Here is a 57,671-nt window from a genome sequence, read left to right as displayed (position 1 = left end):
TTCATGCACCACCCCACCTCCGGCCTTCGAAGCAACCCCCTGCATTCATCTCCCCCAGTACTTCACACTTGCTCCCCTCCTTTTCTCCCCCTACCATTCTCGCATGCAACTCTCCATTCACCAACTCCCCGATCAGCTCTGGGATATCGCCATCATCGGTGCCGGTCCCGCGGGAACAACCGCGGCCACACTCCTCGCTAAGCATGGCTTCTCCGTTCTCCTCCTCGAACGTCACCACATCCCGCGTGACAAAGTCTGTGGCGATGTTCTCCTTCCCGATGCAATCGCCATGCTCGACAAGCTCGGCCCGCTCGATCAGGTTCGACAGGCCGGACATACGCTCAACTCTATGCGCATTTATAGTCCCGGCCGATATTCCTTTGATATCGATGCAGAATATCTCACTCTCCCGCGCAGACAGCTGGATACCCTCCTTGCGCGCCATGCTCACCAGTCAGGCGCCACTATCTGTCACGCTACCGTAACGATTGTCACCCACGAATCCGACCATGCGGCATTACATCTCGATACCGGCCAATTGATCCGTGCCAGACTCTGTCTTATCGCAACCGGATCACAAGTCGACACCGCTCACAAACTTGGCCTGGTGGCCGACCCTCACCCCGATGCTCTCGCCATGCGATGTTATCTGGAATCGGAATCAACTCTCCCGCATGGCATCCTTTCGTATGACAGAGAACTCCGCCCCGGCTATGCCTGGATCTTCCCGCTCGGCAACGGGAGATACAATGTCGGATGCGGCATGCTTCTGCATGGTCAGCCCGATGCCGGCCGAAAACTTCGTACCATGTTCGACCGCTTTTGCGCGGATTTCCCCCCCATGCAGCAGCTTCTCGCCAATGGGAAACTGATCTCGCATCTGACCGGCGCAGGGATCCGCACCTCGTTCGGACCGAGTGACTTGATCTCGCGCGAACGGATATGCGCAATCGGCGAAACCATCGGCACCACCTTCCCTTTCACCGGCGAAGGGATCGGCACTGCCATGCGATCCGCCCAGATCGCGGCAGACCACGCCGCAATAATCTTAAGTGGTGAAGCTCCGGCCTTTGAACCCGCCGTCATCTCTATGCACAACAGCTTTGATGAACTTTTCTCTGGATACAGAAAAACCGAACGATGGCTCAAATATGGCTGGGTGAATGACCTGATCGCGCGACGAGTCGAAAAGAGCAGATTCCTGAAGCAAGCCTGCCGCGGCATTATCCTCGGCACCGCCAATCCTAATGAAGTCTATTCGCTGAAGGGGATTGTGAAAGCGTTTCTGAAATAACTTAGCGTAGCCAGCTCTTGATCCGGTCCAGCTCCGTCAGTGCCCGCTGATAATCATCCGTCCGACCTATATCCAGCCAGAACCCATCAAACGGATACTGCATGATCGGCTCATCATGAGCGAGCAAGGTCAACACTAGTTCGTCAAACCCGAACGGCTGGTCATCCGGCACATACTTAAGGATCTCGCGGGAAAAAACATACACTCCCATCGAGACCGCAAACTGCAGGTTCGGCTTTTCGGCGAATTGCACGACGCGTCCCTCCGCAGTCGAATCCAATACGCCGAAATCGATCTTCTCGGTTCGGATATAGGTGGCGATCGTCATCCCCCCCTTTTTCTGCAGATGATACTCATAGAGCTTCCGCACATCCAGATCGGTCAGGATATCGCCGTTGGCCACGATGAAATGCTCAGGCAGATCTTTGATCAGCTTGATCGGCGCAACCGTTGAGAGCGGCTTATCCTCCACCGAATAATTCACTGTCAGCCCGAGCGACTTTCCATCCCCCAGTACCGCCATGATCAGATGCGCCAGATGATTCACCGCCACATCCACGGTCGTCACCCCGGAGCGCTGCATCTGACGAAGAAGTACCTCGATGATCGGCGTCTCGCCGAGAGGCACTAACGGCTTGGGGACATCGTTGGTATACGGATGTAACCGTGTCCCTTTCCCCCCGGCGAGGATAACCGCGTGCATCCCGTTACTCATAACATGTATTGATTGGGTTTATAAAGAGCGAGGTTCTCGGGTCGCGAGAGCCAGATATAGGTCCGTTTCAAACCATCCTGCAACGATACTTTCGGACTCCACCCCAGTCGTGTCAACGCCGCATGATTGTTGCACACCAACTGCATCACTTCACTTTCGGATGGACGGATCCGCTGCTGGTCGGTGACGATCTCCACATCCCTCCCGCTCATCCGTATGATCATGTCCGCCAGTTCGCCGATCGTCACGCCACTCCCCGACCCGACATTGGTCAGGCTCCCTTCCAGCCCGTCCGTCTCCGCCGCGAGAACAAACGCCCGCACGGTATCTTCCACAAATGTGAAGTCGCGGATCGGCTCGCGTGAGCCAAGCTGGATAGAATCTTCCCCACTCAGTATCTGCGTCATGATCGTCGGAATGATCGCGCGCGCCGATTGGCGGGGACCGTACGTATTAAACGGTCGGAGTGTGATCACCGGCAAACCGTACGACCGATGAAACGCTTCCGCCATCTGGTCAGCGCCGATCTTAGTCGCCGCATACGGCGACTGCCCCACTACCGGGTGCGCCTCATCCATTGGCACATATGTCGCCGTGCCGTAAACTTCCGAGGTCGAGGTATGCACAAACTTCGTGACCTCGGCGTCGATCGCACACTGCAACAGATTCAGCGTCCCGCGTATATTTGTTTCGACATAGCTGTCGGGAGAGCGATACGAATAAGGGATCGCGATCAGTGAGGCGAGGTGAAACACAATATCTATCCCGGTCATCGCCTGACTGACCCGGTGTGCATCCCGAATATCCCCGGCAAATATCTCCAGCTCATGTTGGATCTCGGCGGGACTATCTTCCAGCCAGCCGGTTCGCCCGAGTGAATTATAGAGCACAAAGGCGCGCACCTCGGCCCCTGTCCTGACCAGTGCTTCGGTCAGGTGCGAACCGATGAATCCATCGGCTCCGGTCACCAGTATGCGCTTTCCTTTGAGTGACATCAGCTCACCTACATCCGTTGCAGCATTGCCTGTGCATCCGTGAGGCCGTCCCCGGTCAGTCCAAGGGTGACCGCCTTCTGGAGTTGTTCTTTTGCTTCCGGCTTTTTCTCATTAAACATCGCTTTGCCGAGCAGGTAATACGCCTCGGGATCATTCGGATAATTCTTGAGCGCCATATCTGCCGCCCCGCGTGCCAGATCATATCGCTCGGTCGCGAGATAAACATACGCCAGGTTGATAGACGCCCGCAGCGCCATCGGCGCGGCATTCACTGCCTGTCGCCCAATATCCTGCGCTCGCGCAACATCGCCATGCAACTTCGCCAACCGACGCGACAGGTAGATCAGCGCATCCGCATTGGTCAGATCACCGCTCACCTGTTCGGTCAACGCTTTGATCCCCGCGTCTTCCTCTCCGGAGTCAAACAGGATCCTCCCTCGCTCTGTCGCCAGTGAGCGGTACCCCGGCTCCAATTGCAATCCTTTGTCCGCATACTCCAGCCCGCGCTTGCAATCGCCATTGTCGCACGCAAGTCGTGCCGCCAGCACATGCAGGTCCGCATTCTTCGGGTCGGCCGCCAACACTTTTTCCACCAGCGCCAGCGCTTTGGCCGCGCCACCATGCCGCACCATACTCCGCGTCACCTGCTCCAGCAGGATTCGATTCCCTCCCGCCATCGGCAGAACCCGCTCTGCCGCCGCGGTTGCCTCGTCAATACGACCCACCTCGGCCAGCGAGATCGCCTGCTGCAGTCCTGCGGTCGGATAATATTGCAGATATTGCGGATACTTGTTGAACAGCTCGGCTGCCTTCCCAAATTCACCGACAAAATGGTAAACCACCCAGAGGCTGTCAAACGCCGGTTTGAAATGTCCATCCCGCGTCAACACTGTCGTCAACAATGTCTCGGCCTTGATAGTCGTGATCGGGCTGAACCCCATTCGCGTGGCCGCAAAAGCCGTCCAGAGCGATGGGTGCCCCGACCATGCTTCCGTGAATCGCTCAAACGTCGGCAATGTATCGCCGACATTGTTGAATTTTCTGACCGACTCCAGTGCAAACGCATACCATGCCTGGAAGTCGACCTCGCTCCGCATCGGGATCATGGTGATCGAATCGAGCGTGACCACTACCTGCGGCGATGCCATTGACCGCGCACGCGGCATGATCCGTTTGTAGATCGCATACTGCTTGACGATCGGGTGGAACCTGCGCTGGTCGATATTCGCCATCAGCTCTTCCGCCGCCCCGCCGGCCACCGCCGTGTTCGAGGTCCGGCTCGCCAATTGATACAGATAGGCATAGGTGGAGATCGCCAACGGCTGCACTTCGTTCAGCTTGGTTGCCGCATCCCGGCCGGACACATACTCGCCTGATTGATCGTAATAAAAGACCATTGCCGCACGCGGCAGGATATCGCTTTTATCCCGCTTCCGCATTTCGGCCACCGCTTTCCGTGCATCGTACAGATGTCCCGTGCGCATCGCCATGAAGAAATAGTCGAGCAAGGCATCATGCGATTTCTCCGACTCGAACAGTTCGCGCGAGATCGCCGCCGCCGAATCACAGTATCCTCTGGTCGCCAGATAATTGGCCAGCGCCTTGCGTCCGGCTGGCGAACTCACCGCCACCGCACTACTCTGCTCCGCCGTCGTATAGTCATGCCGCTGGAATTCCATTCGCGCTTTCAACAGCGCAATAGCGTCTGCCGGTAATCCCGCAGCTTCCGCCTGACCGATCGCTCGTTGCGCCTCACCAAACTGTCCCGCCTCGATATACGCATGCGCGCTCGTGGTCCAGGCATCTACATCCGTTCCGGATAGCTCCGCATAGGTCCGCGCCGCATCGGCCGCCAGGATCGGCGAGTTGAGCCGCGCGAAAACCCGATGCAGCCCGCCATACGCCGGCGCATACTTCACATCTCGCGTTAACGCTACCAGGTAGTACTGCAGCGCATCCCACAGCAACAACTGTCGCTCTTTGTTCACTCCCGCGAGATAGGGGACACTCGCGCTGATCGTATCCTGCTTCACCAATTCCGTGAACAGGCTGTCGGCCATCAAAAACTGATACTGATCCGTCGCGTTCGTGGCGCGACTCACCGGGTCATTGCTGACCGTGCTACCCGAACACCCCACCAGACAGGCAAGAAGGAAAATCCCAATGAACAGTCGAGGCATAAAACGCTTATCCTTATTTCAATCGATAATTCTCTGATGAAAAAGAGCCGCCGATTGCTCTCACGTTTTTCGCGGCGCGCCCAGTCGATTAAGATACTATCTCCCTTACCATTTTAGACAAGAAAATCTCGACCCGGACGGGCCTTGTAGCAAATTACATGCTAACATGGCGAATTTTCTTGGAACAACTCATAAACAGGTGTATAATTAGCATATGGAGCTACTTGAGTCTCGTGGATTATACAAGTATTACCGCAAACGGCCGGTCGTCGCCGACGTATCAATTGCGGTGAATCCTGGCGAAGTCGTTGGACTGCTTGGGCCTAACGGCGCCGGAAAAACCACCACCTTTTATATGATGATCGGCTTTATCCGACCCGATGGTGGCTCTGTCTTTCTTGGCGAACAGAATATCGGACGGCTCCCCATGTACCGTCGCGCCAAGATGGGGATCGGGTACCTCGCCCAGGAAGCCTCGGTCTTTCGCAAACTGTCGGTCGAGGATAATATCCGCGCCGTCCTCCAGTTCCGGCGACTCGGCTTTAAACAACGCAAGGAACGGCTCGAACAGCTCCTGCAGGAACTCGATATCAGCCACCTGCGCCACAACAAAGCCTACACTCTCTCCGGAGGGGAACGGCGACGGGTCGAGATCACCCGGACTCTGGTCAATGAGCCGAAATTCATCCTCCTGGATGAACCCTTCGCCGGTATTGACCCGATCGCAGTGGAAGATATTCAGAAGATCATCAACCGTCTGGTGGAACGTGGCCTCGGTGTCCTGATCACCGACCATAACGTGCGCGAAACACTGTCGATCTGCAACCGCGCCTATATCATGTGCGATGGCAAAATCCTCAAGGCCGGCACGGCTGAGTTTCTGGCCAACGATCCCGAGGCGCGAAAGATCTATCTGGGTGAGAAGTTTCGACTTAACTGATTGCAGAACACTGTGGAATAAATGAACGGTTTCCGCCGTTCCGGTAAATCGGCATCCGACCGATTCCGATACAGTATACAGAAACGAGAATATCAACACGATGCGGAGCGGCTGAGCTAACTAGGGTTCACGTATGAAAATAGAGATAAGACAAGTCCCCGGGTTGCACCAAATCCTTGCGCCGCAACTCATTCAATCGCTCAAAATGCTCCAGATGCCTATCCTTAAGCTGGAGCAGACCCTTCGCCAGGAACTCGCCATCAACCCCCTTTTGGAGGAGGTTGAGGTACTCGAGGAAGAACAGACCCTCGATGCCCCCGATCCTGAGATCGTCGCCCCCGAACCGACCCCGGATACCGGCGAACAGGAAAAGATTGACTGGGATAATTACCTTGGCGATGACGAGGAAGGGTACCGCGTCCGCGAATCCCGCGAACCTGATGAAGACCGCTTTGGCGAACTCGCCAAGTCTACCGATAATCTCTACGCCCATCTCGGCGAACAGCTTTCATTCCTGAAGCTATCCGAGGAACAGCAACTCATCGGCGAGTATATCATTGGGAATATCAGCCCCGATGGCTACCTCTCTATCTCCGTGGGCGAAATGGCCGCCGAACTGGGCCTCACCGAGGATAAGATCCTCGATGTCCTCAAACTGATCCAGCGCTTTGACCCGATCGGCGTCGGTTCGCGCGACCTCCGCGAATCCCTCATGATCCAACTGCGCGAAAAAGCACTCGAAAACACGCTCGCCTATCGGATCGTCGATGAGCACCTGCGCGACCTCGAAAAGAAATCCATGCTTCAGCTCGCCAAAATGCTCTCCGTCCCGTTCGAGAAGATCCAGAAGGCGATGGAGACGATCAAGTCGCTCTCACCGACCCCCGCCCATGGCCGCTTTGACACTGCTGCCATGCCGGTTGTCCCTGACCTGATCATCGAACGCATCGGCGAGGAATATGTCGTTCTCCATAACGACCGCAATGTCCCGCGCCTCCGTATCAACTCCGGTTACAAGGATCTGATCAAGCGTGGCAACAGCACCGACAAAAACACCAAGGAATACGTCAAACAGAAACTGGAACAGGCTCGCTGGCTGCTGAACGCCATTAACCAGCGACGGTCCACCATGATTCGCGTGATGGAAGCGATCATCGAGGAACAGCACGAGTTCTTCGAAAAAGGTCCCGCTTTCCTCAGACCGCTTATCATGGACGATATCGCCCAGAAGGTCGAGATGAACGTCGCGACCATCAGCCGTGTCTCCTCAGGCAAGTATGTCCAGACCCCCCTTGGGGTCTTTGAGATCAAATACTTCTTTAATGCCGGTATCGCCAACGAAGATGGCGAGGACCTCTCCAAGCGGTCGATCAAACAGCGTATCGAAGAGATCATCCGGGCCGAAAGCGCCGAACACCCGCTCTCCGACCAGGATATCTTCAAAATGCTCCAGGGTGAGAAGATCAAGCTGGCGCGTAGAACCGTGACCAAATATCGCGAAGAACTGAAGATCAAACCGGCACGGTTCCGCAAACGCTTTTCGCACTAGCTGTTAGTGTACTAAAGATGGACTGCGCACAGCGTCAATGGGCACTGCACACGCGACGCCTCGCAAATCCACGCGGGGAACAAGGCTTCCCCTCTCCCTTGGGAGAGGGTGAGGGTAAACACACGATGAAACCCGTAACACTTTTTAACAGCCATCCCCAAACCGATCAGCGCTGAATCCCTCTTGCTCTCGTATAATAGATATGCGTCGTTACTCCCCCACACCCCGCACAAAAAGAAGTTCAATTGTTATAATTGACTGGTTTGCTCAAACCACATTGGTTACTGCTGACGGATCGATTCCGTCGGTTGTCTCCACCTGTGGCGACAGCACCTGGTGTCATGACGGGAAGCCGTCGCGGTACCCCGCCTCAGAGTGAACGTTGTGATAGTTGTAGGAGCATGGAAAGGAGATAGGAGCCATGCAGAAAAAGATCACTGCTCGCCATTTTGATCTGACTCCCGAGATTCGCGAACGGGCCGATGAAGAAATGGACGGTCTCAAACGGTACTTCGACAATATTATCTCCGCCGAGTTTATCTTGGATGTCGAACGCCATCGACGATTGGCTGAGTTGAAGGTCAAGGTTTCGCGCGATACATTGGCCGCCGAAGGGGAGAGCGATGAGATGTACAAGTCGATGTCGCTGGCCGTGGATAAAATGAAGATCCAGCTTAAGCGCCACAAAGAAAAACTCAAAGAGAGAGAGCCGGAAGAGATCACCCGGACTCAGGAAGCGCTCACTCGTCCTTCCACCGACGATGACGCCGTCGACGTCTGAGTTGCCAGATATTGTTGTGCGCGGCAGACGTCCTCGTCTGCCCGTCTGCTAATTCAGGAAGCTATCGTGATTCGCTGAATTGAAAAGACAAGCCGCCCCCCGGCGGCTTTTTTATTGCCTATGCTTGTGAATCAAGAGTCGTTCCTATGTTCTTTGCGCGGCAGACGTCCCCGTCTGCCCGATATGAATGTACGATTATCCCTGCTCTCCCCCCCCCATCGTCATTGCGAGAAGCCGCGGCCACTTCTCTCGAAACAACGCACATCCCCCCACAGCGACTTCGAAGCAACCCCTTCCCCCATTCTCTCCAGCACAAACCGTTCCATCCAACAAGCGGATAGACAGCTTGACTTCCTCGCGCCACGGAGTGTTTATTTGCAAAAGGGAACAGATAATGAAACATATCAAGACGAAACGATTACACGTGAGACACATATGATTATTGCGAAACGACCGACTGGCTGGCGGGTGTTTTCATTAATCGGCGGACCATTGTTGGCTGCTTCCGGTGTGTATTGGATCTTCTTGGGGCTTGCGGCAAACTCTCTGTTAGTCGGAGTAGGCGGGGTGACTTTGCTATTAATGGGTATATCATTGCCGATTCTCCATTGGCGATATCGACTCATCCTTACAGATCGGGAGATCACAGCTATCGAAGCAAAAACTCGCTCAATTGAGTATAGCCAGATTCACAGCGTGAAGATGCGATTTGGGAAACTGACACTCTCATCAGATCAGGAGAACCTGAGCATAACGAAGGACATCACCGAACGCGAAAAAGTACTGAATTTCATTGGCGGAAAACTTACCTCACGTACAGATATCAAGTATGAGGGCGATGAGAATGACCTGTTTCTCTATTTCAATCAGAAATCGCCTGACTGATTGAGCTGTCAGCGACTATTTCCCGATTCTCCTCCTACCTCCCCCACCCACTCCTCCGCCAACCAGTAACTCATCCACCCCTCATGATTCAGCCCGGTGACATCTTCAAACTTCACCAACCGAACATCCTCGAGCTCTGGTCTCCCTGATAATCCCGCAATCCTTGACAACACTTCCTCGCGCGGCAGATTAGTCGTGACCAGTCCAAATAGTTGCGGACGCTCCCCGCGCATCACCTCTGTTGCCAGCGCCAATGGCCAGATCGAATATTCATTTTGGCGCAAGCCTAACTCTTCTTCAACTTCCTGCGCCAACGATTCTCGAAAGATCTCCCCGAGATTCCGATATCCGTGCCTAAAATCAACCGACCCCGCCACCGATGGTCCTATCGATCCTTCCAGCGATGCCAGATGTTTCCCCCGCCTTCCGATCAACACATAGTGGGATGCAGCTCCCTCAACCAGCAGCATCGCGCAGACCCCCAGCCCCACCGCCAGCGGATTCTCCTTTCGCCCCTTCGCGCGATACTCCCGCCCACAATACTCCCGCAGTGTCCCACCATAATTTGCAAACAGCCCATGTTCCAGATCCAGCGCAAACGAACTCCCCGCCTGCTCGGCATAATCCATCGCCTGCACGCGCACGCGTGCCAGGCGCGAACCATCCTCAATTCGCTCCATCCGCATTGCCGGCGGACCATTATACAGCCGCCCAGCTTGACGCAGAGCCTCTGCTATCTCGCGCGCATACTCCGCAATTCTCGGGTCGCTTATCTGAAAACGATCTGGAGCATATTCTATCGCGACAGATTCCGGCGAAACCGAACCCTCCCCAAAAAACCGAACTATATCAACATACGCCGACTCATACTGACGCCTACTCCCGACCATCCGCGCCGCACGCGCCGATTCCCCGGGATAATCCCGCTCCACAAACTGAGCCAGCTTATCGTAATCCAGTAACTTCATGACAGAAACAACATCGCCACGCCGATCACGGCGACTATCGCCCCCATAATTGCCCGTATCGACACTTTTTCTTTATAGTAAAAAAGCACGACCGGAATGATCAGCACCGGTGTGGTTGAGCTGATGGTTGCGGCGATTCCCGCCTCTATCTTGGACACCGCCACCAGCGACATCCAAACCCCAAAGAATGGTCCGAAAGTCGCCCCGAGGAACGCGAATGACATCGCCCGCTTGTTTTTGATCGCTTCTTTCGTCTCCGCGAGTTTCCCCCGAAACAGCGACAGCAGCCAGATGATCGGCGCCGCCGCCAGCATCCGGGTGTACGATGCTTCCAGTGGTGAAACCGCATCCCCGGCATACAGCATCCCCTGCTTCGAAAGAACCAGCCCGGCCGCCTGCCCCAACGCCGCTCCCAATGCTAAGAGAATGCCGACCGTCATCGTCCCGGCATCCGGGTGATTTTTCTCAAGTTGATTGTTGTTAAAACTCCGCTCCGACACCACCCAGACGATCCCGGTGATCGTCACCGCAATCCCTGCCAATTCCATCATGCGCAGTTTCTCGCCGAGGAAAAACCAGGCGATCAGTGTCGTCATGATAGGGGTCGATGCCATGATCAATGTCGCCAGCCGTGGCCCGATCATCACCAGCGACTTAAACCCGCACCCATCCCCAAAGACCAGCCCAACCAGTCCGGAAAGCCCCAACCAGAAGAACTGCTGGCTGTTGACCTCGGTTGGCCATGGTGAACCGGTGCTCACTGTCAGGATTGTCGAGTAGATCAGAATCGCAAAAACGAGCCGTATCTTGTTGACCTGGAATGACCCGATCAGCTTGCCTGCCTCAGTGAAAAAGACAGCCGTAAACGACCAGCAGAGAGCTGTGGTAAGTGCCGCTAATTCGCCCAGGTAAAACATCGATCGACCATCCTCAGGAAAACAGACCGCGCAAGATATACCGCTCTCTCTCCCGCCGCAATCCCGGACAGAAAATATCTGCACGAAGCTTCAGTCCGGTCGTCTAGTTGCATAGCAGCAGAACGATGCACCCCCTGTGCAAATTTCTTGCATGACTCAATCGACTGGACTATAATAGGATGTAGCCAGTCTTCCATGCCTGCATTTGCGGCATGCCATTTGTACGAGCCATAGGGAGGAGTAGTACATTTTGAAGTTTCGTGGCTTGGTCATCATAGGATTGATATGTAGTGTTCTGGCAGGCTCTCTTGCCGCCAGTACCCTCGTGGAAGTCATATCCTCTCATCTCCAGGGAATGGTTATCGATGATACCGACCGACCGATCGTCGGCGCCTCTATCATTCTGTTCGCCGATGGCCGCCCCGTCGGCGGCGGTGCCACCGATGCCTACGGCCGTTTCCGTATCCCGTTGACCATCTCCTGCAACAACCTCGAAATTCGCGTCTCGTCCATCGGCTTCCAGGAATATCGCCAATCGCTGACCACCGCCGATTGCGGAAGGGCGCTCAAAATAGCGTGTGAACCAAAAGCGGTGGAGCTTTCCGCGATCACCGTCCGGCCCGCCCCGGAACCATCGCTGATGAAATTGGCGATCCCTTCGCGCCAGATCACCGCGCTCTCTTCCCGATCGCTGGTCGTCACCAACCCGACCGCCGCCCTGCAATATCCGCAGATCGCCCGGATCGGTTCATCTCACTCGACCCAGATCAGGATCAACGGCACCAGCCCGATCTTCCACCTCAACGGTATCTCCATCGGCTCAGACCCGAATCACTTCGGCATGTTCTCGGTCGTCCCGGCCACGATCGTAGAGCAAATCGACTTTCGGCCGCAGGGAACCGATGCTTCCTTTGGTCTCCCTTCGGTGATCGACTTCAAGACCATCTCCGCGTTTGAAAACCGTTCAACCACCGAGATCAACTTCTCGACTATGGAATTGACCGGCACAGTCCGCAAGAGTGACCAGTCAAAATATCTGATCGGCGCCGCGCGCAAGTCGATCCTCGACCATATCGTCAATAGCTTTGACCTCAGCGAGCAACAGGCGACCATCCCGCCAACCAGTTTCTCCGATCTGTTTCTTTCCACCGGCTTGAAGCTCTCTTCTCACTGGCAGCTCGGCCTGGATCAGTACCATGTCCGCGACTACCTCGCATTCAACACCGCCAACAACTCGGATCTCGAGTCTGCGGTGCAGACCTACCAGCGCGCTCGTGAAAACTACATCGGCCTCCGCCTGAACGGCATCTACGGCAACACCCTGGTCACCACCACCCTCGCGGTCCGCGATGGTCGACGCAGTTACGAGGCTGACCCCGATGAAAAAAGCAAGAAGACCTCGGTTCATGTCGATCTCGAAGAGGAACTGACCACCTACCTCGGCAACCTCACCGCCGAGACCGATCTTGGCAACTGGCAGGTCCGAACCGGTGGTCAAATTGAGGTCGCCCCCAATCGGTATATGACGCTGACCCAGAACAACTGGAATCTCCTCCCGCCGTTTAATACCAGCGACAATCCATACATCTACCAGGTTGCGCTGAACAGCCTGCATGGCAATGATGACATCACGATCGATCAGCAGTCCATCGCCACGTTTGCTTCCGTTCGACGGTCACTCGGCCCGCTTTCTATCACGGGCGGCATTCGTCACCAGACATTCAAGCATCTTGCCTCCGATGCTCTCAACGGCCGTTTCTCCGCCACTCTGCGCACCGGCGAGCAGAGCAATCTGACTCTCTTTTATGGCGGCTTTGCCGAGGACCCCATCACCACTGTCCTGGAGTCCTATCAGGTGCTGATCCGAACCTACGCCGCCGACCTGCGCCCAGTCTCAACCGATTTGATCGCCGCTGACTATACGCTCGGCCCGGCTAAACTGAGTCTCTTCCACAAAACTCAGCATGACCTCCCCGAAATGTCGCCGGACTTTGACCATGTCTACGCGTCACCGGGAGAGTTGAACCCCGATTTCCTCCGCATGCGGTCTGCCGCGAAAGTCGTATTTAATGGCGGCTCCCTTTCGCTGGATCTCCCCAAACTGCTCTCCAACCGTCTTAGTCTCTACGGCTCCTACGCCTATACCGAAGCGACCAAAACCGAGCATAACGTCTCCTTCCCCTATGAGGCCAACGCCAAACATCGGATGCAGACTCAGATCGAATATGGCTTGAGTAAGAAAGTGAAGATCGGGACTGAACTGTTTGTTCGCAGTGGTTACCACTACTCGCAGACCCGACAGATGATGTACTACACCGAATCATCAACCTACAATGACGAATTCTACACCAACATGCTCTCGCGTGAGAACTCTCTCTCCTTCCCGATGAATGCCGCGCTGAATGTCTATGCCAACTTCAGCCTTGGCGATGTTACCTTGAGCCTCGCGGTCACCAACGCGACTAACCGGTACAACCCGATCATCAAGTCTCCCTCCGGCTACATCTACGATGCCGGCATTCTCCCCTCCATCGGCCTCCGCTGGCAGCTATAGCTCTTAGCTTCCTTAGTTGACGTCACAGCGTCCTTAATCGTCATTGCGAACCGTCCGGCCACCTCCTACACCTTACATCCCGACTCTCCCCTCCGGACGGTGAAGCAACCCATTCCTTGCGCGGCAGACGTCCTCGTCTGCCCGTCTCCCCCGCACAAAAAAAATCGCCGGACCACTCGTCCGGCGACTCTTCATCTCTCTACGGACAGGCAGGTAGTGCCCCTCCCTGCGTCAAATAATTGATCAGTATGCTCAGATCCGAAAGGTCGATTGAACCTGCACCATTGATATTTGACTCCTCAATGCACCTGAGCACAACCCCCGACCCGGTCATGTAAGACACCATCAATGACAGGTCTGAGATATCCACCCGCTGATCCATCTGCGATGTTAAATTCCCTCGCGTCCCTTCGCAACAGGCGCGCACCGGATTCGGACAAGTACACTCTGCAAGCACGAGCGTATCAAGATAGGGCTGACCGTACGTGAAGTAATTCGTGAAGATCAGTACATCCGCCCAGGAGATCCTGCAGTCGCCATTGATATCGGCATTGACCGCCAGCGGTAACTCGTTAGTATCTCCGGCGACATAGCGTATCAGTTCCGTGTAGTCCCCGACCGAGAATGGCAAGCCGTCGAGATCAATATCCCCCGCCAGAATTATCGACGTGCAGTTCCTTAGCACTGCCTGGCTATTGTCGACACTGAACAACGTCGTGTCGAGCATTCCGATTGTATCGACCGTTATTCTCAGCGAATCGCACGGTGGAACGGCCACCTGGGTCCAGGAAAGACATGTCTCACCCATCCACTGATCGCATCGGTAGCAATCCGTATCTGATATGATCGCCACAGTCGCTACCAGATTGTTCCCATTCTGATCGGCGAATGAAAACCTCTCAGCCAAGCCCAGACTAACACTCACGTTGGCGAATTTCTCGAACAGCGTGTCCGGATTGAATGGCATGGTCACCGGGATCTTCACCAGCAGATTGCGGTTCACATGCGGTGGATAAGCCGGCTGCGCGGGTGGACTAACATCATTGCGAAGTCCGGTCAACAGCAGATCGTACCCCTGCCCACCCAGCGAACTCGTCTCGACATATTCCCAACCAGATAGCGCCGTACCGGAGGTGTCAATATTTAGGCCCAAAGTCACAATATTGGGACGATCTACCTGCAGCCAGATCTGGAACCCGGCTATCGAGTCAAGCGGATTGGTCAACCAGACCCGCATATACGTCGTTTGACCCGGCGATACCCCGACTGTGTCAAGGCTGAGGTGGATTCGTTCAGCCGCCCATGACTGTCCGTTCGCTGACAGCATGAGGACCACTGCACAAACCAGGGCCAGAGTCAGGCGAATGATTCGATTGACGCACAAATGAGACATACGCTTCTCCCTTTCTTTTAGAGACAGTTCGAAGAAAAGCGTTATCAAAAAAACGAAGTAAGATGCTCCAGGAATCGCGAATTTTGAACGAGAAGACTTTCCCAGTTACCTTTAATGATGCAATATCTATCCACGTTTGTCAAGAAGATAGTCTCCCGCTGCGTACTTCCCGGCTGAGTTGCACATATCTGTACCCAGGACAACCCCTACTTGCAGTGTTGCACTTAGTACGTGAACTCACGCGGTCAACTCTCCTGCTTCCCCTCCCTCCATTGCGGCGCCGTTGCGAACCATTCGTTTTGCAGGAAATCGACCTTTCAGCGTCATTGCGAACCGTCCGGCCACCGCTCTCCCCTTACATCCCGCCTCACCACTCCGGCCAGTGAAGCAACCCGTTCTTTGCGCGGCAGACGTCCTCGTCTGCCCGTCTCCCCCGCACAAAAAAAATCGCCGGACCATAAGTCCGACGATTCTGTGTCTCTCTAGCTCAGATCGGTCAGATTACCAAGAACGGTTGTAGCCACCGCCGCCGCCGCCACGACGACCGCCGCCGCCACGACCACCGCCGCCGCCAAAGCCACGACTGCCGCCGCCACCGCCACCAGCACGATTCTCGGTGCGAGGACGCGCCTCATTGACTGTCAGCGCACGACCATTCAGATCAGTGCCGTTCAGACCGTCGATCGCCGCCTGCGCCTGCTGGGCATTGGGCATTTCTACAAACCCAAAACCGCGCGGCTGGCCGGTGTCCCGATCAGTCAAAATGTTTACTCGTGAAACTTCACCAAACCGCTCAAACGCGGCTCGCAGCTCTTCCTCTCCAGTCTTGTACGAGAGGTTACCGACGTAGATATTCATTCGATTCTCCATCTCATTCCGCTTCATAGCGGAACTTCAGATTCAAGCGCACCATTGCGCATACCGCCACCCGATCACCGTTCTTGTCAAGGATTTGAGCTTCTGAGACACGCTACCGAGAGAATCACTTGAGAAACAGCCAATTAGGGACGTTTGGTTTCCATCACTTTAAAGATGTCGGCAAACCGATGTTTCGTCAATACCTTTTTTTTGACCATTCTTTGCCGTGGAACAGCTTAGCCCCCCTCCAGACCGTCCGCGACTGCCAAATCTCAAGCCTTCTCGTTGGCAATTCATAAGCCAGGCAGGAACAGCTATGGTATTACAAATCAATAAGATACGTTGAAATGCGGAGTCTCGAAGCAAAACTCGGATTTCACCGCTTCCCCCCCTCGTTCCGTCAGGTCCTAGGGCTCGCCTTGCTTCTCATCACCGAAACCGCCATCCCGATCACGCGAGCACGAGACCTGACGGCCTTGCAGGCCCCCTCCCCACCACCCAAAAAAAGAGCCCACCGAAGTGGGCTCTCTCTATTTCGCTTGGCTTACCAGCCGCGGTTATATCCGCCGCCGCCGCCACCACGACGATCACGGCCACCACCGCCGCCACCGCCACGATGTCCGCCACCGCCACCGCCACGGCTGTCGGTCTTCGGACGAGCCTCATTGACGGTCAACGTGCGTCCCATCATCTCCTGGCCATTCAAACCGTTCATCGCGGCCTGGGCCTCTGCCTGGTTCGGCATTTCAACAAAGCCAAAACCACGCGGCTGACCGGTGTCACGATCGGTGACGATGTTGGCGCGGGAAACTTCGCCAAACGCCTCAAACGCGGCGCGAAGATCGGCTTCGGACGCTGAGTGTGACAGGTTGCCTACATAGATGTTCATGCATCTCTCCACTGCTTGCTTCTGGGTTCCGCCGATCTGTTCTGCAGTCGGCCGAACTAACGGAGCGGTTGTTCGCGCATTATTGCGCCGCCGCAAGAAAGCTCTTGTCTAAGGATCATTCTATCGAAGCAAAGCCAGAGAGAGAGAATCGCTTGAGATAAGATTTCTCGGGACGTTTTCTACCGGCAGTATATCCCTATTGAAGATGGCGGTCAACACCAATTTGCACCCCCAACCTCACTATTCTCACCCCCCTGCCGGAACACTTTTCCCCCTCAAAACCCCTCAACCCCTTCTAAATGCCCCCCCTTCCCCTCCGCTGGACCTCCCTGGCCCCTCCACCACTCCTTCTTTGCCAATTTCAAGCCCAAATGAAACCTTATCATTTTCCTCTTGTTCTTCCGCGTAAATTCGTAAATATTGACCCAGTTAGTCAACATTAGGACCCGGACATGAGTCACCACTACCAGATAGACACCGAACGCCGACTCGTCAACATCCAGTACCAGGGTGCTATTACGGTCGATGAAGTGATGACCCAGATCCGGAAAGTCCTCGATGACCCCGCCTATCAACGCGAAATGGATGCCATCGCCGACTTCTCCCAGGCTACCCTCCTCTGGACCCTTGCCGAACTCGATCGCTTTCGCGTCTTCGTCTCCAAGATCAAGTATATCACCGGCCCCTCACGTTGGGCCGCCGTTTTTCCCAAAGGGAAAGATACCTCCACTGCCCGCATGTTTATTGCCCTGCACAATGCGTTTGAAGGGACGATCAAAGTGAAGCTGTTTGATTGTGAAGCTGACGCGTTGAAATGGGTGACCGAAGATACGGTCAACAAAGATCCTAAATAGTCGGCTGGCGCCAGTCCACGTTGGTCAGACTCGTCAGAATATGATCCTGCCAGCGACCGTTGATCCGAAGATACTCTTTCGCTCTCCCCTCGACCACAAACCCCAACTTCTCTAAAACCCGCGCCGACCTGGTATTCTCCGGAAGATAGTTCGCCATGATCCGATGCAGATTGCGCTCACGAAACATATAGTCGATTCCGATTCGCAGCGCTTCCGACATCAACCCTTTCCCCTCTTCCTGCTCATCAAGCGCATACCCAAGATACGATGCCTGAAATACACCGCGCACGATCTGATTGAAATTGACCGTGCCGATCACCCGTTTCGGATCCTCCCGCCGATACAGCATCAGCCGCACCGATGCATCCAACTGAAACTCCCGCTTGATCACCCGGACCGCTCGCTTCCAGTACATCGACGTGTAGCATTCATCCGGACGGACCGGATCGGTCGCCCGATGAAACTCCCGATTGCGCCGGAGATAATCGGCGATAGCCAATGAATCGCGAGTCGTGGGGATACGCAATTGCACCCGTTCACCGGTCAACACGGGCTCTTCCAGTCGAACTCTTCTGTCTAGCGCCATGCCGCCATAGTACCAACCCTCTCCTCTCCCGTCAAGTTTTGAGCAGCCCACACCCACATCCACCGAACTTCTACCTTGACTCATCACTCCACTATCCGCTATACTCACCTCGGGAGTAAAACCGTACCTATGAACCGTCGCTCATTCTCCGTCCCTGCGTACCCGCGCCTGCCCGCGCCGCGCCAAATACAAGCGCCCTCCCCCCCCCCCCCCCCCCCCCCCCCCCCCCCCCCCCCCCCCCCGTGCTGGGTGTACGTCATTGCGAACCGTCCGGCCACTGCTCTCCCCTTACATCCAGCCTCTCCCCTCCGGACGGTGAAGCAACCCATTCTTTGCGCGGCAGACGTCCCCGTCTGCCCGGTGACTTCGCCTCTCGTCCCTGAGCATGAACTCAGGGCGGGCTCCGCTCGAGGAGACAGGTGATATCAACATACGGTCCAAAGGACCGTCGGGTCGAGCGAAGTCGAGACCCGAACAAACTCTCTTGTTGGGGGGCCCCCCCCGCCCCGCCCCCCAACCCCCCCCCCCCCCCCCCCCCCCCGCCCGTGGGTCCCCCCCGGCGGCCCCCCCTCCGACCCCCCCCCCCCCCCCCCCCTTCCGCCCCCAATATCCGCCTTGATTCGAAGTGTGACCCGACGGCTCCCTTTCTCCCCCAACAAAAAACCGCTGGCTCATCTCTGAACCAGCGGTCATTTCATTCTCAATCTCTACTCTTCGCTAAGCGCGAAGCGGACCGGTGCAGGCTCGCCTGCTATTCCTCCGCCACCACCCGCGCGACATCCGTCACCAGATCGTTCTCCGATAGCGACATCAACCGCACCCCCTGCGTATTCCGCCCGATCACGTGTATATCCTTCACCGCGCTCCGGATCGCGATCCCGCGCTTGGTGATCAATATCAACTCATCCTCATCCAGCACTTCCATGATCGCCACTACCTCGCCGTTCCGGTCGGTCGTCTTCACATTGATGACTCCCTTCCCGCCACGGTTCGTCATGCGATAATCTTCGATCGAGGTCCGCTTCCCATATCCATTCTCGGTGACCACAAGCAGGGTCGAATCCCGCTTCACCGCCACCATGCCGATACAGTAATCCGACTCATCCAGCTCGATCCCCTTCACCCCGTAGGCCGAACGTCCCATCGCGCGAACTTTCTCTTCGGGGAATCGGATCGCCATTCCCTGGCGCGTCGCCAGCACGATCTCAAAATGCCCGTCCGTGATCGCCGCGCCGATCAACGCATCATCCCCCTTACCTTCAATATCGATCGCATTCACCCCCGCCTTGCGCGGATTGGAGAATGCATCCAGCGAGGTCTTCTTGATCGTCCCCTGCTTGGTCGCCAGCACAACATATTTATCCTCGGCGAACTCGCGCACCCGCACGAACGCCGCCACCGCATCATCCTTGCCGATATCGACCATATTGATGATCGGTTTCCCCTTCGCCATCTTCCCGCCCACCGGGATCTCATGCACCTTCACCCAGAAGCACTTCCCGCGACGGCTGAAGAACATGATATAATCGTGCGTCGACGCTATAAACAGATGTTCCGCGAAATCATCTTCCTTCGTCTCGATCCCGATCACACCCTTCCCGCCACGCTGCTGCTTGCGATACATCGACACCGACAACCGCTTCACATACCCCTGGTGCGAGATCGTGATCACCATATCTTCTTCCGCGATCAGATCCTCAACGGAGAACTCTCCCACCGCATCCTGGATCTCCGTCCGACGTTCATCGCCGAAACGCTTCTCCAGATCCTTGGTCTCGTCGCGAATGATCTTCCGCTGCAGCGCCGGCGATTCCAATATCGCCTTGTATTCGCTGATCTTCCGGATCAACTCAAGATACTCTTCTTCGATCTTCTGCCGTTCCAGGCCCGTCAACCGCTGCAAGCGCATTTCGAGAATGGCGCTCGCCTGGATCTCGGACAGCTTGAATTTCGACATCAACCCTTCGCGCGCCGTTGGTACATCTTTCGACTTCCGGATCAACGCGATCACCGCGTCGATATTATCCAGCGCGATCTTGTACCCCTCGAGGATATGCGCCCGCTCTTCGGCTTTCCGAAGGTCATACTGTGTCCGACGCACCACCACTTCGTTCCGGTGCTCGATAAACGCATCGATCAACTGACGCAACGTCAGCATCTTCGGCACGCCCTTATCCAGCCCGAGCATGATCACTGAGAAGGTTGACTGCATCGTCGTATGCTGGAATAACTGATTCAGCACTACTTCGGTCTGCGCGTCGCGCTTTAATTCGATCACGATCCGCATGCCGTCGCGGTCGGATTCGTCGCGAAGGTCCGATATCCCTTCCAGCTTTTTATCCCGCACCAGATCCGCGATCTTCTCGAGCAAATTCGCTTTGTTCACCTGGTACGGTAATTCCGTCACCACGAGCGACTCGCGCCCGTTTTTCATATGCTCGACTTGCGCTTTCGCCCTCACCTGGATATGCCCGCGCCCGGTACGATACGCATCCCGGATCCCGTCGTGACCGATGATAATTCCACCCGTCGGGAAATCCGGCCCCGGCACGATCGACAGCAGATCATCATTCGTCGTATCCGGCTTGTCGATCACCCGCACTATCGCCTGCGCTATCTCGCGAAGGTTATGCGGCGGGATCGAGGTCGCCATACCGACCGCGATACCCGATGTTCCATTGCACATCAGGTTCGGGAATTTCCCCGGCAGCACTTTCGGTTCTTGCAGCGTGCTGTCGTAGTTCGGCATGAAATCGACTGTCTCTTTATCCAGATCCAAAAGCATTTCGACCGCGATCGGCGTCAGGCGTGCTTCCGTGTAACGCATCGCTGCCGCGTCGTCGCCGTCGATCGACCCAAAGTTCCCCTGCCCATCCACCAGCGGATAGCGCATGTTGAAATCCTGCGCCATGCGGACGAGCGTCGGGTAAACCACCTGCTCGCCGTGCGGGTGATAGTTACCGGAGGTATCGCCGCAGATCTTGGCGCATTTACGATGCGCCCGTCCGGGATAGAGCGACAGGTCGTTCATGGCGACCATAATGCGACGGTTCGATGGTTTCATGCCGTCGCGAATATCGGGGAGGGCGCGATTGGTGATGACGGACATGGAGTAGTCGAGGTACGACGACTTCATTTCGTCTTCGAGATAAACGGTCTCAACTTTTTGACGTTCGAGTGATGCCATCTGGGGCTTTTACCCTTCTATGGTGAGTGACTATTTTTTGCAATTATAGGACTGAGAAAGATACGAAGTTAAAACCGAGAAGGCAAGGATAAGAAGTTCGTACTGATGCGCGCAACTCATTACCATCCAATATCTTAGTCGTCACTCGGTCGAAGGTCCTTGTAGTTATCAAGATTGTGCGTGCAGATTATGAGACGAAGTCGTATCTTTGATTATTGTCGCTCGTATATGACATTGGGAGGAATTAATTGAACGCCATTATTGTCACTTCAAACACTAACAGCAATACCTCGACTATTGTAACTCAGACAAGGTTGGGTCATCCAATTCCCAACCTGCAATGCCTAGACAGCCCATCTCATGGACAGCACTTGCGTCAGTCCAAGTACCAAGATGACTATCGTCAGAATATCTTTCGAACTGGCCCTTGTTTGATCTATAATTGTCATGGGCTGACGTTTGCCGCTAGGAGAACAACAATTATTGACTCTCAGGCCGTGCATCGGATCCTCCAAGACGATCAGTACAAGGAAATTCCTCGTAAAGAAGCCTTACCTGGAGACATAGTGGTTTACATTGCAAGGGGTACGTCTGATATCGACCATTCGGGTATTGTGATTGAAGGACCTAACGACTTAGGACTTCCGACGGTGGTAAGCAAGTGGGGCGGATATGGAGAAGTAGTGCATTTGGAATCGCATTGTCCATATCCTGACACCATTGTAAAATACTATAGGATTGAAAAATGATTGCAATTTCGGATTCTCAAATAGAGGATGCGACCAGCATACTTGCTGTGGCGAATATTCCCGGCTATGTTTTTAGACATCTTAGGGCTAAGGACTGGGTACAAGCTATTTCAACTCAATTCGCACCCAATGACTTACTACAAGCTGTTGATCAACTGATCAAAGACAACTCAGGGGACGAAATGAATCGTGTCAAAGCCATTGTCTTGCTGGTTGTTATAAGTCATCTTCCATATTCGAGGGAACTGCTCAGCGCAGTTGAGGCTCTTGAAACAAACGAGTTGCTATGGGGGAACGAGGTCAAGTCCTTAGTTTTGAAGTCAATGACTCCAGTATTGATAATCGCCCATCGCATTCAGGTTGCCGGAGAACCTTCTCGACCAGTCGGATCCGATTCTTCAACAACTTCTGTTTATAGTGTTATTTCTATGCCAGTTTCTCCAAAGGAGATCAGACATGATTAGCGTAACAAGCATGATGATAGCCGAACAGGTCATTCATGATCGCGATTCCAATCGAATATCCGTAATTAACATATTCGATGGGATCGCTATTGATAGCTCACCACTTTTTCTACCGCAATTGACAATTCTTACACTTATTGAGCGCTCTAACGATACCGTTCGGGCTGTAGATTGCAGCATTGATCTGCGACTAGACGATGACTTAATATTCACCAGCCCGCTACACTTGGAATTTGGTGAACGCGGCGGTACACGTTCGATTGTGCGGTTGAGCGGTGTAGTTTTGCCAAGGCCCGGGACTTTGAAGGCATTGTTTAGTCATCAAGGTCAAGTGCTCAGTAGTTATTTGGTACGAATTGATTTGGATAAACCGACTTCAGCAATCAAACAAATATAGGTACTGCAAATTCAAGACCAGATCCAATTGAAGCCTTCTTGGATACATTAGGGAACCATGCAGCCTTGTAGGTCGAAACCCCTGCACCGAGAGGGCTTGTAAGTCAATATTCTCTCAGAATTGGAGACCCACATGTCTGGAAAATGCCCTCACTGTAAAGCAGTGCTCAATCGTGTCAATTTGGCCGAAATGACTTCGTCTGCGTTTAGCGGAGTGGAATGGAAAACCATCGGATACGTATGTCCATTCTGCCAGACAATCATCAGTGTTAGCATTGATCCGATTGCGATTAGGACGGACATTGTCAATTCAATCAGGGCTGACAGAACCCGTTAGCACGATGTTGCTCTTATGTTCTTCAGTAACGTATCTGCCCTTGTATAGGAGTATTGTCACATGGCTATTGTTATGTCCAGTCGCGCCAAATGGCTCTTTGGAATACTTGGCGCTATTATTGTTGGAGCAATTGGGAGTGGTATCTGGGATCTACTATTCAAGCCGCTGTTTTCCGTGGTCGGCAGACTATTACTTTCAGTTGGCACCTTCGGTATAAGTAGTATAAGTCAGTCAATCTATGAGGACGTTGCTAAAGGATTCAGAGAAAGCCCTAGTCTCGAAGTCGAAGCAATGTTGATGGGCACGATATCTGGCTTTATTTTGATTTCATTGTTAGGACCTTGGGCAAAGAGCAAGCTTGTTGAACGATTCGCTGAAAAGCCTGATTCGCAGAATTTGAGTTCAGGCAAAGCGATGATTCGGTCCCTAACTATAGTGATAATAATGATAATCGTCTTCTTTTTTGGGCGATTACTTCAGGCAACTTATGTCAACATGGCCATTGTGCACTACAATCAGAGTCTCAGGATTTGCCGACCCTACGTTAATCAAGAATTTGAGCTACAAATAGATTCACGATTCGCCGCAATCGAATCTAAATCAGACTACGCTGCGGTGATTCGTTCTCTTGATTCCGTTGCGGCATCCAACAATGTTGCCTTGCGAGAATTTACTATTTGGTAATGCAGTAGAAAGCGAGCGGGCCCACCGTTCATGGTGGGTCACACTGACTTCGTATCACATTCGCTACTGATCCTGAATCCGCCCCCCTACATATAAGACCGGCGGCGCGGCGGGCATCCAACCCGCCCCCTTGCGTTTCCTTCAGGGCGGCATTAGATTACCCGCAGGGAGATATGATCATGTTCAATCGCATCCGGGCCGCCTCAAAAGCAGAAAAGCTGTCAGATATCATCATCTATTTGACCGCCTCGGTCGTCAATAGCTTCATCCGATCCGGGCATCCCCTACAGGTCCAGGATACGATGGATATTCTCGGCCGGTCATTTGCCCTGCTGGTCAGCACCTATCGCTTTGCCAACCTCGACATGCGTCCCGCACTCTATGATAGAGTGATTGAGGTCACCATGATGAATATGGAACGGTGGCTGAAATCCAACTGTCACATTGTCGGCGTCGGTGGTGACCGCACTGACGAAGTTCAGGAGGTAGTGGTGACCTTCCCCTCTTTGGAGGCACTCTTTATCATCGAGACCGGCAAGTCGCTCCCCCGAACAGTTCCCGACTCCCCCCAGCAGTTTATCGAATCGGCTATTCCTTTATACGTCACCGCCGTGACCGAACTCATCGCAGCCAAACACGCCCGGACACCCAACACACCATCCCAATGGTCACCCTTTGACCCCGCGGTACACGCTATCGCCATAGCAGAATCGGCCCGACACCACACTGCCCAAATCCTCGAGATCTGAATCATCAGTCAGAGTCTTTTGGTCCTGAGCCTTGTAGGTCGAAACCCCTGCCGGCAGAGCCGGTGCGCAACGCGCAGGTTTCGACACCTTCTTAGGTCATCTTCTTTCCCCTCTCCCCCTGGGAGAGGGTGTCGCGGAGCGACGGGTGAGGGTCCCGTCTCACATTCGCTACTGATCCTGACTCCGCCCCCCTACATATAGGACCGGCGGCGCGCCGGGCATCCAACCCGCCCCCCCGCCTTTGAGATCACAATCTGTGTCCTCAAACATCCCCCCGTATGACAACCGCTAGCACTCCTTGGTCCGACCCCATTAATAGAAGCGGTGATGTTGCTCCCCTAACCCCAAACCTCTCCCGCCAAACCTCATCCCTCTCCCCCTCAACAACCTGATGATTCCACTTCGGCCCCCCCACCGTCATTGCGAGGAGCGCAGCGACGAAGCAACCCACTCTCCCCGCCAACCCCCCAACCCACCGAGGTCTCCCATGCAACCCAAACCCCGACGCACCCCGTACTTCCTGATGCGCGACCGCAAAGTCTGGCTCGACCACGATATCGCCGCGATCCTCCGCATCCCGACCGGCCGCCTCAACCGCGTGGTGAAGCGCCACCCCGAACGTTTCCCCGCATCGTTCAGCTTCATCCTCGATCAGCGCGAGGTCGCCTGGATCCGTGCGCGTTCCGATATCGCCAATATCCGTTTCCGCTCCCGCAAATACCTCCCGCGCGTTTACACCTATCCAGGCATTATCATGGCCAGCTCACTGCTGCGCACCCCGAAAGCGCTGGCCGCCACTCTCCACTTCCTCACCCCCCTCCGCTAACCCCGGATACGTCATTGCGATTACAAAGTCATTGCGAGGAGCGCAGCGACGAAGCAACCCATTCACCTTATGTCATTGCGAGGAGCGCAGCGACGAAGCAACCCATTCAGTGCCGCCAAACCTCATCCCTCTCCCCCTCAACAACCTGATGATTCCACTCCGGCCTCCCCCCAATCGTCATTGCGAGGAGCGCAGCGACGAAGCAACCCATTCACCTTATGTCATTGCGAGGAGCGCAGCGACAAAGCAACCCATTCACCTTATGTCATTGCGAGGAGCGCAGCGACGAAGCAACCCATTCAGTGCCGCCAAACCTCATCCCTCTCCCCCTCAACAACCTGATGATTCCACTCCGGCCTCCCCCCAATCGTCATTGCGAGGAGCGCAGCGACGAAGCAACCCATTCAGTGCCGCCAAACCTCATCCCTCACTCCCCCAACCAGATGATGATTCCACTCTGCCCCCCCCCCAATCGTCATTGCGAGGAGCGCAGCGACAAAGCAACCCACTCACCTTATGTCATTGCGAGGAGCGCAGCGACAAAGCAACCCACTCCCCTCCCCTGCATTTTCACTGACAGCCCCTGTCAGTGACAGTTCATATGTTCACCACAGAGAATGGATACCTCGTCATTGCGAGGAGCACAGCGACGAAGCAACCCACTCACTGGAGGTTAATGATGCCCAGACCCGGCTACGTTTATATCCTCACCAATTGGAGCCACACCGTGCTCTACACCGCTGTAACCAGCGACCTGGTCAAGCGTGTCTCTCAGCACCGACGTGGTATCACAAAGGGGTTCGCCTGGAAATATGGCGCCAACATACTCGTCTACTATGAAGCGTTTGGCGACTTGATGTACGCCATAGCTGAAGAGAAACGAATAAAAGGTGGGTCGCGCGCGAAAAAGATTGCGCTGATTGAGAAATTGAACCCCGCGTGGAAAGACTTGTCGAAGGAAATTTGAATTGATTGCTTCGCTTCGCTCGCAATGACCCTGCCAAGTCATTGCGAGGAGCGCAGCGACAAAGCAACCCACTCAGTGCCGCCAAACCTCATCCCTCTCTCCCCCAACCAGATGATGATTCCACTCTGGCACCACCATCGAGGGCTGAGCGAAGCCTGCCCTGAGTTCATGCTCAGGGTCGTCTCCCCCACCAGCAGTCAATGCGATCCTCCCCCCGATGTGTTCGCTAACGCTTCTTCCCGCCGCCCTCGCCTCGACGTTTGTTCTCCTTGTCATCCTGCTTTTTGCTCTTCCCGCTTTTATCGCCGGAAGCTCGCATCGGCTGTTGCTGTTTTGGGCCCTTCTTATATTGGGCCTGGTAGCGCGATGCTTTGTTCTTTTCCACACTCGGCAGGTCGGTCCGGTAATACGTCTTCTGCTGAATGGTCGTTTTCTGACGTTTCACGCTCACCTTCTTGATATCGCCGTTACCGCCACGGGCCTTGGAAATGACCGTGATACTCGGCGCGCTCCGTCTGAACGAGCTCACGCCCGATCTCGACGGCGCACGTACTGACATCTTGTGCCTGCCAACATTCTCCTGCAGGAAGTTCGCTTTGGTCACCATTGTCCAGGTCGTGGTCACACTCGTTTCCCATGGCCGTGACCATGAGTAACCCGATGGTGGTCGCGGCGCCCAGCAGACGTAGTTGTCATACTCGTACCAGACCACCGTGGCAGGCGACCATGAATTGCCCGGCACCCAGAACCAGCCGATCGCCGGATCATAGTACCAGTTGCCGTAATGATAGACTAACCATCCGTACGGCTCATACGATGACCAGAGCCAGCCACGATCGGTCCAGACCCAGTTGCCATACGTGAAAGGAACCCACCCTGAGTTCACATACGGATACCAGACTTCGCCAAACTGGGCGTGAACAGTCCACCCACCCCACTCGTTCAATTCACCATAGCTCGCCGATACACCGACCGAGGTCGAGGTCCCTCTTCCAACCGCGTACCCCGGAGCACACGCGTATGCCAACAGAGCGACCAGCAGGATGCTGATCCATGACGTTCCCTTGCTCATTCGACTACTCGAAGTTGAATTAGTCATTGCAACCTCCAATGTTCTCGAATCACTCTATTTATACAATCGTGTCTGTGGAAACGGGGTGACATAGACGACCGCATTAGTCTATATTCAATTGATACAGCGAAACTTACCGCGACCGTGAAATAAATGGAACCAAGCCGGATTCCTCTTTCAGATTGTTCGTCATCCCCCCAACAAAACAGGGGCGAACAAGCTTTCGCTCATTCGCCCCTCGATATCCGGCGACCCAGACTGTCAGAATTTTGCTACCGCGTAGTCACCGGCTTCATCGTCTCTTTCCACCGCTTCAACGCGAGTGAAAGTTGCCCCGAGGCCAGCGTATACTCCTTGCCATGATCCATCATCCGCATCGCTTCCGTTTTCATCCCGGCCAGCGCCAGCGATGCTATCTTCGCCGCCACTTTATGGAACTGCGCATGCAGGATCACGATCTGTTTGTATTCCTCGGTTGCCTTTTCTTCCTCGGTGATCGATTTCCCATACAGCCACTTGCCGAACGCGCACTTGTTGTCGGCGGCTATAATGGTAACGGTCGATTCAGACTTGCCGCTCTCGATCGCCTCATGCAAACGAACTTTCCAGGCGGCATGTGCCTCCAGCGCTTTGTCGATTTCCCCTGGGTCGAGCATCTATCTCCCTTTCCCTTTATCCCCTGGTATTATGTATCCATCGTGGATACTAAGTGACATGATATCCTTTGTCTTAATTATCGGGAGATTCTGGCATTCCTGAACCCAGAATCAAACTAACAGACCGAGTCGCCCTGCCCTGTTTCATTCTGAAACGATATTGGTATTCGTATGAGAATAAATTCGACTGATCCCACCGATCAGGTGGGTACGTTGATTCTGCGGATCAGCGCAGAAGAGATCTGCTATTGTCCCGCTTTTGAATTCGGCACTTCGTCCGCCGCGGCGGGTTTTTCTTTCACCCAGTTCAGCGCTGAGTGTTGATCGCGGAATATCTGGATCTCGATACCGTTCACGAACGCGCTGTGCAGCGCCACGAAGATCCTCGCGGTGGTGGTGTCCTTCCCTTTCGGGAAAATGATCGCCCACTTGCTCTGCCCCGCTTTGGCGGTGATCTTCGACATGAACACCCGAAACCGATCCACCTCCGCCAGCGACCACTCTACCGTGGCATTGGAATAGTCGCAGACCGCTCCCATTCCCGGACGGTAATTTGGATCCGCCAGCATCGCTTCCGTTTTGGCGATCACATCATCAACCGTGATACTTCCGCTATACGCGGAGAACACGATCTGTTGCTCCAGATCGACATGGAATTGGCTTTTCATGATGTTTACCCTCTTACTACGTACGCTTAAGAATCAGAGGTAAAACCTGACAAGGCAAGTTTTAATTCCGGCGGACAGCGAGTTTGAGGTTCAGATATTCAGGTTCCGGCGGACGCCGGAGATCGATAGAGTGGGAGTGTGTCTCTTATGCCGAGTTGTCCGCGACTCTCGTTATCCCGCTGTTCGACGCGTCGGAACTTTGACCACCACGCGTTTGGGCGGTCGCGCAAGGTCCAGCGCCAGAAATCCGGGTATCAACCCAAAAATGATCCATGCTACAACTAACAAAATATTCCTTCTTCTCCGCGTAGATGCGGCCGGTCATACATGACCGATTGATGCTTTATCGAATCGTCGTTCCCACCATGGATGGTGGGCTGCCCGACGTTCCCTATGCCCTATCCGTTATCCGGAAGTCTCTCCTGAAACGGATCGGCTTTGTATGTTCCGGGGCGTGCCTCTCTCACCTGAAGCGGATTGCCGGCAAACATCGCGCCATCGAGCGCATTGATCGCCGCATTCCCCTGCTCCACCGATGGCATCTCGACAAACCCAAACCCCTTGCGGGCGCCATCCGCTTTGCCGATCGCCAGCGTTACGCGGGCAACCGTACCGAACGATTCGAACTTCTCCCGGATTCGCGGCTGATCGACATGCTGTGCCAGATTTCCCACAAAGATCTTCATGCTTACTCCTTTTGACTCGACTCGGGCAGCATCTCATTCCCATCGAACCAGTTTCAACAGGACTGCTGTCGGCGCGAAAAGCGCCATGGTCGCCGGATCAACGATTTGACAAGGATTGGGCTGCCAGGACAAAGCTTGCGAAATGATCGACACGGGGACTGTGTCTCGTATCTAATATACGTATTATCGGCGCTTTACGCCTTCTATTCCTGAGGATTTCGGTCCGAAGGCGCGTTTCCGGCGCCGTTCCCCTCCGAACCCCACCAACAACATGGACTTGACCGGTAAAGATTTCTTTGCGACACCATGTTTTCTCCTGGCGAAACCGGCTCTCGCTGGCGGTTTCTGCCATCGCGGAGTGAATTGTTCCCCGAGTTCGCGAAAAGGATGCAAATATATCTCTTGCTATTGTTTGACCCTGCCGATATACTGGCAACAAGACACGCGTCCCATTATGACCCTTTCTCAATGGATTCTCTCCCAATTCACTTTGTAAGATCGATCCCTTGGCGAACCGTCCATCTGGTGACGAAAGCGCAATCCTGCGCAAACTTTGGTGTTGTTGAAATCGTCCGTTTGATCGTGGCGACCGACAACACAACATTCAGGAGAGTTCCATGAATATCTATGTAGGCAACCTGTCACACTCCGCGACGGAATCCGATCTTCGCAACGCTTTCGAAAAGCACGGCGAGGTTTCCCGCGTCAACATCCCGACCGATCGTGAGACCAACCAGTCCCGCGGTTTTGGTTTCATCGAGATGCCGAAAGCCAACGAGGCTCAGGCCGCGATGACCGCGCTCAACGGTACCGAGCTGAACGGACGTCAGATCTCCGTTAACGAAGCTCGCCCGAAAGGCGAAGGCGGCGGTGGTGGTGGCCGTATGGGTGGCGGCGGTGGACGTTCCGGCGGCGGACGCTCGGGCGGCGGTTACAACCGCTCCTGGTAAGCGAATAGATTACCACGCAAAAGGCGGGACATCTGTCCCGCCTTTTTTATTGGGGAGAAGTGATGACTATGATTATTGAAAGTGCTCGATATCCTGAGAATCCCGGGCTAACTGAAGCGCCTCATTCCGCGCAGGCGGGAATCCAGTTTGTGCCCCACCCCTCGGGTGGGTTCATGAATTGTGCGCGGCAGATGTCCTCGTCTGCCCGTCTTTATCTATCCCCCGCCTGTGCTTTTCGGATCATCTCATACACAGACTTCGCATTTTCGATTCGCTCGAACATCGGAACCTGATTCTGACTCATTCCGGGCCAGGGCATCCCTTGTGCCCACGCCGCCATTTGATTGGTTGGCCCAAACGTGATAGTCCCTTCCCTCCCATTTTCAGTCAGAGTCGCATCACTCACACTACGCAAATTGAGACTTTTCACAGAACGCCTAAAGATTCCTGACACGATGATCGCCCGCTGCTCAGTCAGTCCGTAGTAGGTCTTGGTGCGCTGGGCCTTATCGACGAAGAAACGTCCAACAAGCATATAGAGCCCCATAGCGAGAAAGAGCATGTCCATTCCCGCAAATGGGAATGCTGTGCCTGCTTTCCGCGAGCTCATCACCACAAAGACCATCATTCCAGTCCAGAAAAGCGAGAATGGGATCATGAAGAAATCACTGCTGCGAAAGAAAATCCCCTGCTTGGGTCGCCCGGACCAGAGAAGTCGCTCGCCCGCTGATAACTGTTCGCGAATCACTTGTTGTGTGTCGAGTTCCATTGATATCTCCCTATCTGTCGATTATCGGAATATACCAATTGAGTGGTGAGAAATTCAAGAAAATCGACAACCCCTGTGACCCACCCCTCGGGTGGGATAATGCAATATGCGCGGCAGACGTCCCCGCGTGCGCCATGAACGGCCGAACCTATTATGATCGGCACGGCACACCAAGGATTTTAGAATCAAGACTTTGATTCAAAAGGGCAAGTCATCATCTTCCCTCTTGACTTGTTTTGGAGGCTCCAATGGTGTTGAGTGCTTCGAGGAATCGCCCAGCAATCTTTCGAGTTCATCTAATTGCTCACTAATCTTGTAGGTACGATCGTAACTGCTCGTAAAGGGCAGGGATATTAGGTTCGGATGGTCTACCACCTGTAAATCGCAAGTATGCAAGAGGTCTTCCAGATTGGTCAGTTATGGATAGGCTATCCGAATCAAGTCTGAGGTGATAGCCTTCGAATTTCGCCTCAAAAATGTCGGAATCCCCTTCAAAGGTAGTACCTGTCGGTTCCCAAACAATGGACTTCGAATCAGATCTTTGGAGGATCTTTTCAAAGATTCCACGAATTCTCTCTGGGTCTATCATAGCCTAATCTCCACTCTGAGTCTTGTAAAGGTCCTTGCCGACCGCCGCACTTAATGCAGCCGAAGCAACCGAGAGCATTTTTGAGATCCGGAGCTTATCGGCTGGGAGACTCGATATCACTGCCTTTTCCACCTCAACTTCAATCTTCGTGAGATCGTCGATTGTCTTATCTATCCCCTGTTTTATCTGCTCATCCAATCCAAATCCGTTAATAACCCGTACAAGCGCGACTTTGACATCTCGAATCCTAATTAGCGCCGCTCTCAATTCATCATGATGAATCAATTCTCTGGCCGCTTCGATAAATTGGATGAGAGCGGTTGCATCGGTTATCCAAAGTCGCGATTGCAGTTGCTTGCGAGTTTCCTCGGACGCTTTGCGGGCCGCATCTACACTGTCTCTTGTCTTCTTGAGTTGCCAAATAGCTACCACTAATCCGATTAGAGTGCAAAATGTGCCGATAAGTGACGCTATATCTATGAAAGTCATTATGGACTACTTTCCCCAACTGCCCCTATTTTAGCAACAATTTCAGCAAATGTCAAGAGTCACAAACTGGCAGCAACGGGTACAAATATAGAACGAGTCCGAAGTCAGAATCGACTTACGACTCTTGCTCTGACAGGCAGACGTCCCCGTGGACCCGACTTGAGGTGTCAGACCCACCATGAATGGCGGGCTGCTGGCCTATTCTTTTAGTAGACCATTCTCTTCGGCCCAAACTCGTAGTAGTTCGATTCGAGCGAGCCTCGGAGCAGGATCGCTTAAGATACTTACTGTTTGATTCTGCAATTTGATCCAGTTGTTCCAGCCGCTCGATCGAATCAATGACTTGTCGAAGTCCACCATTTTTTTCTCAAGTTCATCTTCAGATAAGTCCGGAAGTCCCTCGACAAATGCTACGACACCTTTTGCGTACAGATCAATCCGCACTAGTTCCTCGACAATTTGGAAGATCTCTGGCTCAATGAAGGACTCAATTTGATCGACAAACGCTTCGTCAAGAATGCCAATCCACGGTTCTTCGATCCCAAACTTGCTATAGTAGTCATACCTGAATGCGCCAAGCGGATATTTGATTAGGTGAAGTATGACAATGACTCTAACAACTTCTTCAAATTGACTCAGCCACTTTTTAAAGGCGTCGTCTGAAAAAATCTGAAAGTTCGGCTTGAATTTCAACCCAAACCGATTCGAATATCGATATCCCTTCGAATGAACGTAGTTGCTCAACGTTCCCAAATCCAGGAGTCTCTTTCTCAAATCATATTTCGATTGGACAAACGCGAAGTTTGGGTGACTTTCAAACTTCCTCCAGATATCACCAAGTCGAGGAGTCTCTTCGTTTGAGCGCAGCCAAGACTTGACGGCTATATGGCCGTCATCATTGAGATTCCAGTATACAGATAGTAGACCGAGTTCCAATCCAGCTCTCAAGGACACCATAGACTGCTTGTAGAATCCGAAAAGAGCCAAATTGAGCGAAACTGCCAATTCATCGGTGGCTTCTACATACGGGAAGAAGTGTCCCGACCAAAGACTTTCCGCGTGCTGCGGCACCATGCCGCCTGCATTCTGAAGTACCCATCCCGCCCGCCTGATTCTTTCATTTAATCCTGTGGACTCGATGTACTTCAGAGTCTCGTCAAATACTCCTATGCTTTTGCGACAATCGTAAATGAATGGAGAAAATGTGGTAGTGCTCTCTGTCTCACCAGACATAGCTCCTATCCTTCCCCTATTTGTGTATCCTCTTCAGCCACTCCTCCACCTCGGGCACGCCCCCCTGGAAGACCAGATACCCGTTGTATGGTTCGCGGTCGGTGATCTCTCCCGCGATAGGAGTCAACATCAGCTCTTTCACACGCGCCAGATCATCGGTCTGCCCCATCGCCCAGCCGAGTTTGATATACGCGACCTCCGGCAACATATTCGCCAGCGGGATGATTCCTTTCGCCATCAGATCGCGGCCGGTGTCGTAGACGAACATATGGACATACCCCCAGAGAGTCTGCACCGTCATGTACACCGCGACTCCCTTGTCGCGCGCCCGTTCGATCGCCGGATAGACCGGCTTGTTGATATGCCCAAGCCCGGTTCCGGCGATAATGATCCCGCGATAGCCGTTGTCCACCAGTGAGTCGATAATATCCGGCGCCATGTTGGGGTAATAATAGACCAGGCCGATCTTTTCTTCAAAATACGGATGGATCGTCACATTGCGATCTTTGCGACGGCGATTGTAATCCGTCTTGATCGGCGTGATCTTTTTGGTATCAACCATCGCGAGTGGAATTTCGCCGATCGTCCGGAATGTGCTCCGATACGATGAGTGCATCTTGCGCACGCGAGTTCCGCGATGCAGCAGCCCGTACTCATCTGAGGTCGGCCCGAACATACAGACCATCACTTCGGCGATATCCGACTCGGCCGCCGTTTTGGTTGCATGCTGCAAATTGAGGGCGGCATCCGAGGAAGGTCGATCCGAGGATCGCTGTGAGCCGACCATCACGATCGGCACCGGCGAGTTCTGCACCATGAAGGCGAGCGCCGCGGCAGTGTGGTGCATCGTGTCAGTTCCGTGCCCGATGACGATTCCGTCGATCCCCTTTTCGATTTCGCGGCCAATCGAGATCGCGAGCGTTTTGTACTGCTCCGGCCCCATATTCTCCGAAAAGACCGCAAATAGCTTTTCAGTGGAGAGATTGCAGATATCCGCAAGTTCCGGTACCGCGCCGTACAACTCACCCGGCGAGAAAGCCGGGATCACCGCGCCGGTCCGGTAGTCCAGACGCGAGGCGATCGTCCCACCTGTTCCAAGCAATTTGACATGCGGCTTCCCCTTGGTCACCGGGAATTGCTTTTCCGGGATCTTATAATGCGCCTCTTTGTAGCCCAGCTCTTTCATATCGAGGATCGTCTCAACCGCGATCCCGACATTGTAGCCGGTCGCCAGTTTGAGCACGATATGGCGATCATCATCGTTTTCGGAGCGTGGAAGCAGAATGCCGCGGAAATCTCCGCGGGTGGTTGCAACCTGGACATCCCCCCAGACGCGAGCTTTCCACTCTTGCAGGACGGCGAGTGCCCGACCTTTGTATCCTTTGAACAGATCAGCCATGGTTCACCTCGTTTTCGACCAGCTTCTGCAACTCTTCCATGCAGACATTGCCGTAGGCGCGCTTTCGAAGGTTCGCCATGATCCAGCGCCCTTCGGCGCCGGGGTCGGTTGATGTTTTGATCTCGCGGAATTTCTGCTTGAGCAGCGGAATGTTGCTCTTGAGCTGTTCCATCGTTTGCGGCTTGAAATCGAGCGTCACGAGGATAGATTCGAAATCCATATTCGGATGTTCATACATCACCGCGACCATCGGCTTGAGGATCTCGTCGAACAGTCCGCGCTGTTTGCCGAAAACAAACAGGTCGTAAACTTTGGCGTAACTGAAGCCATCCTGCGAGGCAACTTTCCCCTCGACATTTTTCAGCTTGTGCGCCAGAAGCGAGGCGACAAAGATCGGGTCCTGATTCAGGTCGGTGACGATCTTCTCCACCAGCCCGACTAGATTCCGTTTCAAAAGATAATTCCAGGTATCCGGTGGGACGCGCCACTCGCGCAACTGCTCCATGCGGGCATGCACATCGACCGGCATCCGCTGACGGATTTTCTCGATAAAATCATCATCGACCGAAATCGGCGCCGAGTCGGTGTCGGGATACATTCTATCCGGTCCGGGGAGCACTCGCTCGAAGAGCGTGGTGCCGTCATCCAGCCCTTTGCGGGTTTCGTTCGGTACGCCATCCATCGCGAGGCGGCACCGCTCCTGGATCGTGTCGATCGCGGTGATGATATCTTCGCTCGGCCCCCAAACGATTATCTGGGCATCGCCATCTTCGCCGCGCACGATCTGGCGGATCGTCTCCCAGTCTTTCTGACGAATCACCGGTTTGTGATCCTCGGTGTGCGCCATATTCGGTTTTTCGAGACCGGCGATCACTTTGAGGCGGTCAGCCAGTTCGTTGGCGAAACTTTTGCCCGGCTGCGTGAAGTGCGAGAGGATCCCCTCGAATTTCGGGAGATTGATCGCAACTATCCGGCTCCGGATCATGCGTGCCTGACGGAGCGGGAAGAAATCGGTATTCAGAAGATCAGAGTCGATATCTTTCCAACTCACTCCCCAGTTCGCTTTGTCGGCGATCCGTTCGTTCAGTTCTTCTTTGATCCGAAGCAGCGATGACTGCCGGAACGCCTCGATGTGCACCAGTCGCGGAATCCACTTGATATGCGCGACTCCTTTGATCTCAACTCGCGTTCCGCCACGAACCGAGACATTAACATCCTCTCGCGCCGCGCCGATCCCGGTGCGCACTTTACCAGAAGACCGCGCCACAAATCTGAGATACTGCGCCGCCTCGGCGACTTCGTCGGGAGTCAGCATGTCGGGATAGGTGACTGTTTCGATCAACGGCATGCCGAGCCGGTCAGTCGTGTAGATCCGCTGGTGGCCGATATCGGAGACCTCGCGGCAGGAGTCTTCTTCGATCGAAAGTTGGATCAACCGCACGGTCTTTTCGCGAAGCGGGATCGATCCCTCGATCGCCACAATACCGGTTCGCTGGAAGCCGGTCGGGATGGACCCATCGAGATACTGCTTGCGCGTGATATGCAGCTCGCCGACAATATTCATCTTCAGCATCAAGGCGATCTGTGTCGCATTTTCGAGCGCCTCGCGATCGGCCAGGAACGGAGGGGTGTCATCGACTTCGTATGTACAGGCGGTCTCGTATTTGATACGGTACGTTATCTCTTTTTTTGTCTTAAATTCCATCAGCGCGGTGCCGTCGTATTCGCCAAGTTCCGACAGCGTTGGACGCATATGCCGGATAACCTCGGCATCGTAATCTTTGCCGTTCTGGTAGCGCCCGGCGGGGCAGCGGCAGAACAGTTTTGACTTGGTCAGAAGTTGCTGGTGAATTTCGAGTCCGGATTTGAAGCCGAGCGAAGCATAGGTTTCGCGGGTGGCATCTTTGCGCGGGATATATCCGACCACCGCTTTGGTCCGTTCATAGTTGGCGGCGGGATCGAGAGGTTGTTTCATCTTTTTCTATTCCAACGGTTAGGTCAATTTAGTCCGGTAAAGTAGGACAAATTGCTCGGACATTCAAGGGAATTGCGGGGGTAGGCGACGTACGGCTAACCTTCTGGTATCTCACGGTTTGCTCGGAGGGGAAACAAAGAAGGCAGGACACTCGCCCTGCCTCTGTACACCTTCTATCCGCGAAGCTTACAATATCTCTTCCAATATCCCCACCGCGTCCGTCACGAACCCAACACACTTTTTCTCTTTCAGTTGATTCTCCGTCTGATACTCTCTCCCCTCCGGCGTGCTGATATCGCACCCCAGAAGTTCGCGGCAGGTCAGCGCCCCATGTTTCGCCGTGAATCGCGAAAGAAACATCTGCGCCTTTTCGGTGCATCGCTGTTTGGCGTCATCATCGTCAGGTTCGCACTTGCCGTACTTGAGGCCGATCACCATCAGTCCGCCGGTCACGGCGCCGCAGGTCGAGGCTGTGCCGGCCATCCCTCCGCCAAAGGCCCCCGCCATTTTGAGCGTCACCTTGCGCTCCAGTCCGAGCTGCTCGGCGAATGTCGAACAGACTGACTGAGCGCAATTGAATCCCCCCATAAATGTCTCTCTCGCTGACTCTTTGCTTGTTATCGGCATCGACCTATTTCCCCAATGTTTTCTTCATGCAGACGCTGTTCTCCACTCCCTCATACTGACCAAAATTCGGGATCAGCATATAGCCGCTTTTCTGATAGAGACGGATCGCCTCAGGCTGCTTTTTACCGGTTTCGAGGATTGCCGCGGAGAAGCCGAGTTCACTCCCCCATCTCTCCAGCTCTTTCAGAACCTCACCGGCGATCCCTCTCCCCCGGCATTCGGGCCGCACAAACATCCGCTTGATCTCAACTATCTGTTCGTCGTATCGCTTGATTGCCCCGCACCCGACTGCCTGCTCAGCATCATACGCGACCACAACATGCTGGATCGCGTCGATCTTGTTGTAGGTGGCATAAAAGGAATGCTCCTCGCCATCACGGATCGCAAGATCCTGGTCGAGGAGCATCACCAATTCTCTGAACTGCGTATCTGAAGAATCTGTCCGCACGATTCGTATCATCAAGTTCCTTGCGCGGCAGACGTCCTCGTCTGCCCGACCATCAGTGACCCGAGAATTCCGGTTTCCGCTTCTCCTGGAACGCCTCGACACCTTCGTTTTTGTCGCCGGTTCCGCACATGGCGCCGAAATTCGCCTTCTCCAGATCGCATCCGGCGGTCAGGTTGACATCGAGCCCGCGGTTGATGCACTCTTTTGCCGCGACCACTGCCAACGGACCCTTGGTGCAGATCAACTCAGCCATGTTGATCGCCCGCTCCATCAACATCTCCGGAGCGCAGACTTCTTCCACCAGGCCGATTCGCAGTGCTTCAGCGGCCACGATCGGCTCACCGGTGAAGATCATTTTCATCGCATGTCCGCGGCCAACCAGTCTGGCCAGACGCTGCGTGCCGCCGTAGCCGGGGATCAACCCGAGTCCGGTCTCCGGCAATCCCAGTTTCGCTTTCTCTGAGGCCAGCCGGATATCGCAAGCCATCGCCAGTTCAAGTCCGCCGCCCAGAGCGAAGCCGTTGACCGCGGCGATCACCGGTTTCGGGAAATTCTGGATAGTCTTCATCAGGTACTGACCGCGCGCAGAGAGATCAGACCCGGAGCGAACATCGAGATCCGCCAGTTCCGGAATATCGGCTCCGGCCACAAACGCCTTTTCGCCGGCGCCGGTGATGATCACTGCGCCAACTGCATCATCCGACCAGTGGTAGGAGAAAAGCTGCTGAAGTTCATTGATCGTTTCGCGGTTCAGCGCATTAAGCGCCCGTTCGCGGCTGATCGTGATGATCATCACTTTGCCGCGCATGTTCACCATCAGATTTTTGTAGTCCGCCATTGCAGGTCCTTTTCTATGTCAGAACATTGATTGACAATTATCGCACTACGCGCACCAGCTTGAGACCCATCGTATGCGTCGCCGCGCCGGTCAGTTCAAACCCCGCCTTGAGATAACATCCCAACGCGATCGGATTCTCACTATACAGATTGAGCACTACTTTGACTATCCCCTTCCGCTCAGCCGCCCGTTCATACAATAGATGCAGCATCTTGGTGCCGTAGCCGTTCGTTCGACGGTACGGGTCGACCAGCAGATGAGCGATCTCCACGGCCCGTTCATTCGGGCGCGCCCAGAGTTCGCCATAAGCGACCGGGTGGCGGTCCGCTGAGAGCAGATACGAAGAGACATCCGCCCGCTGCCAGGACTCCACCAGGTCATCCGGCGGAGGAAATTCCTTTCCCCGGCAGACAAAAAACAAAGTTTCTTCGGATTCTATCCATGAACGGACCAGCGGAGAATATTCTTCGGTATATGGAATCAAGTCGGCTTTGGCCGATGTCGGGTCACTCACAAATGTTTCCTTCCCTATAAGGCGCAGGAATATAGCGAAATCAGTTTAGCGGGGCAACAGAATGCGGATTCGACCCGTTTTTTTGAGCGGTTCCGGCAACCAAATCGGCCCAATTGACATTATGACTACTACTATGTATATATTGCCGCACTTTCGGGAGTCCAGATAAGGAGCAGATAGACCAACATGATTGATTTTAGCTTCACCGACAACCAGTTAGCCGTCCGCGACATGGCTCGCGATGTTGCCGCGCGCGTTATTCTCCCCAGTATCCAGGAATACGACCGCGCCCAGAAGCTCAACCCGGACCTTCTTCCGGCCATGCGTAAAGCCAACCTGCTCGGGTTCTGTATTCCGGAGCAGTACGGCGGCCTCGGCATGGACTATATCTCACTCGGTCTCGCCTCTGAAGAAATGGAATACGGGGACACTTCAGCACGAGTCATTCTCTCGGTCCATATCGGCCTTTTCTCGCTCCCACTCCTCACCTGGGGGAGCGAAGCTCAAAAGCAGAAATATCTCGTTCCCGCCGCCAAGGGGGACAAGATGGCGACGTTCGGCCTGACCGAACCGGCTGCCGGATCCGATGTCGTCGGGATTCAGACCACCGCCGTCAGGCAGGGGGACCACTACGTTCTCAATGGTGAGAAGATGTGGATCTCGCTTGCCGATGTTGCCGATTACTTTTTTGTGTTTGCCTGGACTGATCTGGAGAAAAAGCGGAATCGCGATCACTCCGGCATCTCCTGCTTCATCGTCGAACGCGCCTTCGCCGGTGTCAGCACAGGCTCGATCCATGGGAAACTGGGCGTGCGCGCCGGTAATACCGGATGGCTCGCTTTCCAGGATGTCAAAGTCCCCGCCGAGAATCTGGTACACAAAGAAGGTTCCGGGTTCAAGATCGCCATGTTCTGTCTTGACCAGGGGCGTTACACTGTCGCCGCCGGTTCTTGCGGTCTAATCCGCGCCTGCCGCGATGCTTCCATCAAATATTCCCACGAGCGCAAGACCTTCACTCAGGAGATCGCCACTCACCAGTTGGTCAAACAGATGATCGCCAATATGGAAGCCGGCTATGAATACAGCACTTACCTTTGGATGAAAGCCGGCTGGCTCAAGAATCAGGGAGTTCGCTCGACGAAAGCAACCTCGATGGCGAAGTGGATCGCCTGCCGCGAGGCGGAAGCATCGGCCGCTAATGCCGTTCAGGTCTTTGGTGCGTACGGCTTCTCCGATGAATACCCGGTCGAACGCTTTTATCGCAACTCGAAGGGCGCCTCGATTTACGAGGGGACCCGCGAGATTCATACCCTGATGCAGGCCGACTATGTGCTTGGTCTTCGCCAGGACACGCCGATCGAGCGCGACCTGCCAGTTGTCGAGCAGTAAGCGGTTCAGACAATTCGATCTAAGGTACAAAGAGACCCGGTTGCGGGTCTCTTTTCATTTCACAGATTTCCGTTGACATCTCCGTCCTCTTTTCGCCACTTTGCATAAAGACAACCGTTCCGGCTGTCGGGAGAAAGTCACATGAAGCATCTGAAAAGAATTCTGAACCTGTTGGCAGTACGTCTGCCGCGCCTCTGTTGCTTTGCCCTATTACTCGTCCTCCCCTTCGGTTACTATCCTGACTATCCGGATTCATCGCAGTTTGAGATCGGCGTTGGCGGGGGCTACGGCCAGGCCGCATCTATTGTCCGTTCGTGCGATGGCGGGATACGGCAGCAAGAGTCAAATCAGTTCACCGATTTTGCTGTCACGGGATATGGACGAACCAAACTGAGTGAGCGAAGTGACGCTATCTATGGCGCGCAGTTTGGTTATTTCCGCTCCACAGCGCGCTTTGCGGATCTGAATCCGACCTACTCTGGTGCACATGCAGATCGCTGGTATTTCGGACCACGGTTCGCGATCGAGACGCGATACGTTGGATTCGGCTTCGGATTTCTCATCAATCATGTTCCCTACCGTTTCGAGTACGATTCCGATTGGGACAACCAACGGGTTGGACCATCGTTCCACCTTCGCCTGGGTAGCCTGAGAGGTTTGTATTTTATGGGGAGTTTAGACGAGAACAGTCCGGTCATCGCGGGCGGCGGACATGTGGATCTCGGTCTTGGTTTTCCAATCGGAGGTAAGGTAAGAGTCTTCAGTGCCGTCTCGGCTTTGCCATACGACCAGCTTGGGTATCTTCAGCATCTGGATATCAGCCTGAGCAAGAAAATGGCGCTCAATCTCGCGATGCGAGCAGGCGAGGCCGGAGATACTTTTGAAGGGGCGTTTGCAGCGACTCTCGTTTTTCGTCTGGGGTCTTTGAAGACAAAAGAGAGCGAAGATCCGAACGGACTCTAGAACGTCAGCCCTGCGCCAAAATACCAGCGATCATTATCTTCATCAGCCGTGCCATAGCCGAATTCGACCGGACCGATGGGCGAATCCAACGCCAGGGACATCCCGAATCCATGGCGCAGATTGCGCAGTTTGATCTGATCGGCCGATGTATACACCTCTCCCATATCATAACGAACCGATAGATAAAGCCAGAGCGGCAGTTTCAGTCGAAGTTCATTGTTCAAAAGGAAGAGTTTGTCTCCGGACAACTGGTGGGTGCGGAATCCGGCGAAGGAGTGTAATCCCCCGGCATAAAACTGCTCAGAGGAAGGCAGGCCCGAGCGCGAGAGACCGATCGACAAGCGCGGATGGTAATTCAGTCGTTCACCGATCTGGAAGTATGATTCGATCGACGAAAATAACCGGGTGAACTCAACATCCCCGCCCAGATACTCTCCGGCCGTCTGAACTTCCAGCCAATGCTTTTTGCCGCTGGTGGGGAATGGCCAGCGATCGAAATTCTCCACATGCGACTCGAGGGTGAGCAACCTCAGTCCAAAGGTCCCGCTGGAGCCGGTCTGAATATCTTCAATTTCGACCTCTTCCACCGCAAATCCGCCGGTCACAGTCCCCAAGCGCGAAATGTGCTGTCCCAGGCGGATCGATCCCCCGGTTCTGTATTCTCCCCGCTTGCCGGTCTCTCGTTGATCAAGATCAAAGGTCGCACGATCGATCCGGTCATGATACAGACTGATCTGGCTGGTGAGATAGGTGCGGAAGATCCGATTCACTTTTAGTTCGCCGAAATAGAGTTGCCGTTCGCGCCCGTATTGTGCGTGCAACAGGTACTCCATCCCGATCCCCATCACGTTGTCATCGAGAATCTCCACAAACTCCTCGGATTGGTACTCGTCATCCCAGTGCCAGCCGAGCCGGAGTTGCTTGTACTTCTTTTCATCGACTGAGATCTTCACTACGGCACCGCTGTCCTGCGAGAGCGGGACGATCGACACTCGGTCGAACAGATCGGTACTATAGATCTGCGTCAGCCCACTCGAGGCCGATTTCGTGGAGTAGGGCTGGCCGACCTCCAACGGGAAATAGGAGCGGATCATCCAGTCGCGCGAACGCTCATTCTGGTCGACATCGATCCGTCGGACGATCGCTTCATCTACATCGATCAGGATCGTGTTATTCGCGAAATCAACCTCGGCGCTGTTGATATATGCCATATCGTAACCGATGGTGTAGTACTTCTCCAGGATCGAGTCAAGTCCGGCACGAAGCGATACGGCGGTGATCGAGTCCTCCGGGAGATAGAGTTCGGCAATTAATGTAGAATCGGAAAAGGAATAGTTTCCATCGATTGAGATACTGGTCGACTGGCTCGGCAGATTCCGGTGAGGTTCCAATCTTATCCGATATTCCTGGACAGTTTCGTTGCCGAATCCTTCGGCCACCATCGCCGGTTCGGTTACGGCCGTCAGTTCAAAGAGATGATAGGTAGTGGCCAGCCATTTCAGACGATGCACCAATTCCGCGCGGGTAAACGACTGCCCGATCAACGCCGTCCGGCACCCTTCGACTAGCAAGCTGTCCGGCGAGGAGACATCGACTACGGCGATCCGGTAGTAGAAATGCTTCTGGCGTCCAGTCACCAGGGCTACAATGCTGTCAGCGGCGATCTTTCCGGCCTGATAGCCGGCCTCTATGATCTCATCCTTACGCAGGAAATCCACCGAAGTGTATTGCTCGATAGGCGGCGTGATGACGATATCCGCCTTCGCCAGTTGCGCATTCAACTGGTCGGCCGTCATGATGGTTGTCACCTGGTTGGCGATATCAACGGGGGTCAGGAGCTGATCACGCCCGACTAGTGGGCTGGTGGTATTTACCGCCACCACCACAGTGACTGAGTCGCACATCTGCGAAACCAGCTCAACCGGGATAGGCGCTACCATGCCGCCATCCATCAGGATCATCCCATCCTTCTCCAAACCGGTAAAAGCCAGGGGGAAAGCCATGGTCGCCCGCATGGCATCCGCGAGAGAGCCTTTGTCCATAATCTCCATACGGCCATTAACGATGTCGGTCGTAATGGTTTTGAAGGGGATCGGGAGTTTGCTGAAATCGCCATTGGCGCGGTAGATAGCCCGGCTGGTCAAATTCGACAAAAGCGAGGTCAACCGCTGTCCGGCGGTCAGTCCTTGGGGAATATGAGGGCGCCAGCCGTCGAATCGGACCGACAGCAGGTGGCGGTCCCGTTCCTGACGTTGCGACAGGAACATGCTCGACCGTAACGGTGCATTCGCGAAAAAGGTGTTGAAATCCAGCGTCTGGGCTATCTTTTCCAGCTCTTTCGGGGAATGTCCACAGGCGTACAAACCACCGACAATCCCGCCGATCGAGGTTCCGGTGACCGCCGCAACCGTGATCCCCCGCTCTTCGAACGCCTTCAGGACACCGATCGACGATAATCCGCGCGCCCCTCCGCCGGAAAGGGCCAGAAGAATCGGGTATTTGGTCTGGCTATCCGCAGGATTCAGCCCCCGAAGTCCCCCAATGCGCAGGGTGTCCGGTGAAGCAGTCGCCAGGACTGTCGCACAGACCAGATAAGCTATTATCAGAAGGCCAGTTTTCACTTGCCAACGAAGATTGGTTTTCGGTTGTTTGTTTCTATAACACACAGGATACCGCAGTGCCACTTACCAAAACAGAACTCAAAGATATACAATCTCTACAGACCAAAAAAGGACGAAAGCTTAGAAAAAAGTTCCTGGCCGAAGGAGTACGGCTGCTCGAGGAGGCGGTGCGCCATTCGGTCCGCCCCGAGATGGTCTGTTTCTCCGAGGCGGCGCTCTCTGAGCGCGGTCGGTCATTGGTCGACCGCTTCCAGAAGCTCGGAATTCGCATGGAATCGCTCCATCTGCGCCAGATGGACTCGATCGCCGATACCGAGGAGACGCAGGGGATCCTGGCGACCTTTCCTCTCCCCGACTCCGGTCTGGCTGAACTTTACCGTCCGACTGCCCGTAGAGTATTACTGTGCGAGAATATCAGTGATCCCGGGAATCTCGGAACCCTACTTCGCTCGGCCAAGGCGTTCGGATTTGAGTTGGTGATCCTCACCGGGAGATCGGCCGACCCTTTTTCTCCCAAAGTCGTCCGGGCATCCGCCGGTTCTATTTTCGGGCTGTCAATTGCCGAGGCCGGGATCGATGAATTGCTGGCTCTGGCGATTCGCCACCGGATCTGCCTGCTGGCGACCGATATTCATGGTCTTGCCGACATGGCCAGTGTCCGAAAGCTAACCAAGGGGCGCGGATTGATGCTGGCAGTCGGTTCGGAGGCGGATGGTCTGTCGCCTGAGCTACTGGAAAATGCGGACGCGCGCATGCGAATCGCTCACGCCACCGCTGTCGAATCGCTGAATGCCGCCGTCGCCGGCTCCATCCTGATGCATGAGTTGTACAACCTTTCGGAATAGAGTACTGAAGATGAAACGAAGTTACCTGACGATACTGGCTGTGATCGGCCTGACTCTCCCGGCACTTGGACAAGAGATCCATCTCCGCGAGCATGGCCTGTTTACGACCAAGGAGATTACCAACACCGTCCAACTGGGATCGCAGAATCGACTGGTGATCAGATCGGCGGTCAACCTGAGCGGTAAACTGAGCATCACCTCCGCTCCCGGACGTCAGATCAAACTGACGTTTACCAAGCAGGCCAGGACGATGAAAAGCAATACCGCCACCGACTACATTGACCTGATCACGGTCAGCCTCACGACGGTAGCGGATGAAACCCGTCTGGAACTTCGGGCACCAAATCCCGCACCCTGGGATCCCGAAACCGAGGCAGGAATTGTCGAGGCAACTCTTGCCGTTCCGCCGGAATGCAGTGTCGAGATCGAGGCGCAGCAGTTTGATGTCACTGCCGTCGGCCCTATTCGCGGGCTGGTGATCAGTTCCTCGCTCGGAGGTGTCGATGCTTCCCGCATCACCGAACTGACCGACATCAGCACCGCCAATCGGCGAGTTAATGTCTCCGACCTGACCGGCGATATTTCGGTCGCCACCAGCAATTCATCGATCATCGCGCGGGATATCGAAAGCACGAAAGGGCAGGCCCGTTTCCGCAACGAAGGGGGCGAGATCAAGATCCAGCGGATCCATGGCGGGCTTAACGTCAGAAACAGCTTTGGGAGAACCGATATCTCCGAATACGTCCCGACCGGCAACAGCAATTACATTCGCAGTAGTTCCGGCCCGATCATTCTCGAGATCTCGGAACTGGTCGATGCCCAGTTGGTCATTAGCAATCAGTACGAGGATATTGAGATCACCGTCCCTGACACGATCTCCGCATATATGTCGTTGAAAGTGGATGAGGATGGCATGATCGAAGCGACGCATTTCCCGTTTAAGACAGATCTGGTGGAGCGGAATCGGTTGAATCTCCATTCGGGGCAGGGGAAAGCGGAGATCAGCGGGACAATCCGCGGCAAAGGGAACATATTCGTTCGCGGCACCAAAGGAGAATGAGGATGCGCCTTTTGCGATACCTGTTCAGTATCTGTTTGATCACCGTCTCATCATTGGCGGCGCAGGGGATGGAACGGATCCCGATCCCCGGCGATGTGTTCTATTTTCAACCGGCTTCGACCGTCTTCGGGGCTGAGGCCGCCTGGGCTAATCCCGCCGCGCTCGGCAGGTTTAATGCGACCACCTCGCAGGCGATGGCCGACTATTACGATGGGAAATTCGCCAGCGACTGGGGTTGGGTGATGACGGCTCAGCAACTGGCGCTGGCCTGGCGCAAGATCGATAACCCAACCGGCGATTTCAAAGAATGGGTCTTCGCCGCAGGCCTCCCGGTCGGCTCTGGTTCCGCGGTTGGTTTCTCTTACCGATATTTCAGTGACGGCCCGGCGCTTTATGACAATCGCCACTTCTGGAATGCCGGTCTGGTGACCCAGGGAGTCGGTCCATACGCATTTGGCGCCGTTTTCTCCAATTTGAACCGAGGCAAAATTGCTGGCGAGCGGACAGAGATCGAGATGCAGCTATCGGCGGCCTATCGACCGTTCGGTGATAAGCTGACTCTCTCGGCGGACGCGTTTCTTTCCACGCAGACTCGTTTTTCCAATGCCGATTGGCTCTACCATGCCGAATACAGTCCCATCCGGGGACTTTTCATCAATGGCTCACTCGATTCCGATCGGAATTTTGAGGTCGGGTTCCGCGTTAATTTCGACAAGAGTTTCCTGGGGAATCGTTCCGGCTTTGACCGCAACAGCAAGCACCGCGGCACTACTTCATTTGTCGGGTTCACCGAACAAAGTCAGCCATCGATAACCAATGTGCGCGGGCGTCGACTGGTGGCCGGACTCGGTGGAAGCCAGCCGGAGAATCCGCCAAAACCGGTTTTTGGGAGAAAGCGACTCTCATTCACCGAGATATTGACCAGCATCTACCGTGCGGCAGATGACCGGTCTATCAATGAAATGGTCGTCACTCTTCACGAGGGTTCACCGGGCTTTGCCCGGGCGCAGGAACTCCGCAATGCTTTTGACTATTTCCGGTCTCGCGGAAAGCGGTTGATCTGCTATCTGACTGACCCAAGTAACCTGACTTACTATATAGCATCCGCCGCCGACTCGATCTTCATTCCCCCGGTCAGCCAACTCAATTTGGTGGGACTTCGGGCTGAATTGACTTTTTATGCGGGGACGCTTGAGAAGCTGGGGGTCAAGGTTGACATGGTCAGGATCGGCGACTACAAGTCGGCGGTTGAGCCCTGGACCCAAACGGCATCCTCTGAGCAGAACCGCGCGCAGGTCAATCGACTGCTGGACGAGTTATATGATCAGTTTGTGAGCGACATCGCCACATCGCGCGGACTCACCGCCGATTCAGTAAAGCGCATTGTCGACAACGGCCCATTTACTTCCGCCGATGCCCGAACCTTCGGATTGGTGGATGGGCTCTGCTATCGGGATGATCTCGACAGTTGCATTGGTAAGTCCAGGGCTGTCCCCTTCGCGCAATATGTTGCCGACACGCTGATCAACTATAGCTGGGATCGTCACCCCGTGCTTGCGGTCGTTGTGGCGCAGGGAGAAATCACCGCGGATAACGGCGATGGCAATCCCCTTAGCTCATCGACAGGTGTCACCCCTTCGCCGTTCCGAAGAGCCTTTGCCGCGGCGCGAAGAGATCGGGATGTTGCCGGAATAGTCTTTCGCATCGACTCCCCCGGCGGCTCTGCCCTTGCCTCCGACGACATCTACCATACGTCGCAGAAGGCCGCCAATCAGAAACCGATGGTCGTGTCGATGGCCAATGTCACCGCATCCGGGGGCTATTATCTCGCCATGCCCGGCAGAAAGTTGTTCGCGCTTCCCGGAACGGTTACCGGTTCCATCGGGATCTTTGGCGGGAAACTGGATCTAAGTAATCTCTACGAAAAGATCTCGCTGGGGAAAGAGCTCTATCTGCGCGGCAAATACTCCGGAATGCTGAGTACGGTCGCTCCGTTCAGCGCCGAAGAACGTGAAAAATACTACTCCCAGATCGAAGCATTCTACGGTCATTTCTGTGAGTTGGTCGCGAGCAGCCGGCATCTTTCGGTCGACTCGGTGGATCAACTGGGACGTGGAAAAGTCTGGACCGGGCGGGAAGCTTTGCGCAATGGATTGGTCGACCAATTGGGCGGTCTCAAGCAGTCGCTTGATTACCTGGCGGCCACCCTTGAGCTGAAAGAGTATCGGGTGAGAGTCTACCCGGAGAATCGGCCGCTGTTTGTACTCCCTGCGCGATCATTCATGGGGATGGTGGCCTCGGTTTTCGGTGGCGACACAACCGATGCACTCGGCCAGGCGGGGCAGGCGATCAGTTCGGCGAACGGCGACTTGTATGCCCGGATGCCGTATGATCTATTAATTGAATAGCCTCAGCGGAAACACGCACAAAAGAAGCCCCCGACGTATGGCCGGGGGCTTCTTCATTGATACAGTTATTCCTCTTGGAACTTCTGCGCATCGATGATCGCATGAGTCTGCTGCCAGCCGAGTCGCTGGAAGACCTGGGCCATCGGCGTTCCCGGCGGGAGATTCGCCGGATCATCCAGATCCATATCATACCACCAGCTACGAGTCGGCGGATCGTAGTAAGTACCGCCCCAGTTTCCTGTCGCCTGTTCAGCCGGCCAGAGACAAACGGCCGAACCGCGCCAGGTCATTACTTTACCTGTCCAGGTTTCCAGGAATCGCGGCAGGTTCTCAAAACCGCCACTGTACACGGTTGACGTAGTTGTTTTGTTACCGGTCAGGTACGAGCAATTGACCGTGGTCGCATTGGCAACGCGATTCGACTTGGCCAAAGCACCCTTTGCATCATCCCACGCGCTCGACAAAAAGGTCAACGCATCGGTCATGATCGAAGCCGGTTTCTTGTTTGTGCTATTGTAATTGCCGACCGTATAGACCGGATTGGCGCTGGCAATAGTCAATTCATCACCCAACTCCGAACCGTTCTTCAGACGGAGCGCGGGATACTCACTGCTGCCGGCGATATCATCGGAGAAGTAGATGATGCCATTGCGCGGCGCGTACCCTTCATCATACAACTTATCCATATCCAAGTCGGTCACGTCGACATTTTTGGCCTCGCGACCATCATAGAATTTGTCGGCGCTATAGGTAATGATCCCCTTGGCGGTCATATCGGCGGTCACGTCAACCCAGTTTCCGCCGTTATCCAACTGAAAGGCCTGGTTGTTGATGAACTTCAGGCTCGCCTTATGTTCATACGAGTTGGTATTCGAGCCGCCGGCCGGTTCAATGATCGAGTGCGGATCATCAGTTCCTTCGAGCGGTAGTTCGATCGGTTTCTGTCCATGGCTGGCGTCCTGTAAACGGCCATTCCAACGGGCGATCGATGAATCATACCAATGGCTATCGTGTGCATCCAGCCAGCCTGAACCTTCCTTCATGCTGACGTAATCTCCAGCGCCGTTCTTCACCAATACGTCGCCGGCATCGACGCTTCCCGGTCCTTTTCGACCATGGTAGACATGGCCGGCGGCGGTGGTATAGCTGTCCATCCGGAGACGGTTACCCGCCTGAATATAGAGGTCAGCGTTAGAGTGTACACGGCCCAACAGGTTCATTTCCGGTCCCGGGGCGATCTCGAGGTCCTGGTCATAAAAGACCGCGAACTGGAAGATCGGCACGAGTGCCGCTTTGAACTGCTGCTGCAAGGCCACCTGCGAACTGTTGTCATCGCTCGCGCCGGTGGACTGCAGGGTATAGGATTGCACCAGCGCATGCAGGCCGCTCAGGGTGCCGGTCGAAAGCACTTCTGCTTTTGCGGCGCCATCGGGAGTAGTCGTGTATTCAACGGTGCAACCATTGATCGCTTCTTCACCCTCCGGCATGGTTTCCGGCGGTTTTCCGCCCGATTCCTCGTATTGGTGCTGTATCGAAGCTGCGGCGACGTCAAGACCCGACTCTGCCGCATAGAATGCCTGTGTTTCATGGAGCTGATTACCAGCCACCATCACTTCGTCATCCGACGTCGAAAGCGCCGCGATGCCGAGAAGCGCGAGCATTCCGACCATGATCAAGGCGATCAGGGTGGCCATCCCTCGCTGCGACTGAATTCGTACCATCAACATATATCCTCCTGTCAGGACCAATTCACGCTTTTCACGGCGACTTTTTGCGCCTAGACGCCCAGGTTGCGCAAGGCAACCGAAGTTGACGATGTTCGAGTGCGATACTGCTCGTCATCGGCCTTATCCGGATCGGGATTGGCCGAGCGACCAGTCACCGAAATGAGAACCTCTCGCACATCCTCGACCGCCACTGGGACATCCACTACACTTCCGTCTTCCAGTCGATATCTGAACTGCACATCAGAGATATTTTCAGCATATACCTGGGGGGCTTTCCCCGGCAGTTTGAGCATCAGGTTCGGGTGATCCAGATCGCTATTGTCGACATAGAATTGCACGCGCATCAGCGAAAGCACTATCGCATCGACGCTATATGCCTTGGAGAGCACCGAGCCGCTGTGCTGCAATTCGTTGGATGCGGTTTGCACCGATGAGATCTCCACAAATTCGCCGCCGCCAGAATCCGGCTCGAAGATATACACCCACTGACCATCGTAAAAGCAGGAGACATCGGTGGCGCAATTGAGTTCGGCCGAAGCAGAACCCATCGTCTCCGACAAATACGTATCGCAACCTTCGTCATGGTAGACGATCGTGATCGTATCGGGGTTAGTATTGGAGGCCTCGATCGCCTCCAGTCCCAGCGGAATGGCATATCCGGCCATTCGGCACTGCCGTGCCAGTTCATCGATCGATGCCCGGACATTCTGCTGAATGTGGGTGATATCATCCTGTGTCATATAATTCTTATGCTGCGTCACGTAGGCTTTGAGTACGGCGCTGGTGACGATTCCCGTCAGGGCAAACGCGATCAGCATTTCGACCAGCGAAATGCCGCGCGCGTTTAATCCATGCGATCTCGTTCGGTTCATACTCTGCTTCATTTCTTGCACCTCCTGACCTGCCGATATCGGGGCTTGCAGGCCGGATCACCATTTGACCTGCTTACACTCCCAGGTTGCGCAACGCAACCGAAGTGCTCGAGGTACGAGTCCGATACTGCTCGTCTTCCGGTTTGTCCGGATCCGGATTGGCGGAGCGCCCGGTCACCGAGATCAGTATCTCGCGGACATCCTCCACTGCAACCGGCACATTCACTAGGTTTCCGTCTTCAAGGCGATAACGGAACTGCAGGTCGGAAATATTCTCGGCGTAGACCTGCGGGGTTTTGCCGGGAAGTCGTATCATGAGGTTCGGATGATCGGGATCGGTTTGATCGATATAGAATTGTATGCGCATCAGCGAAAGGATGACCGCATCCTTGGTGTACGCTTTCGATAACGTCATAGTATTGTGCTGCAGGTGCTGCGACGACGGCTGCACGTGCGTGATCTCGAAGAACTCGCCACCGCCGGAGTCCGGCTCGAAGATGTAGACCCACTGTCCGTCATAAAAGCAGGAGACATCGGTCGCGCACTTTAATTCAGAGGACGGCTGGGGCATCGCCGAAGCAAGATACGTGTCGCAACCATCGTCGTGATAGACGATTGTGATCGTGTCCGGATCGGTATTGGCGGCCTCGATCGACGGGAGACCAAGCGGCAGGGCATAGCCCGCCATCCGGCACTGACGCGACAGCTCATCAATCGATGCGCGGACGTTCTGCTGGATATGCGTGATATCATCCTGGACCATGTAATTTTTGTGCTGGGTCACGTACGCCTTCAAAACCGAGGCAGTTACGACACCGGTCAGGGCGAACGCGATCAGCATTTCCACTAACGATATTCCACGTCGGTCCCGGAGCTTTGCAAACATCTTCTTCATGGCGAGTTACCTATTCCGCTTCGGTTTTGATATAAGCCGTCATCGTGTTTGTCTTGGTTTTCTGGCGGACGTCTTCCCAGGTGACGCCAACATCAACGCGACGCAGATGCGAGGCGACAGTGCTGACGGTCCAGGTGCGCGTGACACCAGAGGCCGTATCCACTCCGCTGGCCGGATCAGGATCAACACGGAGCTGCTCCAGTTTTTCCTGGAGAAGCTGGGTGGCCAGCGAAGTTTTGTTCGACCAGTCGTTGCCGTCGAGGGCGACCATCGCCATGTTCAACAGCAAGAGCAGGGATAAACTGAGCACCACCATGGCAATGAGCACTTCAAGGATGGAGATGCCGCGATTGGATTTCAGGTCTATTCGTTTCATGTGCCTTTTCCTCTTTGGCCAGAATGAATGTAAACCGCGTGCCGACCAGCCGGCAGATTAGGGATGTCCATATTTCCCCGTGGTAGGCTGTTGCATCTCATGTAGATACCGAAAGAAGGAATCTGGTGACTGCAGAGCGCCTGACAACGAGGGGTGGCTCTCCCCTGTTATTTGACCCCTCCATCAGCCTCATCCGACCAACAGACTGTTGGGTTCTTCCCATACTTGCGCACCGCAAGTTGTTCTCTCACATATCTCCCTGTCAGAGCGCAGATTGTCAGGAGTGCCAGAACGACATTGAGTTTCTTTCTCCCCCTTCATATTATAGACTGCTAGCAAACCTCAGTCAGACCTCGGAGCGGAGTATGTCTCAAAACTTTGGCATGTTTCTCGGCGGCGAATGGAAAACCTCACCCGACAGTATTACTGTCAAGTATCCATGGGATAATTCTGTAGTTGGTCAGGTGGCCAAAGCAACGTCCGCTGATTTCAGCTGCGCCATAGAACTCGCTGATTCTGCCTTTGCGGAGACTCGCGAACTCCCGGTCTATCGCCGCGAAGCTGTCTGCCGCAAGATAGCCAATCTGCTCGAACAGCGGGCCGAAGAGTTCGCCCAGATGATGACTAAGGAACTGGGTAAAGCGATCAAGGAGTCGCGGGTTGAGGTCAGTCGCGCGATTGCCCTCTTACGAACTTCGGCCGAGGAAGCGAAGCGGATCGGTGGAGAGATCATTGATCTCGACTGGATCCCCGGTTCTGAGGGACGATTTGGTCTGGCCCGACGATTCCCGCGCGGTGTTATTGCCGGGATCACGCCGTTCAATTTCCCGCTCAATCTGGTGGCTCATAAGATCGGACCGGCGATCGCGTCCGGAAACGCGATAGTCCTCAAGCCAGCTTCCAAGACTCCGATCATTGCGCTCATGTTGGCTGAGTTGATCGCGCAGACTGACTACCCCAAGGGGGCGATATCGATACTTCCCGGCTCGGCGGCCGATGCCGCACCATTGCTCACCGATCCCAGAGTCAAGCTGATCACGTTCACCGGCTCGGCCGAGATCGGTTGGTGGATCAAAGCTAATTCCGGCCAGAAACCGGTAGTGCTCGAACTGGGTGGGAATGCCGGAGTGATCATTGCCGAGGATGCCGATCTCGATTACGCCACCACCCGACTCCTCTTCGGCGCGTTTGGAGTAGCGGGGCAATCCTGTATCTCTGTGCAGAGAATATTCGTGCAGGATTCGATCCGCGAAAAGTTTGTCTCGATGTTCCTGGCAAAGATCGCCAATCTCAAAGTAGGCGACCCAACGGACCCAAGCACAGATATCGGTACCCTGGTTGACACTCAGGCCGTGGCGCGTACAACAGAGTGGATCGAGCAGGCAGTCAAAGCCGGCGCAAAGCTGCTCTGCGGCGGAAAGGCCGAGGGCCTGCAGCTACAACCGACCCTGCTCTCTAATGTCAGACCCGAAATGGAAGTCTGCCGGAATGAGCTCTTCGCCCCGGTGGCGGTGGTGAACGGCTACCGTGAATTTTCAGACGCGGTCGCCATGGTCAATGATTCCGCGTTCGGCCTGCAGGCCGGACTCTTCACCAATCGCATGAACGACATCATGTATGGATTCAAACGGATCGAGACCGGCGGCGTGATAATTAATGATGTACCGACTTACCGCGTCGACCATATGCCGTATGGCGGGGTCAAGGGTTCCGGGATCGGGCGCGAAGGGGTTCGGTACGCGATCGAGGATATGACCGAGCCAAAATTCCTTGCGCTTAATCCCCGGTGAGTCACAAAATAGAGCAGTCCACTCTCTTTTTGCCCGGGCAGGCTTGCCTCGCCGGGGCTGTCTGGCTATCTTGTGGAAGAGACACGAACTATTATAAGGGAATGACCTGAAATGCTCCTTGGCGCACATGAATCCAATGCCGGCGGCGCGTTTAACGCCATCTACCGCGGTCAAAAGGCAACCTGCGATACCATCCAGATGTTCAACAAAGCGAACAGTCAGTGGCGCGCCAAACCGATCGAGCAGGACGAGCTGGATAAGTTCTTCAAGGCGATCGAGGAGACCAAGATCACGGTGGCCTGTTCGCATGCCAGTTACTTGATCAATCTCGCCTCTCCCGACAAGGATCTGAATCTCAAATCTTACGAGTCATTTAAGCTTGAGATGGAACGTTGTGCGATGCTCAAGATCCCCAATCTGGTTGTTCACCCCGGCTCGCATGTCGGCTCCGGTGAACAGGAAGGGATGGACCGGATCATTGCCAACCTGAACAAGCTGTTCGCGGAGTTAAAAGACAACACGGTGACAGTCTGTCTTGAGGCGACCGCCGGGCAGGGGTCGAACCTCGGCTATACGTTTGAACAGCTCGCCTATATGATTGCAGGGGTGAAGGAGAAGTCCCACATTGGTGTTTGTGTCGACACCTGCCATATTTTTTCGGCTGGCTATCCGATCACCGATCCAGCCGACTATAAGGCGACCATGAAGAAGTTTGAAGAGACAGTCGGGCTCGACCGCCTTCGCGTCATGCATCTCAATGACAGCAAGAAGGAGCTTGGAGAAAAGAAAGACCGGCACGAGCATATTGGGGAAGGGAAGATCGGGATCGAAGCATTCCGGAATATTCTAAATGACAAAAAGCTGGCGAAGATCCCGATGGTGCTCGAGACCCCCAAAGAGGAGGATCTCGAGGAAGATATCAAAAATCTGGCGTTACTTCGTAGTCTGATCAAAAAATAGCGCAGTGATCAGAACTGGTCAGACCGAAGCATCACCAGTGTGCACGCCATCACAACTTCGATCCCGGCAGCTTCCAGTTTCGAGGCCAGCGCATCGTTCTCAGCCCCCGGATTAAAGATCACCCGCCGCGGTTTCAGCTTCAGGATCTTATCCAGTTCTTTATCTGAGATATCCGGCCCGACATACATCGTCAGGGTATCCACCGGCTCCGTGATCTCATCCAGCGACTTCTTGGAAACATCGCCATCAACGACATGGCCAGCCGGATGAACCGGGACCGGTTGATGACCGTATTCTTTGAGCATCTTGACCGCTTTAAAGGAATAGCGGTCTTCCTTGGGGGAGGCGCCGAGCACCGCTACCCGGGCATGCGCTTTCGCTCTGGTCATGATATTCCTTTCGCCATGTTCTTCGGCAAAGATATCCATAATCGGGTTCAACATCAAGCCCAGAAGCGGGGTTCCATTTTTACTGGCTCTCCCGAGGGCTCTCTCACGTGCTGTCTCAATCTCCTCCCGCATCCGACATTATGAACCGTCGCCCGCCTCCCGCGAGTCGTCATTGCGAACCGTCCGGCCAGCGATTACACCTTACATCCCGCCGCCCCCCTCCGGAGGGTGAAGCAATCCCCCACCCGACGGCACCGCAAAAGCCACTTCACTGCCCACTTGACTTACGCCGACAGCGAGTTAACTTAGTGTGGTCTGACCGACATTTCCGAATCGGAGGAGTGGCTGAGCGGTCGAAAGCGGCGGTCTTGAAAACCGTTGTACTCTAAAGGTACCGTGGGTTCGAATCCTACCTCCTCCGCCATACTTTTGAGTTCTTATGAAGGGGAAGAGCTTAAGTCACTCATCAGGTTCGTTGGCCCTTTTTGTATCGGCCTCTAAATCCAGAACAACTCATTTCCTGTTTCAAAAGAGCCGCCAAGAGACTATCATGAGAGAAACATAGAGCTATAGAACAGTCCGGTGCTGAAAATGAAACCTCATGTCAAATTGGTTACGCTGGCAACGATCCTATCAATGTTTTTCGTGGGTTGTACTGTAACTCAACATTGGAGGCTCTTCAGGCTCGACTCACTGAAGCCAGATTCCAATGGTAACTACGACCTTGGACAAGCATGGTATGGGCCGGTTGATACGGTAGATGGCTGGGAGGCCCAATTGGCAGTGGTGGCTCTCATTGCCGGGTGGCAAGGGGCGAACATTAAGACCGACACGTTTGGCGTCGTAGTGCGGATGATGCGAGTCGACAGCTCAAGTCAGGCCGCCTTCCGCGTGGATACTCTCACAATGACTACTCTGCCGGATTCCGTTCGCTTTCCTCTCGCGTGCAGTCATAATGAAATAGACACATTGAACCCGAGGTTCAGACATATTGGATTTGGCATTATCAAGATCCCAATGAACATTGATACGATCTTAGTTGACTTCGAAATGACATGTGTAAACGATGCAGAAGTGCAAGAAAAGGTATTAAGATATCATCGTCGGCTCGTCAGATTCGACAAGGCTTTTCATGTAAACAGCCTATTTGCTGATTGATCCCTCGCGAGTCCTGTTCGCTGGCACCTTTCGCGCTATTCTCCGCTGATGACGGCAGTTCGACATTTATCCAATGTTCTCCGCAATGACTCAATATCTCCGTTAAATTAACGGTCAGTTCGTTTTTCAAGAGAATCAAGTCGCAGTCGAGTATTTTTCCGCACCGTCCCCAATCGCTATCAATTAGTCTCTCATCGACTTGCCTACTATCTGTATCACGTTATCTGATCGTTTATCACGACGCGCGAACCAATTGACGGTCCACGTTGTATAATATTTTACCAAAGCGTTTGCATCGCGCAATTCCTGCCGCTGCGAACCTGCATCGGATCACTTCGAGAAGACCCTTACTCGAAAGGAGCAACCTATGCTTTGGACAATCGCTGTCATTCTACTGCTACTCTGGGCCTTGGGCCTGGTCTCCGGGTACATGCTTGGCGGATTCATTCACATCCTGATCGTTATCGCTATCGTCGCGGTGTTGTTGCGGATCATCTCGGGCAAACGGGTGATCTAAGTCAATTCGCGTCAGAGAGGAGAGAGTTATGAATGTTCTCACCATTGTGGGGGCGTGTCTTACTGTCGTCG

The 57,671-nt window shown here is 54.5% G+C and carries 53 protein-coding genes and 1 tRNA gene (1 of these 54 running past the window's edge); 25 read left to right on the top strand and 29 right to left on the bottom strand.

Annotation, left to right across the window (positions count from 1 at the left end; all coding sequences use genetic code 11):
- The first annotated feature begins 103 nt into the window (after positions 1-103).
- The gene (locus IPH75_10460) at positions 104-1,294 is read left to right on the top strand and encodes an NAD(P)/FAD-dependent oxidoreductase (GenBank protein ID MBK7142491.1); all 1,191 of its coding nucleotides are present in this window, start codon (positions 104-106) and stop codon (positions 1,292-1,294) included.
- Between the two features lies 1 nt (position 1,295).
- On the opposite strand, the gene IPH75_10455 is transcribed toward IPH75_10460, so the two are convergent.
- From IPH75_10455 to IPH75_10445, 3 genes are read right to left on the bottom strand one after another with little or no spacing between them, the layout of a single operon-like run.
- Positions 1,296-1,997, bottom strand: a complete 702-nt coding sequence (locus tag IPH75_10455; GenBank protein MBK7142490.1) for an NTP transferase domain-containing protein — start codon at positions 1,995-1,997, stop codon at positions 1,296-1,298.
- A gap of 8 nt (positions 1,998-2,005) precedes the next feature.
- Positions 2,006-3,004 carry an SDR family NAD(P)-dependent oxidoreductase gene (locus IPH75_10450; GenBank protein MBK7142489.1) on the bottom strand — a complete coding sequence of 333 codons (999 nt, stop codon included), beginning with the start codon at positions 3,002-3,004 and terminating at the stop codon, positions 2,006-2,008.
- 8 nt (positions 3,005-3,012) lie between these two features.
- On the bottom strand, positions 3,013-5,184 hold the full coding sequence (locus IPH75_10445) for a hypothetical protein (GenBank protein ID MBK7142488.1): 2,172 nt from the start codon (positions 5,182-5,184) through the stop codon (positions 3,013-3,015).
- Between the two features lie 214 nt (positions 5,185-5,398).
- On the opposite strand from IPH75_10445, the gene lptB reads away from it, so the two are divergent.
- From lptB to IPH75_10425, 4 genes are all read left to right on the top strand, one after another.
- Complete coding sequence (gene lptB, locus IPH75_10440; protein ID MBK7142487.1) at positions 5,399-6,124, top strand: LPS export ABC transporter ATP-binding protein; 726 nt, start codon at positions 5,399-5,401, stop codon at positions 6,122-6,124.
- Positions 6,125-6,257: 133 nt separating this feature from the next.
- Complete coding sequence (rpoN, locus tag IPH75_10435) at positions 6,258-7,673, top strand: RNA polymerase factor sigma-54 (GenBank protein ID MBK7142486.1); 1,416 nt, start codon at positions 6,258-6,260, stop codon at positions 7,671-7,673.
- Between the two features lie 421 nt (positions 7,674-8,094).
- Positions 8,095-8,454: a ribosome-associated translation inhibitor RaiA gene (gene raiA / locus IPH75_10430; GenBank protein MBK7142485.1), complete on the top strand. Its 360-nt coding sequence runs from the start codon at positions 8,095-8,097 to the stop codon at positions 8,452-8,454.
- Positions 8,455-8,829: 375 nt separating this feature from the next.
- Positions 8,830-9,339: a hypothetical protein gene (locus IPH75_10425; protein MBK7142484.1), complete on the top strand. Its 510-nt coding sequence runs from the start codon at positions 8,830-8,832 to the stop codon at positions 9,337-9,339.
- 8 nt (positions 9,340-9,347) lie between these two features.
- Here IPH75_10425 and IPH75_10420 read toward each other — a convergent pair whose 3' ends face one another.
- Together IPH75_10420 and IPH75_10415 are read right to left on the bottom strand one after the other, a co-directional pair.
- Positions 9,348-10,307 (bottom strand): hypothetical protein, encoded by a 960-nt coding sequence (locus IPH75_10420; GenBank protein MBK7142483.1) that lies wholly within the window; start codon positions 10,305-10,307, stop codon positions 9,348-9,350.
- Positions 10,304-11,224: a DMT family transporter gene (locus IPH75_10415; protein ID MBK7142482.1), complete on the bottom strand. Its 921-nt coding sequence runs from the start codon at positions 11,222-11,224 to the stop codon at positions 10,304-10,306. The genes IPH75_10420 and IPH75_10415 overlap by 4 nt, the downstream gene beginning before the upstream one ends.
- Before the next feature lie 325 nt (positions 11,225-11,549).
- Between IPH75_10415 and IPH75_10410 the strand changes: the two genes are divergently transcribed.
- Positions 11,550-13,778 carry a TonB-dependent receptor gene (locus IPH75_10410; protein ID MBK7142481.1) on the top strand — a complete coding sequence of 743 codons (2,229 nt, stop codon included), beginning with the start codon at positions 11,550-11,552 and terminating at the stop codon, positions 13,776-13,778.
- A 199-nt stretch (positions 13,779-13,977) separates the two neighbouring features.
- Here the strand turns inward: IPH75_10410 and IPH75_10405 are convergent, their stop codons facing one another.
- The 3 genes from IPH75_10405 to IPH75_10395 all read right to left on the bottom strand — a co-directional run bounded on the left by IPH75_10405 (position 13,978) and on the right by IPH75_10395 (position 16,918).
- Complete coding sequence (locus tag IPH75_10405; protein MBK7142480.1) at positions 13,978-15,171, bottom strand: hypothetical protein; 1,194 nt, start codon at positions 15,169-15,171, stop codon at positions 13,978-13,980.
- Positions 15,172-15,672: 501 nt separating this feature from the next.
- Positions 15,673-16,029, bottom strand: a complete 357-nt coding sequence (locus tag IPH75_10400) for an RNA-binding protein (GenBank protein ID MBK7142479.1) — start codon at positions 16,027-16,029, stop codon at positions 15,673-15,675.
- 544 nt (positions 16,030-16,573) lie between these two features.
- On the bottom strand, positions 16,574-16,918 hold the full coding sequence (locus IPH75_10395; protein MBK7142478.1) for an RNA-binding protein: 345 nt from the start codon (positions 16,916-16,918) through the stop codon (positions 16,574-16,576).
- Positions 16,919-17,370: 452 nt separating this feature from the next.
- Between IPH75_10395 and IPH75_10390 the strand changes: the two genes are divergently transcribed.
- Entirely contained in the window at positions 17,371-17,772 is a 402-nt protein-coding gene (locus tag IPH75_10390; protein MBK7142477.1) for a hypothetical protein, read from the top strand.
- On the opposite strand, the gene IPH75_10385 is transcribed toward IPH75_10390, so the two are convergent.
- Both IPH75_10385 and gyrA read right to left on the bottom strand, forming a co-directional pair.
- Positions 17,765-18,442, bottom strand: coding sequence for a GNAT family N-acetyltransferase (locus tag IPH75_10385; GenBank protein MBK7142476.1), 678 nt, complete (start codon positions 18,440-18,442; stop codon positions 17,765-17,767). The two genes, IPH75_10390 and IPH75_10385, sit on opposite strands and share 8 nt — an antisense overlap.
- 667 nt (positions 18,443-19,109) lie before the next feature.
- Complete coding sequence (gene gyrA, locus IPH75_10380; GenBank protein MBK7142475.1) at positions 19,110-21,545, bottom strand: DNA gyrase subunit A; 2,436 nt, start codon at positions 21,543-21,545, stop codon at positions 19,110-19,112.
- A gap of 745 nt (positions 21,546-22,290) precedes the next feature.
- Between gyrA and IPH75_10375 the strand changes: the two genes are divergently transcribed.
- The 6 genes from IPH75_10375 (at position 22,291) to IPH75_10350 (ending at position 26,717) form a co-directional block, all read left to right on the top strand.
- The gene (locus tag IPH75_10375; GenBank protein MBK7142474.1) at positions 22,291-22,758 is read left to right on the top strand and encodes a hypothetical protein; all 468 of its coding nucleotides are present in this window, start codon (positions 22,291-22,293) and stop codon (positions 22,756-22,758) included.
- Positions 22,751-23,155: a hypothetical protein gene (locus IPH75_10370; GenBank protein ID MBK7142473.1), complete on the top strand. Its 405-nt coding sequence runs from the start codon at positions 22,751-22,753 to the stop codon at positions 23,153-23,155. The genes IPH75_10375 and IPH75_10370 overlap by 8 nt, the downstream gene beginning before the upstream one ends.
- A gap of 396 nt (positions 23,156-23,551) precedes the next feature.
- A complete protein-coding gene (locus IPH75_10365) occupies positions 23,552-24,175 on the top strand; it encodes a hypothetical protein (protein MBK7142472.1) in 624 nt (207 codons plus the stop codon).
- Positions 24,176-24,354: 179 nt separating this feature from the next.
- Entirely contained in the window at positions 24,355-24,924 is a 570-nt protein-coding gene (locus IPH75_10360) for a hypothetical protein (GenBank protein ID MBK7142471.1), read from the top strand.
- A gap of 487 nt (positions 24,925-25,411) precedes the next feature.
- Positions 25,412-25,750: an ORF6N domain-containing protein gene (locus IPH75_10355; protein ID MBK7142470.1), complete on the top strand. Its 339-nt coding sequence runs from the start codon at positions 25,412-25,414 to the stop codon at positions 25,748-25,750.
- Positions 25,751-26,429: 679 nt separating this feature from the next.
- Complete coding sequence (locus IPH75_10350) at positions 26,430-26,717, top strand: GIY-YIG nuclease family protein (GenBank protein MBK7142469.1); 288 nt, start codon at positions 26,430-26,432, stop codon at positions 26,715-26,717.
- A gap of 226 nt (positions 26,718-26,943) precedes the next feature.
- Here the strand turns inward: IPH75_10350 and IPH75_10345 are convergent, their stop codons facing one another.
- From IPH75_10345 to IPH75_10330, 4 genes are all read right to left on the bottom strand, one after another.
- The gene (locus IPH75_10345; protein MBK7142468.1) at positions 26,944-27,816 is read right to left on the bottom strand and encodes a hypothetical protein; all 873 of its coding nucleotides are present in this window, start codon (positions 27,814-27,816) and stop codon (positions 26,944-26,946) included.
- A gap of 245 nt (positions 27,817-28,061) precedes the next feature.
- Positions 28,062-28,445: a CZB domain-containing protein gene (locus IPH75_10340; GenBank protein ID MBK7142467.1), complete on the bottom strand. Its 384-nt coding sequence runs from the start codon at positions 28,443-28,445 to the stop codon at positions 28,062-28,064.
- A gap of 245 nt (positions 28,446-28,690) precedes the next feature.
- Complete coding sequence (locus IPH75_10335) at positions 28,691-29,113, bottom strand: hypothetical protein (GenBank protein MBK7142466.1); 423 nt, start codon at positions 29,111-29,113, stop codon at positions 28,691-28,693.
- Positions 29,114-29,511: 398 nt separating this feature from the next.
- Entirely contained in the window at positions 29,512-29,799 is a 288-nt protein-coding gene (locus tag IPH75_10330; GenBank protein ID MBK7142465.1) for an RNA-binding protein, read from the bottom strand.
- A 617-nt stretch (positions 29,800-30,416) separates the two neighbouring features.
- Here IPH75_10330 and IPH75_10325 point away from each other — a divergent pair.
- The gene (locus IPH75_10325; GenBank protein ID MBK7142464.1) at positions 30,417-30,749 is read left to right on the top strand and encodes an RNA-binding protein; all 333 of its coding nucleotides are present in this window, start codon (positions 30,417-30,419) and stop codon (positions 30,747-30,749) included.
- Between the two features lie 211 nt (positions 30,750-30,960).
- Here the strand turns inward: IPH75_10325 and IPH75_10320 are convergent, their stop codons facing one another.
- The 9 genes from IPH75_10320 to IPH75_10280 all read right to left on the bottom strand — a co-directional run bounded on the left by IPH75_10320 (position 30,961) and on the right by IPH75_10280 (position 39,630).
- Entirely contained in the window at positions 30,961-31,518 is a 558-nt protein-coding gene (locus IPH75_10320; protein MBK7142463.1) for a hypothetical protein, read from the bottom strand.
- A gap of 592 nt (positions 31,519-32,110) precedes the next feature.
- A complete protein-coding gene (locus IPH75_10315) occupies positions 32,111-32,596 on the bottom strand; it encodes a hypothetical protein (GenBank protein ID MBK7142462.1) in 486 nt (161 codons plus the stop codon).
- A 198-nt stretch (positions 32,597-32,794) separates the two neighbouring features.
- A complete protein-coding gene (locus tag IPH75_10310) occupies positions 32,795-33,829 on the bottom strand; it encodes a hypothetical protein (GenBank protein ID MBK7142461.1) in 1,035 nt (344 codons plus the stop codon).
- A 16-nt stretch (positions 33,830-33,845) separates the two neighbouring features.
- Positions 33,846-35,228, bottom strand: a complete 1,383-nt coding sequence (gene gatD / locus IPH75_10305) for a Glu-tRNA(Gln) amidotransferase subunit GatD (protein ID MBK7142460.1) — start codon at positions 35,226-35,228, stop codon at positions 33,846-33,848.
- Positions 35,221-37,203 (bottom strand): Glu-tRNA(Gln) amidotransferase subunit GatE, encoded by a 1,983-nt coding sequence (gene gatE, locus IPH75_10300; protein ID MBK7142459.1) that lies wholly within the window; start codon positions 37,201-37,203, stop codon positions 35,221-35,223. Before gatE ends, gatD begins: the two co-directional genes overlap by 8 nt.
- 186 nt (positions 37,204-37,389) lie before the next feature.
- A complete protein-coding gene (locus tag IPH75_10295; protein MBK7142458.1) occupies positions 37,390-37,830 on the bottom strand; it encodes a C_GCAxxG_C_C family protein in 441 nt (146 codons plus the stop codon).
- Positions 37,831-37,834: 4 nt separating this feature from the next.
- A complete protein-coding gene (locus tag IPH75_10290) occupies positions 37,835-38,290 on the bottom strand; it encodes a GNAT family N-acetyltransferase (GenBank protein ID MBK7142457.1) in 456 nt (151 codons plus the stop codon).
- A gap of 40 nt (positions 38,291-38,330) precedes the next feature.
- Positions 38,331-39,116 carry an enoyl-CoA hydratase/isomerase family protein gene (locus tag IPH75_10285; protein ID MBK7142456.1) on the bottom strand — a complete coding sequence of 262 codons (786 nt, stop codon included), beginning with the start codon at positions 39,114-39,116 and terminating at the stop codon, positions 38,331-38,333.
- 37 nt (positions 39,117-39,153) lie between these two features.
- A complete protein-coding gene (locus IPH75_10280; protein ID MBK7142455.1) occupies positions 39,154-39,630 on the bottom strand; it encodes a GNAT family N-acetyltransferase in 477 nt (158 codons plus the stop codon).
- 186 nt (positions 39,631-39,816) lie between these two features.
- Here IPH75_10280 and IPH75_10275 point away from each other — a divergent pair, with 186 nt between their 5' ends.
- Together IPH75_10275 and IPH75_10270 are read left to right on the top strand one after the other, a co-directional pair.
- Positions 39,817-41,019, top strand: coding sequence for an acyl-CoA dehydrogenase family protein (locus tag IPH75_10275; GenBank protein ID MBK7142454.1), 1,203 nt, complete (start codon positions 39,817-39,819; stop codon positions 41,017-41,019).
- A 141-nt stretch (positions 41,020-41,160) separates the two neighbouring features.
- Complete coding sequence (locus IPH75_10270) at positions 41,161-41,982, top strand: hypothetical protein (GenBank protein MBK7142453.1); 822 nt, start codon at positions 41,161-41,163, stop codon at positions 41,980-41,982.
- Here IPH75_10270 and IPH75_10265 read toward each other — a convergent pair.
- Positions 41,979-44,603 (bottom strand): patatin-like phospholipase family protein, encoded by a 2,625-nt coding sequence (locus IPH75_10265; protein MBK7142452.1) that lies wholly within the window; start codon positions 44,601-44,603, stop codon positions 41,979-41,981. The genes IPH75_10270 and IPH75_10265 overlap by 4 nt on opposite strands.
- Before the next feature lie 56 nt (positions 44,604-44,659).
- Here IPH75_10265 and IPH75_10260 point away from each other — a divergent pair, with 56 nt between their 5' ends.
- From IPH75_10260 to IPH75_10250, 3 genes are read left to right on the top strand one after another with little or no spacing between them, the layout of a single operon-like run.
- Entirely contained in the window at positions 44,660-45,448 is a 789-nt protein-coding gene (locus IPH75_10260) for an RNA methyltransferase (protein MBK7142451.1), read from the top strand.
- A 10-nt stretch (positions 45,449-45,458) separates the two neighbouring features.
- Positions 45,459-46,508, top strand: coding sequence for a hypothetical protein (locus IPH75_10255; protein MBK7142450.1), 1,050 nt, complete (start codon positions 45,459-45,461; stop codon positions 46,506-46,508).
- A gap of 2 nt (positions 46,509-46,510) precedes the next feature.
- Positions 46,511-48,916 carry a S49 family peptidase gene (locus IPH75_10250; GenBank protein MBK7142449.1) on the top strand — a complete coding sequence of 802 codons (2,406 nt, stop codon included), beginning with the start codon at positions 46,511-46,513 and terminating at the stop codon, positions 48,914-48,916.
- Positions 48,917-48,981: 65 nt separating this feature from the next.
- Here the strand turns inward: IPH75_10250 and IPH75_10245 are convergent, their stop codons facing one another.
- From IPH75_10245 to IPH75_10230, 4 genes are all read right to left on the bottom strand, one after another.
- The gene (locus IPH75_10245) at positions 48,982-50,643 is read right to left on the bottom strand and encodes a hypothetical protein (protein ID MBK7142448.1); all 1,662 of its coding nucleotides are present in this window, start codon (positions 50,641-50,643) and stop codon (positions 48,982-48,984) included.
- A gap of 50 nt (positions 50,644-50,693) precedes the next feature.
- Positions 50,694-51,515, bottom strand: coding sequence for a prepilin-type N-terminal cleavage/methylation domain-containing protein (locus IPH75_10240; GenBank protein ID MBK7142447.1), 822 nt, complete (start codon positions 51,513-51,515; stop codon positions 50,694-50,696).
- A 73-nt stretch (positions 51,516-51,588) separates the two neighbouring features.
- The gene (locus IPH75_10235; GenBank protein ID MBK7142446.1) at positions 51,589-52,410 is read right to left on the bottom strand and encodes a prepilin-type N-terminal cleavage/methylation domain-containing protein; all 822 of its coding nucleotides are present in this window, start codon (positions 52,408-52,410) and stop codon (positions 51,589-51,591) included.
- 10 nt (positions 52,411-52,420) lie between these two features.
- The gene (locus tag IPH75_10230; GenBank protein ID MBK7142445.1) at positions 52,421-52,786 is read right to left on the bottom strand and encodes a prepilin-type N-terminal cleavage/methylation domain-containing protein; all 366 of its coding nucleotides are present in this window, start codon (positions 52,784-52,786) and stop codon (positions 52,421-52,423) included.
- A gap of 365 nt (positions 52,787-53,151) precedes the next feature.
- Here IPH75_10230 and IPH75_10225 point away from each other — a divergent pair, with 365 nt between their 5' ends.
- Together IPH75_10225 and IPH75_10220 are read left to right on the top strand one after the other, a co-directional pair.
- Positions 53,152-54,576: an aldehyde dehydrogenase family protein gene (locus tag IPH75_10225; GenBank protein MBK7142444.1), complete on the top strand. Its 1,425-nt coding sequence runs from the start codon at positions 53,152-53,154 to the stop codon at positions 54,574-54,576.
- A 111-nt stretch (positions 54,577-54,687) separates the two neighbouring features.
- A complete protein-coding gene (locus IPH75_10220; GenBank protein MBK7142443.1) occupies positions 54,688-55,536 on the top strand; it encodes a deoxyribonuclease IV in 849 nt (282 codons plus the stop codon).
- A gap of 8 nt (positions 55,537-55,544) precedes the next feature.
- Here the strand turns inward: IPH75_10220 and IPH75_10215 are convergent, their stop codons facing one another.
- On the bottom strand, positions 55,545-55,925 hold the full coding sequence (locus tag IPH75_10215; GenBank protein MBK7142442.1) for a CoA-binding protein: 381 nt from the start codon (positions 55,923-55,925) through the stop codon (positions 55,545-55,547).
- Between the two features lie 335 nt (positions 55,926-56,260).
- On the opposite strand from IPH75_10215, the gene IPH75_10210 reads away from it, so the two are divergent.
- The 4 genes from IPH75_10210 to IPH75_10195 form a co-directional block, all read left to right on the top strand.
- Positions 56,261-56,349: transfer RNA gene (locus tag IPH75_10210), tRNA-Ser, on the top strand.
- 158 nt (positions 56,350-56,507) lie between these two features.
- Positions 56,508-57,083, top strand: a complete 576-nt coding sequence (locus tag IPH75_10205; GenBank protein MBK7142441.1) for a hypothetical protein — start codon at positions 56,508-56,510, stop codon at positions 57,081-57,083.
- Positions 57,084-57,450: 367 nt separating this feature from the next.
- Positions 57,451-57,600 carry a lmo0937 family membrane protein gene (locus IPH75_10200; protein ID MBK7142440.1) on the top strand — a complete coding sequence of 50 codons (150 nt, stop codon included), beginning with the start codon at positions 57,451-57,453 and terminating at the stop codon, positions 57,598-57,600.
- Between the two features lie 28 nt (positions 57,601-57,628).
- Positions 57,629-57,671, top strand: partial view of a DUF3185 domain-containing protein gene (locus tag IPH75_10195; GenBank protein MBK7142439.1) — the beginning only. The gene runs 197 nt beyond the window's last position; the window shows 43 of its 240 coding nt (coding positions 1-43); its start codon is at positions 57,629-57,631; the stop codon falls past the right edge of the window.

It is taken from the genome of bacterium, assembly GCA_016708025.1.
GTDB lineage: Bacteria > Zixibacteria > MSB-5A5 > GN15 > FEB-12 > FEB-12.
This window is presented reverse-complemented; position numbering and strand designations above follow the sequence as displayed.

Excerpts from the sequence above, each read along its gene's own strand:
- IPH75_10405 (MBK7142480.1), bottom strand. The coding sequence starts at position 15,171 with ATGTCTCATTTGTGCGTCAATCGAATCATTCGCCTGACTCTGGCCCTG.
- IPH75_10220 (MBK7142443.1), top strand. The coding sequence starts at position 54,688 with ATGCTCCTTGGCGCACATGAATCCAATGCCGGCGGCGCGTTTAACGCC.
- rpoN (MBK7142486.1), top strand. The coding sequence starts at position 6,258 with ATGAAAATAGAGATAAGACAAGTCCCCGGGTTGCACCAAATCCTTGCG.
- IPH75_10355 (MBK7142470.1), top strand. The coding sequence starts at position 25,412 with ATGCAACCCAAACCCCGACGCACCCCGTACTTCCTGATGCGCGACCGC.
- IPH75_10295 (MBK7142458.1), bottom strand. The coding sequence starts at position 37,830 with ATGCCGATAACAAGCAAAGAGTCAGCGAGAGAGACATTTATGGGGGGA.
- raiA (MBK7142485.1), top strand. The coding sequence starts at position 8,095 with ATGCAGAAAAAGATCACTGCTCGCCATTTTGATCTGACTCCCGAGATT.
- IPH75_10450 (MBK7142489.1), bottom strand. The coding sequence starts at position 3,004 with ATGTCACTCAAAGGAAAGCGCATACTGGTGACCGGAGCCGATGGATTC.
- gyrA (MBK7142475.1), bottom strand. The coding sequence starts at position 21,545 with ATGGCATCACTCGAACGTCAAAAAGTTGAGACCGTTTATCTCGAAGAC.
- IPH75_10230 (MBK7142445.1), bottom strand. The coding sequence starts at position 52,786 with ATGAAACGAATAGACCTGAAATCCAATCGCGGCATCTCCATCCTTGAA.
- gatD (MBK7142460.1), bottom strand. The coding sequence starts at position 35,228 with ATGGCTGATCTGTTCAAAGGATACAAAGGTCGGGCACTCGCCGTCCTG.
- IPH75_10395 (MBK7142478.1), bottom strand. The coding sequence starts at position 16,918 with ATGAACATCTATGTAGGCAACCTGTCACACTCAGCGTCCGAAGCCGAT.
- IPH75_10340 (MBK7142467.1), bottom strand. The coding sequence starts at position 28,445 with ATGCTCGACCCAGGGGAAATCGACAAAGCGCTGGAGGCACATGCCGCC.
- IPH75_10345 (MBK7142468.1), bottom strand. The coding sequence starts at position 27,816 with ATGACTAATTCAACTTCGAGTAGTCGAATGAGCAAGGGAACGTCATGG.
- IPH75_10245 (MBK7142448.1), bottom strand. The coding sequence starts at position 50,643 with ATGTTGATGGTACGAATTCAGTCGCAGCGAGGGATGGCCACCCTGATC.
- IPH75_10330 (MBK7142465.1), bottom strand. The coding sequence starts at position 29,799 with ATGAAGATCTTTGTGGGAAATCTGGCACAGCATGTCGATCAGCCGCGA.
- IPH75_10360 (MBK7142471.1), top strand. The coding sequence starts at position 24,355 with ATGTTCAATCGCATCCGGGCCGCCTCAAAAGCAGAAAAGCTGTCAGAT.
- IPH75_10375 (MBK7142474.1), top strand. The coding sequence starts at position 22,291 with ATGATTGCAATTTCGGATTCTCAAATAGAGGATGCGACCAGCATACTT.
- IPH75_10320 (MBK7142463.1), bottom strand. The coding sequence starts at position 31,518 with ATGGAACTCGACACACAACAAGTGATTCGCGAACAGTTATCAGCGGGC.
- IPH75_10215 (MBK7142442.1), bottom strand. The coding sequence starts at position 55,925 with ATGACCAGAGCGAAAGCGCATGCCCGGGTAGCGGTGCTCGGCGCCTCC.
- IPH75_10350 (MBK7142469.1), top strand. The coding sequence starts at position 26,430 with ATGCCCAGACCCGGCTACGTTTATATCCTCACCAATTGGAGCCACACC.
- IPH75_10385 (MBK7142476.1), bottom strand. The coding sequence starts at position 18,442 with ATGAGTCAAGGTAGAAGTTCGGTGGATGTGGGTGTGGGCTGCTCAAAA.
- IPH75_10240 (MBK7142447.1), bottom strand. The coding sequence starts at position 51,515 with ATGAACCGAACGAGATCGCATGGATTAAACGCGCGCGGCATTTCGCTG.
- IPH75_10415 (MBK7142482.1), bottom strand. The coding sequence starts at position 11,224 with ATGTTTTACCTGGGCGAATTAGCGGCACTTACCACAGCTCTCTGCTGG.
- IPH75_10445 (MBK7142488.1), bottom strand. The coding sequence starts at position 5,184 with ATGCCTCGACTGTTCATTGGGATTTTCCTTCTTGCCTGTCTGGTGGGG.
- IPH75_10325 (MBK7142464.1), top strand. The coding sequence starts at position 30,417 with ATGAATATCTATGTAGGCAACCTGTCACACTCCGCGACGGAATCCGAT.
- IPH75_10390 (MBK7142477.1), top strand. The coding sequence starts at position 17,371 with ATGAGTCACCACTACCAGATAGACACCGAACGCCGACTCGTCAACATC.
- IPH75_10460 (MBK7142491.1), top strand. The coding sequence starts at position 104 with ATGCAACTCTCCATTCACCAACTCCCCGATCAGCTCTGGGATATCGCC.
- IPH75_10250 (MBK7142449.1), top strand. The coding sequence starts at position 46,511 with ATGCGCCTTTTGCGATACCTGTTCAGTATCTGTTTGATCACCGTCTCA.
- IPH75_10225 (MBK7142444.1), top strand. The coding sequence starts at position 53,152 with ATGTCTCAAAACTTTGGCATGTTTCTCGGCGGCGAATGGAAAACCTCA.
- IPH75_10275 (MBK7142454.1), top strand. The coding sequence starts at position 39,817 with ATGATTGATTTTAGCTTCACCGACAACCAGTTAGCCGTCCGCGACATG.
- IPH75_10310 (MBK7142461.1), bottom strand. The coding sequence starts at position 33,829 with ATGTCTGGTGAGACAGAGAGCACTACCACATTTTCTCCATTCATTTAC.
- lptB (MBK7142487.1), top strand. The coding sequence starts at position 5,399 with ATGGAGCTACTTGAGTCTCGTGGATTATACAAGTATTACCGCAAACGG.
- IPH75_10200 (MBK7142440.1), top strand. The coding sequence starts at position 57,451 with ATGCTTTGGACAATCGCTGTCATTCTACTGCTACTCTGGGCCTTGGGC.
- IPH75_10285 (MBK7142456.1), bottom strand. The coding sequence starts at position 39,116 with ATGGCGGACTACAAAAATCTGATGGTGAACATGCGCGGCAAAGTGATG.
- IPH75_10335 (MBK7142466.1), bottom strand. The coding sequence starts at position 29,113 with ATGAAAAGCCAATTCCATGTCGATCTGGAGCAACAGATCGTGTTCTCC.
- IPH75_10270 (MBK7142453.1), top strand. The coding sequence starts at position 41,161 with ATGAAGCATCTGAAAAGAATTCTGAACCTGTTGGCAGTACGTCTGCCG.
- IPH75_10235 (MBK7142446.1), bottom strand. The coding sequence starts at position 52,410 with ATGAAGAAGATGTTTGCAAAGCTCCGGGACCGACGTGGAATATCGTTA.
- IPH75_10370 (MBK7142473.1), top strand. The coding sequence starts at position 22,751 with ATGATTAGCGTAACAAGCATGATGATAGCCGAACAGGTCATTCATGAT.
- IPH75_10290 (MBK7142457.1), bottom strand. The coding sequence starts at position 38,290 with ATGATACGAATCGTGCGGACAGATTCTTCAGATACGCAGTTCAGAGAA.
- IPH75_10315 (MBK7142462.1), bottom strand. The coding sequence starts at position 32,596 with ATGACTTTCATAGATATAGCGTCACTTATCGGCACATTTTGCACTCTA.
- IPH75_10455 (MBK7142490.1), bottom strand. The coding sequence starts at position 1,997 with ATGCACGCGGTTATCCTCGCCGGGGGGAAAGGGACACGGTTACATCCG.
- gatE (MBK7142459.1), bottom strand. The coding sequence starts at position 37,203 with ATGAAACAACCTCTCGATCCCGCCGCCAACTATGAACGGACCAAAGCG.
- IPH75_10365 (MBK7142472.1), top strand. The coding sequence starts at position 23,552 with ATGGCTATTGTTATGTCCAGTCGCGCCAAATGGCTCTTTGGAATACTT.
- IPH75_10420 (MBK7142483.1), bottom strand. The coding sequence starts at position 10,307 with ATGAAGTTACTGGATTACGATAAGCTGGCTCAGTTTGTGGAGCGGGAT.
- IPH75_10400 (MBK7142479.1), bottom strand. The coding sequence starts at position 16,029 with ATGAATATCTACGTCGGTAACCTCTCGTACAAGACTGGAGAGGAAGAG.
- IPH75_10255 (MBK7142450.1), top strand. The coding sequence starts at position 45,459 with ATGAAACGAAGTTACCTGACGATACTGGCTGTGATCGGCCTGACTCTC.